Below are 57,671 nucleotides of genomic sequence, written 5' to 3'. Positions count from 1 at the left end.
AACGCCAGGAAGGCCGCTATCCGCGTAATACGCCTGATTCAATCGAAAACGCTGGACTTTACCGGTGGAGGTTTTAGGCAGCGTATCGATAAAGCGTATCGAACGAGGATATTTGTACGGCGCAATTGTTTGCTTTACAAAATCCTGCAGCGTTTGCCGGCAAGCATCATCTTCCTCAAATCCATCGTTTAAAACCACAAATGCCTCAACAATTTGGCCTCGCTCCTGGTGTGGCGCGCCGATCACGGCGCACTCCTTGACGGCGGGGTGGGCAAGCAGAGCCGACTCCACCTCAGGCCCGGCGATGTTGTAACCTGCGGAGATAATCATATCGTCATTGCGGGCGGCGAAATGAAAGTAGCCTTCCTCATCCTGATAAAAGGCATCACCGGTGATGTTCCAGCCATCGGCCACGTAATTGCGTTGCCGCTTATCGGCTAAATAGCGACAACCCGTAGGCCCACGCACCGCGAGCCTGCCGACCGTACCACACGGCACATCGCCCATGGCGTTATCCACAATGCGCGCCTGATAGCCGGTCACCGGTTTGCCCGTACAGTTAGGGCGGTGGTCATCCAGGCGGTTGGAGATAAAAATATGCAGCATTTCAGTGGCCCCGATACCATCCAGTATCGGGACACCCGTTTGCTTGATCCAATCGTGATAGATAGGCGCTGGCAGCGTTTCGCCTGCAGAAACCGCAATGCGCAAGCTGCTCAGATCGGTACGGCTACTAGGAGCGGAGAGCATGGCGCGATAGGCAGTAGGTGCAGTAAACACAACCGTTGCCTGATATTCACGGATAATCTCCATCATGTTGGGCGGGGAGGCGTGCTCAAGCAGTACCGCCGTTGCGCCAAAACGTAAAGGGAAGATAGCAAGCCCGCCCAGGCCAAAGGTAAAGGCCAGTGGGGGAGAACCGACGAAGATATCGTCCGGTGTTACCTGCAGCACTTCCTGAGCATAGCCATCGGCGATGATCAGTAAGTCACGATGAAAATGCATGGTGGCTTTAGGCGAACCGGTGGTACCGGAAGTGAAACCCAGCAGTGCCACGTCATCGGCAGCGGTATCAACAGCATCAAAGGTAGCAGGCTTGCCTAGTGCCAGGCGGTCCAGTTCCGCATCATGGTTCGCTGTGCCATCAAAGCCGACCACCCGCTTGAGAAATTGGCTTTGGGATTGGCTATCCATGAGTTCTTCAAGCAGGCGGGTATCGCATAAGGCCAAACTGATTTCCGCCTTATCAATTACCTGACTCAACTCCTTGGCACGTAGCATCGGCATGGTGTTCACCACTACAGCACCCACCTTGGTGGCTGCTATCCAGCAGGCCACCATTGCCGGGTTATTGGCTGAGCGAATCAACACCCGCTGGCCGGGAATCACGCCTAAATCGTCTACCAATACATTGGCAAGGCGATTGGTCCACTCGGTGAGTTCATGGTAAGTGCGGCGCCTTCCGTTGCCTGCCAGGGCAATACGTTCGCCGAAGCCGTTAGCGACCAAACGGTCACAGAGTTCCACACCCGCGTTTAGCCGTTCGGGGTAATCGAAGCCTGAAAGCAGAAATTCTGGCTGTCCATCAGTGGGTGGCAGGTTATCCCGCGCAAACGTGTCCACATGGGCCGACTGAAAGTACATACCAACCTCCGTATTTAGTGTCGTTGTTTATTCCTGACGACGTCTCAATGAAGGCGCTGTCAGGGATACGGTGTCTGGCGTTATGCATTATTTTTGTTCTTGGCAATGCTTTGTTCTTGGCAATGTAGCGTTTAGCAATGTCGTATTGAGCAAAATTGTGCTGAGTAATGTACGGCGTTTACGTGTGTCAGCTCACCTCGGAAAGCAGGCTACGGGCGATCACGACCTTTTGCACGTCTGAAGCACCTTCATAAATACGAAGCGCGCGGATTTCACGGTAAAGGCTTTCAATAATATGGCCTTTGCGCACCCCGTCGCCGCCGTGTAGCTGCACGGCTTGGTCAATGACCTCCTGCGCCTTGTCAGTGGCAAATAGCTTGGCCATGGCCGCTTCCCGGGTAACGCGCGCAGCACCCTGATCCTTGGTCCAGGCCGCGCGGTAAACCAGAAGGGCGGCCGCATCCACGTTTAGTGCCATGTCGGCCAAGTGGCCCTGAACCATTTGTAGATCGGAGAGTGATGCGCCAAAGAGCTCGCGAGAGCGGCTGCGGGATAATGATTCATCCAGCGCCCGGCGGGCAAAGCCCAGAGCCGCCGCCCCAACGGTTGAACGAAAGACATCCAGAACCGCCATGGCAATACGAAACCCCTGGCCCGGCTGGCCGATTAGCGCGCTTTTCGGCAAAAACATATCGTTAAAGCCCAAGCGAGCCAGCGGGTGAGGGGCAACCGTTTCCAGGCGTTCCCGAATTTCCAGCCCAGGTGTCGTGGCAGGCACTAAAAAAGCCGATAACCCTTTGGCGCCCGGACCTTCGCCGGTACGTGCGAAGACTGTATATATGTCGGCAATACCGCCGTTAGAGATCCACGTTTTTTCGCCATTCAAACGGTAGCCGTCGTCCTCGCGCTGGGCCGTGGTATCGAGCTGCGCTACATCAGAGCCTGAACGAGGCTCGCTCAGCGCAAACGCCGAGAGCGCTTTACCGTGGCGGGTTTTATCCAGCCACTGCTTTTGTTCATCGCTACCAAACAGGCTAATCGCACCGGTGCCCAGCCCCTGCATGGCAAATGCAAAATCAGCCAGGCCATCATGACGAGCGAGAGTCTCGCGGATCAGGCACAAACTGCGTACATCGATATGCTTGCCAGCCGTGCCTTCCAAAAAACCTGCTTTACCCAGGTCACGGACGAGCTGAATACAGGTGGCATCTACATCGCCGTGCTCGCGAGGCAACTCTGCCTGGCACCACTTTTCCAAGCGTGCTGAAAGATCGCGATGCTGGTCCTCAAAGAAGGGCCAATCAAGAAATTGCTGGTCGCTCATTAATCCCCCTTGAACTCGGGTTTTTGTTTGGCTACAAAGGCGTGGTAGGCGCGCGCAAAGTCGTTGGTTTGCATGCAGATCGCTTGTGCCTGAGCTTCTGATTCAATGGCCTGTTCAAGGCTCATCGACCACTCCTGGTTCAGCTGTGTCTTGGTAATGCTATGCGCAAAAGTGGGGCCCTGGGCCAGCCGAGTGGCGTAGGCAATAGCCTCTTCTTCCAGGGCTTCAGGTTCGACTACACGGTTATAAAAGCCCCATTGCAGGCCTTCTTCAGCGCTCATGCTGCGGCCGCTATAAAGTAAATCCGCCGCACGCCCCTGGCCGATAATACGCGGTAGAATCGCGCAGGCGCCCATATCGCAACCAGCTAAACCCACGCGGGTGAACAGAAACGCTGTGCTGGCACGGGGGGTGGCAAAACGAATATCCGAGGACATGGCGATAATCGCTCCCGCCCCTACGCAAATGCCATCAATGGCGGCAATGATCGGTTTGCCGCAGTTCAGCATGGCTTTTACTAAATCCCCCGTCATTCGGGTGAATTCAAGTAAGCCCTTCATGTCACGGCCCACCAGCGGGCCGATAATTTCATGCACATCACCGCCGGAGCAGAAGTTGTCGCCGTTGGACGTAAATACCACCGCGCTCACATCGGTGGCGTACACCAAATCGCGAAAGGTATTGCGCAGCTCGGCATAGCTTTCAAAGGTCAGCGGGTTTTTGCGTTCCGGGCGATTCAGCCGAATAACGGCGACCTTACCTCTCATTTCCCAGATAAAATGTTCAGGGGCTAATTCCGCCATGCTCGTCATCTTATTGTTCTCGTCAGTCAGTGGTTAATCGGGTAGCAAATAGCGTGGTTAAGTCGCGTCGTGAAGTGGCGTGGGTAGCCGGTGGAGCAACTCACCGATATGGTGGGCGTCTTCTTCAGCCACCCCTTCAAATAGCGCATTGATCCAGCGTTCATGTTCAGTTGCCATTTTACTAAAGCTTGCGCGTCCCGCGTCCGTCAGACATACCCGGGTAGCACGTCGGTCACCCTCAATAGCAATACGCTCAACGCAGCCATCCTCTACCAGGCGATCAATAATGCCGGTGACGTTGCCATTCGATACCCGTAAGCGTCGAGACAATTCATTCATCTTCAAGCCATTCCCATCGGCATACAGCGCCGCCATGACATCAAAACGAGGTAGCGTCGTGTCATGCTCGGTACGCAGGCGCTCACGCAGCGTGGATTCCACTTGGCGAGTTACCCGCAACATGCGCAACCATAGCCGCAAGCGTTCCTTGCTCAAGCGCTCTGCCGTCATACCTCGCCTCCTGAAATCGAGATCGCCTGGCCATTGATGGCGCCGCTATGCGGGCCGCATAACCACATGGCGGTCGCGGTCACCTCTGAAGGCGTTATCAGGCGGCCGGTGGGGTTCGTGGATTTAAAATGTGTGCTTGCCTGCTCGGCAGATTGTCCTGTCTTGTTCACAATGGTCTCAATGCTGGCCGCTAATAGTGGCGTGTCGGTAAAACCGGGACATAGCGCATTAACGGTAATGTTACGGGTGGCTGTCTCTGACGCCAGTGAACGCACGAGCCCGACTACTCCATGTTTGGCCGCGCAGTAAGCGCCCACGTAGGCATAGCCTTTAAGGCCTGCGGTAGAGGCAACGGCAATTAATCGGCCGCCGTCGTTTAACTGCTTTAAGCCCTCGCGAAGGGTCAAAAATACCCCGCTCAGGTTAACGTTCAGCATACGCTGCCACTGTTCAAACGAGGTTTTAGCGAACGGCGCGCTTTCGGCAGCGCCCGCATTGGCAATCACAATATCAACGCTACCCAGCTGCTCGAACAGCGCCACCATGGCGGCTTCGTCGGTGACGTCGACTACCGCGCAGTGAATGCTGTCATGCTGCTCGGCGATGGCTTGAAGGGCGGCTTCACGGCGCCCGGTAATCGTGACCTCAGCCCCCGCTTCAGCAAAGGCCAAGGCCATATCGGCACCGATACCGCTGCCGCCGCCGGTAATGACCGCTCGTTTGCCTGCCATATGTTTGTCTACCAGGCTCATACCCAGCCCTCGTCACGTTCTGCCAAGCGCTGTAGCTGATCGGCACCTGCGCGATAGGGCGCTGGCCATTCAACGTCGTGATCGCCCAGCTTAGCCGCAACATGCAGTAACCAGTAAGGGTCGGCGAGGTGAGGACGAGCGATGCATACCAAGTCGGCACGCCCAGCGATCAGAATCGAGTTCACATGATCGGCTTGATAGATATTGCCCACCGCCATGGTGGCGATAGGCGTCTCATTACGGATGCGGTCAGAAAAAGGTGTTTGGAACATGCGCCCATACACCGGTTTGGCCTGTGTCGAGGTTTGCCCGGCGGAGACATCAATGATATCCACGTCTGCTGCGCGAAGACGCTTGGCAATCTCCACCGCATCATCGGGCGTGATGCCTTCATCGCCGCGCCAATCATTGGCGGATATACGTACCGCCAGCGGTTTGTGAGCAGGCCAAACGCTGCGCACGGCGCGGGTAACCTCAAGCGGGTAGCGCAGGCGATTATCTAAAGAGCCGCCATACTCGTCGTCCCGGTGGTTGGTCAGCGGGGTAATGAAGGATGAGAGCAAATAGCCGTGGGCGGCGTGAATCTCGATCATGTCGAAACCAGCGCGGTCAGCCATTTGTGCGGCGCTGACAAACTCGTCACGCACGCGGTCCATATCGTCGCGGGTCATGGCTTTAGGCACCTGATTTCGCTCAGACCAAGGTACGGCAGAGGCTGCCATTATGGGCCAGTTGCCATCGACAAGGGGGGCGTCCATCTCTTGCCAGCCAAGTTGGGTAGAACCTTTAGGGCCTGAATGCCCAAGCTGAGCGCATAGCTTGGCAGAGGTTTCTGCATGAACAAAATCGCACAGGCGTTTCCAGGCGGTTTCATGCTCGGGGGCATACAAGCCCGGGCACCCCGGTGTGATACGCCCGGTTGGGCTGACACAGGTCATCTCGGTGTACACCAAACCGGCGCCACCTTTGGCACGCTCGGCATAATGGGTAAAATGCCAATCGGTGGGGCAGCCATCCACTGCCTTGTATTGCGCCATTGGCGACACCACCACCCGGTTAGCCAAGCGCATATCGCGCAGCTGGTAGGGCGCGAACATCGGCGCCCGGGAACTCTCAGGATTCCCTGCCTGAGCCTGAAACCAGCGTTCTGCGCTTTGCAACCACTGTGGGTCACGCATTCGCAGATTTTCATGGCTGATACGTTGCGAGCGAGTCAATAACGAGTAGTTGAACTGAACCGGGTCGAGATCCAGATAGCGCTCTACCTGCTCGAACCACTCGGTCGAGTTGCGCGCGGCTGATTGCAAACGCAGCACCTCAAAACGGCGTTCCTCTTCATAGCGAGCAAAGGCAGCGCTCATGCTGCTTTCGCTATGTAAATACTCAGCGAGAGCAATGGCACTTTCCAAGGCAAGCTTTGAACCTGAACCAATCGAAAAGTGGGCGGTGGCGGCCGCATCGCCCATCAACACCACATTTTCGAAACTCCACTTTTCGCAGAGTACGCGTGGGAAGTTGATCCACGCCGAGCCGCGCACGTGGTTGGCATTGGTCATTAATGAATGGCCGCCAAGATGTTGGGCAAAGATCCGTTCGCAGATCGCAATCGATTCCTGTTGGCTAAGCTCACCAAAGCCAAACGCCTGCCAGGTAGCCTCACTACACTCAACGATGAACGTCGCGGTATCGTTATCGAACTGATAGGCGTGCGCCCAGACCCAGCCATGCTCGGTCTTTTCGAAAATAAAAGTGAAGGCGTCGTTGAAGGTCTGATGTGTACCCAGCCAGACAAATTTGCAGGCACGCACGTCAATATCGGGTTTGAAATACTCAGCATAAGCTTGGCGGGTACGGGAGTTGAGACCGTCGGCGGCGAGTACCATGTCAAATTCACGCCGGTACTCATCGATACTTGTTTCGGTTATGTCGGTTTCAAAGCGCATTTCTACGCCTAGCTCACGAGCTCGCTCTTGCAGCAAGAGAAGCAATTGACGGCGGCCAATGCCACAAAACCCATGGCCGGTTGAAACGGTTTTAACCCCTTTATGTATAACCGCAACATCATCCCAATACGCGAAATGTTCACGAATACGCGAGGCACTTACCGGGTCATTCGCTGCCAGATTGTCCAGGGTCTCGTCGGATAAAACGACGCCCCAACCAAAGGTATCGTCTGCACGGTTACGCTCGATAACCACAATTTCATGGATGGTATCGCGTAGTTTCATACTGATAGCAAAGTAAAGACCGGCGGGTCCTCCACCCAGGCAGGCGATTTTCATTATTGTTTTCCCCTTAGATGCTCGTTCTTTTTGAAGATAGGGAAATGGCTTTAAAAATTCAAGATTAAAATTTTTAAGCTTAAAGTATTTTTTCAAGCGCTTTTTTATCAGCCACTTATAACACTCGTAATCACGATCATACGGTGTGAACATGGGGGAATGGTACTGCACCAGGGTAGAGATGATATTTATGATCATCCCGCTGAGAAAGGCGCTACTATCGATGGTTGTTTAGTACTAAGGAAACCGGCCCTAATGGGATTGACAGAGCAAGATGAAAAGGTGAGTCTAGCTTTGTTGTAGGTGGCTATTAGCAAGGAGAAGCTACATGCTCGAAGATTGCAAAAATGCCCAGGAGCGCTGGGGAGGCGTTCATAACCTGATTGATCGATGGCTTGAGCAGCGTCGCTCGCTGTTGATCACTTTTATTGAGTTGAAGGAAGCGTGCGACAGCGAGCTTGAGGCTGTCAGTAAAGCGCGCATTGATACCTTCAGCGAAACGCTAATGGATTATATCAGCGCCGGTCACTTTGAAATTTACCCTCAGTTAGCCGAAGAGGCGCGGGCGTTCAATGATGAAAGTGCCCTGCAGATTGCCTCTCAGCTTCTGGAGCGGCTGGAAATGTCTACCGAAATGGTGCTCGAGTTCGATACTGACTACGCATCGTCAGTTCGTTGTCAGCAGCATTTGGTAAGGCTGCCTGCCTGGATCGACCGCTTGGCAAAAGGTCTAACCGAACGTTTTGCGTTAGAAGATCAGCTGATCGCGCGCTTGCATGCGGCACATACGCCTCTGCATACCAAAACCTCCGCCTAATATTGCCCTCCAGAAGCATCGCCAGACGATGCTTTGTCTGCTTAGCCCTGTCCATTTCTATGCCTGATTATTGCGCCAGCGGCGAGTGATGGCGTCGAGCCGCCCCGGCCGTGCCACCTAACCCCGGCAGCGCTGGGCGCGCTGCTCTCGCGCCGGGCCGCCGCTGCGGGTGCGCTGGCGCTTACCACGCGCTACGGGGTTTGCGTTAAATCGGGGTTCGGGTATTCGTAGCGCGTGGTAACGCATTTGTGAGGGACGAACAAATACGGCACCCGCGTATGGCGGCGTTGAGCCGCCCCGGCCGTGCCATATAGGTCATTCATTGCTATTCCTGTTCACAACACGATGAAACTTTCCGCCTAGCACCAGCATGCATGGGGTGAGCAGTAGGGTAAGGGCGGTGGCGAACGTTAAGCCTCCGGCAATCGCGCTCGACATCTGCGTCCACCACTGCGCTGAAGGCGCGTTGAAACCCAGCGACGGCGCGAACAAATTAACGTTCATGCCCAGTACCATCGGCATCAGGCCCAGAACCGTTGTGATAGCCGTCAACAGTACGGGGCGCAGGCGCAAACAGCCGGCTTCCAGCGCGGCTTCGCCGGGTGCCAACCCTTCGCGGCGCAGCTCGTTATAGGTATCGATCAATACGATGTTGTTGTTCACCACGATACCGGCCAGCGCGATGACCCCCATGCCCACCATCACGATGCCAAATGCCTGGCCCGTTATCAGCAGGCCTATCAGAATGCCCGCCGTCGAGAAAACGATGGCTGACAACACCAGAATGGCTTGATAGAAGCTGTTGAATTGGGTGACCAGGATCAGCGACATCAACCCAATGGCCACAAAGAAAGCGCTGATCAAGAACTGCATCGCCTCCAACTGATCTTCCTGCTCGCCGGCAACGTTAACCATCAAGCCATCTGGCAAGCGGTCTTGAGCTGCCTGGAACAGCGCGCTTAAGCGTTCGTCCGCCAAGTACCCGGGCGCGAGATCAGCTTCAACGGTAATTGCCCGGCGCCCATCAATGCGGTTTAGCGTGCCCACTTTGGGCGCTGGGGCAATCTCTACGAAGTGTGAAATCGGCACCTGCCCACGTGGGGTATTAATCGTCATGCGGCCCAGCTGGTCAAGCGAGCGCCAGCCTTCGGGTAAACGAACGCGGATATCCACCTCATCGCTGACTTCAGGCGGGCGGTAGCTGGCCACCTGCAGGCCGGTTGTGAGCAGTTGCACGGCGCTACCGATGGTGGTGATATTGGTGCCCATGCGCGCGGCTGCTTCACGGTCCACATTGATGCGCCATTCAACCCCAGGCAGGCTACGGTTATCTTGAATGGCAACGAAGCCGCCCAGCTCGTGCATGATGGCCTGCAGTTGATCGACTCCTGAGTCGGCAACGCTTGGGTTCAGGGCGCTCACTTCCAGCACGATCGGCTTGCCGCCCCCTGGCCCCATTTCCTGCTCCTGAAACTCCAGGCGAATACCCGGAATGTCGCTTGCGCGTTCGGCCATGTCCGCCAATATTTCGCGTGAAGGCCGACGCTCATACCACTCGATAAACTGGAACTGGAGCATGCCAATTACATCGTTACCCAGCTGTTCATTGGGCGTTGCAAACGAACGCGCGTAGAGCGCCTGTACTTCACTCATGCCAGACAGCCGCGCTTCAACGCGCTGAACAATGGCATCTGTTTCCTGGGCGGAGAAGTCGCCCCGGGCGCGTACCAATACCTGGGCGCTGTCCGGCTCAACATTGGGGAAGAAATCCACGCCGTGATTAAAGCGCCCGTAAGCCGTGTAAATTAACGCCAGAAGCAGCAGGGCGACTATCAATACCCAACCTGGGTGCGCCAGCAGTCGGGAAAGCAGGCGCCGATAGCCACGGCCCATTCGGGTGCTTTGATCGGGGCGAGTGTCTTCTTGGGTCGGCACCGCCGCCGTGCGGGTAAACAGTCGCCCAAGCGTGGGCAAGAAAATTAGTGCCATGGCCAGCGATGCCAATAAACAAAGAATCACCGTCGCCGGCAGGTATTTCATGAACTGGCCGACCATGCCGGGCCAGAACAGCAGAGGCATAAACACTGCAAGCGTGGTGGCGGTTGAGGCTATCACCGGCCAGCTCATGCGTGAGGCGGCATTCAGCCACGCTTGGTGGGGCGATTGGCCTTCACGCAGATGTCGATCCGCCAACTCGCTAACTACAATCGCTCCATCCACCAGCATGCCCGCTACCAGAATGAGGGCGAACAGCACCACGATATTGAGTGTGAATCCAAACGCCCAAACCAGCAGAATGCCGGTTAAAAAAGCGCCCGGGATAGTCAGACCCACCAGGAGTGCCATACGCAGACCCATCACGGCGACCACGACGATCAATACCAGAACGACTGCCGTCAGCACGTTGTTGAGAAGTTCTGATAGCATATCCTCGACGGTGGTCGACTGATCAAGAATCGTTGTGACACTTAATTGCTCGGGCAGAAGGTCGCTTGCCTGGTCCAGTGTCTCGCGCACGGCGGCAATGGTGGCAATGATGTTGGCGCCTGCGCGTTTGGAAATTTCCAATACCACGGCTGGCTGGTCATCGATGCGCGCAAAGCCTTCAGGGTCTTTAAAGGTGGGATGAATCCAGGCGACATCGCCAAATGTCACAACGCGATCTTCATCTACTTTGACTGGCATGTTCATGACATCTTCGAGCGATTCGATAACGCCGGGTACCTTCATCGCCATGCGACCCGCACCGGTATCCAGGCTGCCTGCCGCCACCAGCCGGTTGTTGTTGGAAACCATGTTGAATAGCTCGTTAAAATCGATGCCGTAGCTATTCAGCACCAGCGGGTCGACCACGATCTCCAGAAGATCCTCCTGTTCGCCGGCAATATCGACTTCCAGAACGTCGGCGATACCTTCAATCTCTTCCTTCAACCGACGCGCCACGGTAATTCGTTCGCGAGTGTCCAACTGCCCGGAAAGACCAATACTGAGTACCGGAAACTCCGAAACGTTGACCTCCATGACGCGCGGCTCATCTGCCTCCGAAGGCAGCTCGTTACGAGCGATATCAACCCGGTCACGAACGTCGGAAAGTGCCATGTCAGGATCGAACCCAGGGTCGAACTCCAGGGAAATAGAAGCGTGGCCTTCGCTTGATTGGGCTGTGAACTTGCGTAGCCCTTCAATGCCCCGCAGCTCTTGCTCCATGGGGCGAATCAACAAACGCTCGCCATCCTCCGGGCTAACGCCCTCCAATGTCAGCGACACATAGATCAGCGGGATCGTGACATCGGGGTTGGCTTCCTTGGGAATGACCTGCCAGGCGACAACGCCAGCGAGTAACAGGCTGACCAATAGAAACAGCGTGGTGCGCGTATGGTGAAGCGCGGCATCAATCAACTGGCGCATCAGTGGGCCTCGGATGCAGCGTCAACAGTGACAGGGTCGACGACCTCACCCGGGTTAACAAGGCCAGCGCCCAGCGTGATCAGGCGGACCTGGTCGGGCAGGCCGCTGACGTAGGCGCTTTCAATCGTCGCGCTGACCAGCTCTACAGGTGTCTGAACCACTTCATTGTCGGCGTTGATATGCTTGATGGTTAACTGATTTTCATGGTCAAGCGACAACAGCGCAGGAGAGAGCCGATGTACCGAACGAGGTGGTAGTGTAATGGTAAGCTCCGCGCTGCCGCCCGCCATGGGCAGTTGCAGGGGATTATCCAGCGTGGCTTCGACATAGAACGTACGCGTCGATTCATCAGCGCGACGGCTGATAAAGCTCAGCTCACCTTCAAGATGCGCACCATTGAGCAAGCGCGCAGTGACGGGCAGGCCAACGGAAAGATCGCCCACTTGTTGCTGGGATACCCAGGCTGCACCGGTCAAACGGCTGTCATCCACCAGGCGGCCCCACTCTTCGCCGGGCTGTACAAGATCGCCAAGCTCCACCTGCACACGATCCAGTGTGCCGCTAAAAGGCGCTTGCGGGCGTGAATCAGCCAGCTGCTTTTCAAGCTGGGCCACTTGCGCTGCACTCGCACTCAACGAGGCTTGCAAGCGCAGTAGCTCCGGCTGGGAAATCAGCTGGCGCTGGCGCAGGTTCTGGGCGCCGGAGTATTCGGCCTGGGCAAGCGATAGCTCATCGCGCGCCTGTTGCAAACGCTCTGGTAACGCATCGTTATCCAGTACCAGCAGTGTATCGCCTGCCTCAACGGGGCTACCCTGGTCGACGGGTTTTTCCACCACAAACCCGCCTACGTTGGCGCGTAGCGTCACTTCACGATCGGCAGTCAACTGGCCTTGGATCAACTGTTGAGGAATGAACAGCGTACTGGTGAGCGGGGTAATTTCGACGCGTGGGCTGCTTACCTGCCCAGAGCTCTCCGCTTCGGGCGGGGCTGGCTGAAAGCGCTGAAAGTCGCCCAGCACTAACCAGACAACCAAGCCAAGCACCAGCAAGCTTGCTAAGGCGTAAGAAGAGCGGAACTTGCGCATATTAAAGAGGCCTGTATCCCTGGCAACGGTGTTGAACAACACATGAACGAGAAAAAAAGAGCAGCGATACAATAGCGCAACTAATGGCCAGCAGCGAGTGCTTGGCGGGCAGGCGAGAGGGAAGTCGCCGTATGTATGATTGAGTTTTTACATGACTGAGCATACCATCTTGGCATCTTGAGTTCTGTCGACCCACCCTAAGGCGAACCAACCAAGGAGCAATGATGAAAGATCCCGTACGTATTGCGATTACCGGCGGTGCCGGCCAGATCAGCTACTCTCTTATTTTCCGCATCGCCGCTGGCGACATGCTGGGCGCGGATCAGCCCGTTATTCTTCAATTGCTCGAAATTCCTCAGGCAATGGATGCGCTGAATGGCGTGGTGATGGAAGTCAACGACTGTGCTTTCCCGCTGGTACAGGACATTGTTGCCACAGACGATCCGAACGTCGCGTTCAAAGATGCTGATTTCGCTCTGCTGGTAGGTGCTCGCCCGCGCGGTCCGGGTATGGAGCGTAAAGATCTGCTGGAAGCCAACGCCGCGATCTTCTCTGTACAAGGCAAAGCGCTTAACGATCACGCCAGCCGTGACGTGAAGGTATTGGTAGTTGGCAACCCGGCCAACACCAATGCGTTGATTGCCTCCTGCAACGCGCCAGATCTCGACAAAGGCCAGTTCACCGCCATGACGCGCCTGGACCACAACCGTGCGTTGACTCAGCTGGCACAAAAAACCGGCAAGCATGTTAACGACGTTGAGAACATGATCATCTGGGGCAACCACAGCGCCACTCAGTACCCGGATATTGCGCAATGCAAGGTTGACGGCAAAGCCGCATCTGACCTGGTTGAGCGTGACTGGTACGAAAACGACTTTATCCCCACTGTTCAACAGCGCGGTGCGGCCATCATCAAAGCACGCGGTGCCTCTTCTGCAGCATCAGCGGCGTCTTCTGCCATTGATCACATGCGTGATTGGGCGCTGGGCACTGATGGCATCGTCAGCATGGCGATTCCGTCTGACGGCAGCTACGGCATCGAAGAAGGCATCATCTACTCCTACCCGGTTCGTTGTCAGGGTGGCAAATACGAAATCGTACAAGGCTTCGAGCTTGACGAATTCAGCCAAGAGAAGATGAAAGCTACCGAGAAAGAATTACGTGAAGAGCGTGCAGCAGTTGAGCATCTGCTCGGCTAAACGCGCCCGCTGGCTCTGCCAGTAACGCAAAACCCCGCAAGCTATGCTTGCGGGGTTTTTTATTGCCAGCACCGAATGTAGCGCCATACCCGTAGCGCGTGGTAAGCCGCCAAGCGCTGTCGCGGTTGGGTGATGGGGCGTAAGAAGCGAGATACGGTAGTGCTGCCAGGCTCTCAACCGTTCGCCAGCACCTCAAGGCGGTCACGGCCATTGCGTTTTGCTTCGTAGAGCGCTTGGTCGCTCTGCTCCAGCAGGGCGTTGAGATCCTTGGGCGGCTGGCTGAACAGGGTGGCGCCCAGGCTTAGAGTGACCGGGTAGGGCGTATTGAAGGTTTTAGTGGCTACTTCGTTAAAGCGCACGCGTAGCTCCTCGCCTACGCATCGAATCTGCTGCGCTGATGTATCGCTAAGAAGAAAAGCGAATTCGTCACCACCCAGGCGGGCTTTAAGCGCCCCTTCGGGTAGTATCTGCTGGGCAAGGTCGCTCAAGGTTATCAGCAGAAAATCACCCGCCGCATGGCCGTGAAGATCATTGGCAAGCTTGAAATGATCGATATCGATCAACAAAAGCGCCCCTGGATGCGCCGGCGTCACGTTCGCCAGGCTGCGGCGAGCGCAGGCTTCGAAGCCGCGCCGGTTATAGAGCGATGTCAGCGGGTCGCTCTCGGCTAGGCGCTTGATCACGCTTTCGCGCCGGTAGCGTACCGTGCCGGTCATGGAAAGGGCGATCAGCAGTATGGCCATCACGCCTTCAACAAGCGAAACGCGGATAATGACCCCGCGAAAAATGGAAAGATCGATCAGCGTGCCGGGTATAAGGGGCATCGCCGCCTTGGCAATATAGAACACGCCGTGAGCCAACAGCACGTAGTGTAATTGGCGGGTGCCGACCGTCGCCATGTCGGGCTCGAGCCTTAACAGAGCGCTGGCCCTGAGCGATACAAACCCTACCAGCAGTGAATTGGCAATCAGATAAAGTTTCGAACTTTCCGGGCCTTCAGGAAGCAGGAGCAGCAAGCTCCACAAGGCGGGCAGCAGCGTCCATAAGCGCGAAGGGCGCCCGCCCACAAAGCGGATGACGCCCAACAGGAACATCCAGTGGGCGAAGATCAACAAACCGTTGGCGAACCAGACGCCCACCACAAAATAGCCATAGGCACGCAGCAAGGAGAGGCTACAGCCAACGGTGATCGTGGCAAAGCCCGCTGCCCAGTAGAGAAGGGCGCTGTCGCGGGCGCTGCGCCACTCTATCAGCAGAGAAATGGCCGCTGCCGCTGCGATGGCAATGGTCAGGGTCAGTATCGTGGGTGGATCGAAGGCCATGGTCGGGTCAATCCGTACAGCCAAGGGTAGAAGCGGTCAGGCGCATAGGTGGCCGTTAATCTCGCAGGCTCATAATCCGCCATTGGCGCTCTTCGGCGATTTTGCGCAGCGTGGCGTCGGGGTCAACGGCTACCGGGTGATCAACTTCTTCAAGTAGGGGCAGGTCGTTATGGGAATCGCTGTAGAACCAAGCGCCGTCCAGCGTGAAGTCCTTATCCTCAAGCCAGGCATGCAGACGAGTCACTTTGCCTTCACGGTAGCTGGGAATGCCGGATACGCGTCCGGTATAGCGGCCGCTTTCTACTTCGGGGTCAACAGCGATCAAGTAGTCAACGCCCAGGCGTTCTGCTATCGGCGCGGTGATAAAACGGTTCGTTGCAGTAATAATCAATAGCGTATCGCCCCGGGTGCGGTGACGGGCCAAAAGCTCTTCGGCCTTGGGCAGAATATGCGGCTCAATTTTGCTGGCCATAAACTGCTGGTGCCAGGCGGAAAGTTGTTCCGGCGTGTTTTCTGCCAGCGGTTTCAGCGCTATTTCCAGAAAGGCTGCCATATCCAGCGTGCCTGCATTGTAGTCGGCCATAAAGCGCTCGTTGGCTTCGCGATAGGCAACCGGGTCCACCGCTCCCTGTTCGAGCAGGAACTCACCCCATGCATGATCGCTGTCGGTGGATATCAGCGTATTATCCAGGTCGAAAATGGCCAGACTCACGGCGCTCCCCTTATGGTCAGTCATTATATGTGATGTATTGGTATGAACAGCTAGATATGAACGGCAAAACAAAGGGGCGGATTATCGCAGAGTCATCAGTTCTTGCCTAACCTCTTTCCCACCCGATAAGGCAGCCATTAGCCAGTTAGCGTTATATTGTATTGATACGCTTGTCGCCCTTGTGGAAAAATGGGGATAACTGAAAATTTATTAAGGTGACGTCCGTGATCGACGCTGACGGCTTTCGTCCCAATGTTGGTATTATCATTACCAACAGCCAGGGGCAGCTGCTATGGGCGCGTCGTGTAGGGCAAAATGCGTGGCAATTCCCCCAGGGGGGCATTAAAGCAAGCGAGACACCACAACAAGCCCTCTTTCGTGAGCTTTTTGAGGAGATCGGCCTGACTGCCGACGACGTTGATATTATCGCCTGCACCCGGGGGTGGCTGCGCTACCGTCTGCCACGACGCATGATTCGTACACATTCACGGCCAGTGTGTATTGGCCAGAAACAAAAATGGTACTTGCTGAAAATTCGCTGTCAGGAAAATCGTATCAGCATGACGGCAACACCCAAACCTGAGTTCGATGGTTGGCGGTGGGTAAGCTATTGGTACCCGCTAGGGCAAGTGGTACCGTTCAAACGAGAGGTGTATCGGCGCGCGTTAAGAGAGCTTTCTCCCCGCGTTCAGCGCCTGGCACAAAATGATGAAGGATAACGCGTGCTCCACGGCTCTGGATGAGCAGTGAAAGTCTGTCGAAAAGATCCTCAGCGAGGCAAATAACAGTGAAAAGTAAAACGTCCATGCTTGAGGTACTGCGTCGTGTTATTCAGGAGGTCAACGGCGCGCGCAACCTAGACGCTGCGCTTTCGACAATGGTGCGCCGCATCCGTAAGGCGATGCAAACCGACGTCTGCTCGTTCTACCTTTACGATAAAACGCTTGAGTCACTGGTACTGATGGAAACCATCGGGTTGCGCACTCAGGCAGTCGGCCATGTGGTGCTGCCATTGGGCGAAGGGTTGGTGGGGCTGGTGGCCAAGCGCAGCGAACCCTTGAATCTGGAAGATGCCCGATCGCATCCACACTTTCGCTATTTTGAAGCCACCGGGGAGGAGCGCTACTCAAGCTTCCTCGGTGTGCCGATTATTCACCAACGCCAAATGCTGGGCGTACTGGTGGTTCAGCAGGCGGAAAAGCGTAGCTACGACGACGAAGATGAAGCTTTTCTGGTGACCATGGCCGCTCAGTTGGCGGGCGTGTTGGCCCACGCGTTGGCAACCGGTAACCTGACTCGTCCGGCGTTGCCTGGCGGGCAGGCCATGTTCAAGGGAGTGGCGGCGTCGCCAGGCGTTGCCATGGGGGAAGCCGTGGTGATTACGCCACCCGCCGATCTCAACAGCGTGCCAGACTTGGTCCCCAGCAATGAAGCCTATGAAATTGCGCGCCTAAAAGAGGCGATTGCCAAAACCCGTGATGAGATTCGTGCGGCGGCCGAACGTTTGGCAAGCCGTATATCTTCTCAGGAACTGGCGCTTTTTGATGTCTACCAGCAAATGCTGGGCGAAGCCGCGCTCTCGGAAGAGGTTGAAAAACGCATTCGTGAAGGGCAGTGGGCACCCGGGGCGCTTGCCGATGTAGTAAGACGCCACGTTCAATACCTGGAGCGGGTGGATGACGACTACCTGAGCGAGCGCGCAGCCGATATCCGTGACCTTGGGCGCCGCGTGTTGAGCCATTTGCAAGAAGATGCACCTTCAACGCCGGAAACCTACCCGGACAATGCCATTTTGGTAGGCGATGAAATTAGTGTTGCCATGCTTGGCGAGGTGCCTCGGGATAAGCTCAAAGGGCTTGTGTCGGTGCACGGTTCAAGCACTTCTCACGTAGCCATCGTTGCCCGCGCCATGGGAATACCTACCGTGTTGGGAATGATGGATTTACCCTTGCCACGTTTGAATGGTGCGCCCGTGGTGCTGGATGGCCATCGGGGGCGCCTATTTGTTCGACCGACCGCTGACCTTACCTTACGTTATGAAAATCTGATCGCTGAAGAAAAGGTGCTTAGCGAGCTGTTAGAACACGAACAGGACCTGCCCAGCACTACCCAGGACGGCCATGAAATGCCACTAATGGTGAATACGGGGTTGGCCGTTGATGCAACGACACTGCTTAAAAGCCGTATTGCCGGAGTAGGCCTTTATCGTACCGAAGTGCCGTTTATGATCACCGAGCGCTTTCCGGGTGAAAAAGAGCAAATGCGCATGTACCGCGAGCAGCTTGAAGGCTTCGCACCGCTGCCGGTGGTTATGCGCACCCTGGATATTGGCGGTGATAAAGACCTGCCGTACTTCCCGATTGAAGAAGCCAACCCTTTTCTGGGCTGGCGCGGCATGCGGGTAACGCTTGACCACCCGGAAGTGCTGATGGTTCAGCTGCGCGCCATGCTGAAAGCCTCCCATGGGCTGAATAACCTTTATGTTCTTTTCCCGATGATTACCAATGTCGAGGAAGTCGATGAAGCGTTAAAGCTGCTGGATCGCGCGATTATTGAGCTGGGCGAGGAGGGAATCACCATAAAACGCCCCAAAGTGGGTGTAATGATCGAAGTCCCTGCGACCATTTATCAGATGGATGCGTTGGCAAAGCGAGTCGACTTTTTCTCTGTGGGCAGTAACGACTTAACCCAGTACCTGCTCGCGGTTGACCGTAATAATCCTCGGGTATCCAGCCTTTATGATGCGCTGCACCCGGCGTTGTTAGGAGCGCTTCAGGAGCTTTCACTGGATGCTCGGCGGCTTAACAAACCCATTTCCCTTTGCGGTGAACTGGCAGGGGACCCGGCCGGTGCGTTACTGTTGATGGCTATGGGCTTTACCGCACTTTCCATGAATGCGCCCAGCTTGCCTAAGGTCCGTGCCGCCATTCGACGGGTAACACTACATGATGCCAAGGCGCTGCTGGCAGAAATCATGTGCATGGATACGCCAACTCAGGTGCACGAGCACCTGAATAAGCGCATGGACGAGTGGCAACTTTCGCATCTGCTCCCCCCACGAGATTAACCTTGCGGTAGAAGCCTTACTATATGCTCAAAGTCGTTTCACCTTCGAAACGGCCTAGCGGGCCAAAGCGCTGTTCGGTTATTTTTACATGGCCTTGGCTATCGAGCGTAAGCCATGTTGTCGCGCGCGTACCGTAGGTTTCGCCCATAATAAACGCGGCTGAGAGCTGGCGCTCAAGCGCTAACCCAACGCCTGTATCGGGTAGTTGTGTGTCAGGCGCTTGATGAGAATCATGCAGCGCCTGACCTGCGGCGTGGCGCCAGTTACCCATCACGTTTTGTTGAAGCGCTTCGCGTACCGCACACAGTTTAGGCCAGGGCGTGTTCAGGTCAGCGTTGGAAAGCCCGTGCACGCCGGGTGCCACGTTGGTCAGTGTTACCTCATGCTGGCCGCGGTGCAGGTGCCAAAGGCGCTCTGGCGTTGCCACCAGCAAATTGAAGCCCGCGTAGCAGTAAGCCTTATGCTCGGCAAGCTGTGCTAACCATTCATCAATATCGTTACATTGCAGCGCCTGTGCAACCAGCTCCCCACGGCTAGGTGCATTGGCAGGCGTAAAGATAGCCGGGTCGCGTACATTGGTAAGCGCTGCGACTCTCCCCCCGCGCGCTGCCGCAAGCCACGAGCCGCCCGCTTCAAGGTCACGTCCACCCAACAAGGCAGGGGTATCTGCCCAGTAGTGCAAGGGGGCGGTCGGCCGGTCATGGCGCTCATCGCGGTTACCCGCTAAACGTAGTGGCACGGCCGTATCAGGCTGCCAAGCAAACGCCATTAAGCACATCGTTACTCCTCACGATTATTTCTCAAACGACCAATCGTTTTTATAAACGCCAAGCACAGCATGACAGCTTCAGGGCATAGTCGTACACTTGTGCCGGTAACGTTACCTATATCACCTAACCGGTGAAATCGATTCAAGCCAATTGGGAAGACGCGAACTCATGCAACACGATCGCGAAGAGCATTTCTGGCATGCCATCATTTGGCCGATTCTTTGGCCCATGCTACTTATCCAAGCAACATTAATCGTGTTATGTCTTTTGGTTGGTCTTGCCGTCTGGTGGATATCGCCAAGCCAGGTGTCATGGAGTACCACCTTGTGGCTAGCGTTGGCGCTTTTGTTAGGCAGCTCCATGAATATGTGTGCCTTCCTGATGCTGGTTAAAATGCGTGCTCGGCAAAAAGATTCGCACTTTATGCAGGAACTTGCCGAGCTGGAACGAAACAGCGAGTCCCTGCGCTTTGCTGCAATACAGCTATTGCCGGATAAAACGTTTTCAACACCTGCAATAAGCCAAACGCCCGCCCGACCACTCAAGCGCCTAGCGCGGGTTAATGAAATGCTTTCAGGCCTTGAACATTATGTCAGGAGCGCTCAACAGCTGAACCCTGTGTCAGATCATTCGAAAGAGGGTCAGGAGCAGGCGCTGTTGGATGATCTTCATCACCAACAACAACAGCTTAAACATCTGATGGCCGGGCGCGACCGTGCCCGGGAAGAGTCGCGTTTGAAGACAGGCTATTTATCGCTACTACAGCGGGAAACGGATGATCTGAACAACCACTTGGGCCGCATGCTGGAAAGCGATGGGTGCCGACACTGCCGCCAGCAGATCGTGGATACTCGCGAGCGCCTGGCCGATGCGCGTGCACTGCTGGCCAACCTGGTCTACCAAAGTGTGAATGATGAAGCGGCGCCTACTAGCATGGCGCCAAACCATACCCTACGTGTACTGGTCGTTGACGATGGCCCGGTTAATCTTATGCTGGCGCGCCAGATGCTGGAAGCCCAAGGATTACAAGTAGAAGGGGTTAGTAGTGGCGAGCAGGCACTTGAACGTCAGCAGTCCACTCAGTTTGATTTAGTCTTCATGGATATCTTTATGCCCACCCTGGACGGCCTGGAAACTACCCGGCGCTGGCGCGCCTTTGAACAGGCCAGCGGCAAGCACCGCAGTATCCTCATCGCTTTGACGGCCAATGCCGATAACGCTGGTATTGCCGAATGCAAAGAAGCGGGAATGGATGATCTGCTCACCAAACCGTACCAGCCTGAAAAACTGCTGGGCATGATCAGCAAGTGGCTACCTAATACCGTTGGAAAGGCATCAACATCATGAGTGTACTGGTAACACTGCTTGGCTATCTAGGATTGGGCGCCGCCGCAGGCACCATGGCGGGGCTTTTCGGAGTCGGCGGCGGGTTGATTATCGTGCCTGTACTGGTATTTGCCTTTGGGCTGCAGAATATTCCTTCTGATATCACCATGCACCTTGCCGTTGGCACATCGCTTGCCACTATCGTGGTAACCGGAGCATCGTCCGCGTTAGGGCATTTCCGTAAAGGCAGTATCCATCGCTCCTGGTTTCTTGCCCTGTTACCCGGGCTGATGCTGGGCGCCATCGGTGGCGTGTTCATTGCAGGTAACCTTTCGGGCACCGTGTTGGGCACACTGTTTGGTATTTTTGTTTTGCTGCTGGCAGCTAAAATGGTGTTTGGCCTTTCTCCCAGGCCGGGAGCCTTGGTGCCAGGCAAATTCTCCATGCTGGTAGCCGGTGGTGTGGTGGGCGCCATTTCAGCGCTGTTTGGGATTGGCGGCGGCGCCATGACTGTGCCCTGGCTTTCCCGTTGCGGTGCCACCATGACACAAGCCGTGGGAACTTCCGCCGCCTGTGGGTTACCCATTGCTGCTGTTGGCGCCATTACCTTCATCATCATGGGGTGGGGCAATCCGCTTCTGCCAGCCTGGGCCACGGGGTTTGTCATGTGGCCCGCCTTTTTCGCCATCGTGCTTACCAGCGTTCCCTTTGCTCGCGTGGGCGTTCGGCTGGCCCACGTTTTATCTGCTCGTGTGCTCAGGCTATGCTTTGCGCTTCTGTTGACGGTGGTAGGTTTGCGCTTCGTCTTGGCCTAACCCGCAGTATCGTGTTTTCTTCTTCAGCAATTAGAGTATCTCCATGATTAATTATCCAGTAATCGATCCTGTGGTGTTTTCACTTGGGCCACTGCAAGTGCATTGGTATGGCCTCATGTATGTCATAGGGTTTGTGGCTGCCTGGTGGTTGGGTTGCAGGCGCGCCCATCAGGTAGGGCTTACCAAGGATGATATTAGTGATCTCTTGTTTTACTGCGCGATAGGGGTCGTGGCGGGCGGCCGCTTAGGGTATGCACTTTTCTACGGGCTGGCGCAATGGTCCGCCGATCCGCTCTGGGTATTCAAAGTGTGGGACGGTGGTATGAGCTTCCACGGCGGCCTGCTAGGTGTCTTGCTGGCCGCTTGGTGGTTTGCACGCCGCAAGCAGCTGGCCTTCTTCACTCTTACTGATTTTATCGCCCCGCTGGTGCCTATTGGTCTGGGCGCCGGGCGAATTGGCAATTTCATCAATCACGAACTGCCCGGGCGTGTTACCTCGTTACCCTGGGGCATGCCTTTTCCCGGCATGGGACCGGAGCCTCGTCATCCTTCCGCGCTTTATGAAGCGTTGCTTGAAGGCTTAGTGTTGTTTGTCATCCTGTGGTGGGTATCCGCCAAGCCGCGCGCCCGCGGCTTCGTCTCCGGCCTTTTCCTGCTCTTTTACGGCATCTTCCGCTTTCTGGTTGAATTTGTACGTATGCCGGATGCGCATATCGGCTTTATCGCATTCGGCTGGGTCACTATGGGCATGCTGCTCACGCTACCCATGATCGCGTTAGGCTTATTGCTCATGGCCTGGTCGCGCTCCCAGCCAATCGACGCCAAGGTTTAAACCGACTCCGTTGCACGGCCAAGGCGGCTAAACGCCGCCACCCGCGGGTGCCTTATTTGTTCGTCCCTCACAAATGCGTTACCACGCGCTACGAGTTGAGGGTGCATCAACCCGCTCGCAGGATTTATTACCACATGTCATAGAGTATGAACTCCATCAGCCATTGCCCCCTTACGCTAGACCCTCGCAGCATGGCAGCCTAGAATACTGCTCTATATCGCCTGAAATTTTGGAAACCTTGTGACCGTTACAACGCCTACGTCAAACATGACGACGAACGTCGATGCACAGCCCGCGCTTGAGCAGCCGTATTTGGACCTAATGCGCACCGTCCTGGAGCATGGCGTTGACCGCAACGACCGCACCGGTGTAGGCACGCGCTCCGTGTTTGGCCACCAGATGCGTTTTGACTTATCGCGCGGTTTTCCACTTTTGACCACCAAAAAACTGCATTTGCGCTCCATCATTCATGAGCTTTTATGGTTTCTGAAAGGCGATACCAATATCGCCTATCTTCAGGAAAATGGGGTGCGCATCTGGGATGAGTGGGCCGATGAGAATGGCAACCTGGGCCCGGTGTATGGCTACCAGTGGCGCAGCTGGCCAGACCCCAAAGGGGGAAGTGTTGATCAGATTGCCAAGGTGCTGGAGCAGATACGTACGAACCCCCAATCTCGTCGCCTGATAGTATCCGCCTGGAACCCGGCCCAGGTCGATGAAATGCAGTTACCGCCTTGCCACTGCTTGTTCCAGTTCTATGTGGCGAATGGCCGACTTTCCTGCCAGCTTTATCAGCGCAGCGCCGATATTTTCCTCGGGGTGCCGTTCAATATCGCAAGTTACGCCTTGCTATTACACATGGTGGCCCAGGTAACGGGGCTTGAGCCGGGCGAATTTATTCACACGCTGGGCGATGCGCACCTTTATAACAACCACTTTGAGCAAGCGCAGGAACAGCTCATGCGCGAACCAAAGGCCGCGCCCAAGCTGGTACTTAATCCCCAGGTGAGTAACCTTTTTGATTTTAGCTTCGATGATATTCAGATCGAAGAATATGAAGCTCACCCCCACATTAAAGCCAAGGTAGCGGTATGAGTTATAGCAACGAGATTGAACCTCTGGTACCTGTTGCCATGATCGTGGCCATGTCGAAAAACCGTATTATCGGCGTTGACGGCAACCTGCCCTGGCATTTGCCTGAAGACCTGAAGTTCTTCAAGCGCATGACCCAGGCCAAACCGCTGGTCATGGGGCGTAAAACATATACCTCTATTGGAAAACCTTTGCCTAATCGGCTTAATATTGTAATAACGCACAATAAAGACTTTGCACCTGAAGGTGTTCGGGTGTGTCATGACTTGCCTGCAGCTCTAGCATTGGCAGATCAGCAGGCAACCATTGATGCAGCAGAAGAAATCATGGTGATGGGCGGTGGAGAAATCTATCGCCAAGCGCTGCCGTATGCGCAACGGCTTTATATTACTGAAGTCGATATTGAAGTGGAGGGTGATGCTGCCTTCCCTGAATTGGCGGCAGATGAATGGCGGGAAGTACAGCGTGTGGCTGGAGCACCCACCGAAGGCAAGCCATCGTATGACTTTGTGGTTTATGAGCGCGCTGCTGACTGAAGAGGTCTAAGGAGAGGGTATGACCGCTAGTGTAATGCATCTATTGGATAGCCTGGAGTCACGCCTAGAGCAGGCTCAAGCGGAATTACATGCCCTGCGGAAGGAAAACGCGCAGTTAAAACAACAGTTAGTAGAACAGGCCGTATCGCTGCACGAAACGCTCAACCAGCCCTGCACAAGTGCTCAAAAAGTGCAGGAGCCAGCAGTATCTGAGACGGAAGTGTCTGAGACAGAAGTGCCTGAGGCAGAAGTGCTCAAGACAGAAACCCTTGAGCAAGAAGCCGAGATGCCTCAGGCAGCGGCGGCTGAGCCGCCAGTAGAAGTGCAGCATGCAGCTGAATCGGAACGTACGCCTATGCCTGAGCATGCCGCATCAGCCGAGAAGCAGCTGCCTCCATCACCACATAGCCTTTTAAAAGAGTGGTATCAGCGCTACCCCCAGGCATTTTTTAAAGGCCATACCAAACCCCTAAAAGTAGGCATTCACCAGGATCTGGCAGCACGCGAACCATGGTCGGGGAAGCTGATTCGTCGCGCTTTAGCCAACTACGTTAACCTGCCAAGGTATTTAAAATCAGTACATGAAGGGGTGGACCGCATTGATTTGGACGGCCAGCCTGCAGGCAAGGTTGATAAAGAAGCTGCTATGCATGCCAATAAAAAGCGTAATGGAAAACAAGGTGAGGTGCCGCTAAAAGGGGCAAAGAAGGTGGTGAAGAAAGAGCTCCCAAAAGAAAAGGCTCATTTAGCGGAACCGCCTAGAGAACCCGAACCCGCTGAGCCAAAACGCGAAGCAATTAAAAAAACTGAACAAGAAAAGCCGCTTAGCCTGGAAGATAAATTAAAAGGGCTGCAGCAAAAATTTAAAAGTCGCTGAGACCTAACTGACTATAATGGGTTCCATAAAAAAACCGAAATTGTAAAAAAACACTGTTTTTTTTATTGCGTTCCCTAGAATCCCAGTATAGAGTTTGACGTGCGAGCATTGGACTATAACAAGGCTTGGCCGAGGACATGCCACATACTGTTGGGAAAAACCAATAGATGGAAAAAAGAGCATGGCCCGCAAGCCAACTGCTGAAGGCTTTTTAAAAAGCCCGGCAGCAACGATCGAAACAGTAAGCTAGTAAAGGAACCTACATCATGAAAAAGACACTTTTAGCGACTGCTATCATTGGTGCCCTGGGCGCCTCTGCTGCCGCTCAAGCAGCCACCGTATATGACCAGGACGGCACCAAGCTGGACGTCTATGGCCGTATCGCCATGGGTATCGCCGGTGGTGGCCCTGAGTACAACGACGCTGGTCAAGAAATCGATGACGGCGTTGAATTCGTAGACGTTTTCTCTCGTCTTGGCCTGCGTATGAGCCAGGAAGTAACTAGCGACCTGACTGCATTCGGTCGTCTTGAGTGGCGCTTCCGTGCTGACGAGCGTCGTTCTGGCGAAGCATTCCGTGAAACGCGTCAAAGCTACATCGGTCTGCAAAGCAACCAGTTCGGTACTTTCCAGGCTGGTAACTTCGACAGCTTCTACAACCAGTTCGTTTCCCTGCCGTTCGATGTTTACATCGACCAAGGTCTGGAATTCGCTGGTCACCCGAAACAGTCGCGTGGCGACTCTATCGGTTACTACACGCCTGACCTCGAAGGCTTCACTGCTTTCCTGCAGCTGAAACATTACAGCGAGCGTGGCGAAGTTGAAGGTGTAGGCACTACTGAAGAAGGTGCTGTAGTTGCACCGCAAGGTGGTGTTCGTTACGCACAGGGCCCGGTAACTGTAGGTCTGGGTTTTGTTGAAGACGTACAGCGTGGCGGTGGTAACGGCGAAATGCTGTACGGCCTGATTGGTCAGTACCAGTTCACCGACCAGTTCTCAGCGCGTCTGGGTTACGAAATGCGTGACAACAACAGCGGCTACGATCTGCGTGGCGCTAACGACGAAAACGGTTACGACAAAGTGGGCCTAGGTGCTACCTATACCACTGGTCCTTGGGCGTTCACTGGTGATTTCTACAACATCGAGCGTGATGGCGAAGAAACCAGCAAGTCTTGGGCACTGGGTAGCTACTACAAAGTTTCCAGCGCATTCGACGTATTCGTAGAAGTAGCTGATGCTGACGCAGTTAGCCGCATCGACAGCGACACGCGTCTTGGCGATCTGACTGACGACGTATACTGGCTGACAGGCGCTCGTTACCACTTCTAAGCCTGGCTTAAACTGCCACGCTTTAAAGGGTAACCTGCCTAGCAGACCTAATAGAACCGGCCTCTTTCGAGGCCGGTTTTTTTATGGTTCTTTATTATCCTTCTCAATGAAATAGCGCTTAATAAAATGTACGTCACGATAGATATGTCATCTTGATGACATTTTACTTTTCATTTATGTTGTTATTTTATAACATCATTGGTGCTTATGTTGCTTAACCGATTCTCATTACCAAATGGGTTTAAGCTTACTAAACAGCGTGGCGCTTTTTAGTGGCTGCGCTATTAAAGTACCTAAGGGACCAAGATGAAAAAAATGCTACTCGCTACTGCCGTCACAAGTGTTTTATGGGCAAGTGCCACCCAGGCAACCACCGTGTATGACCAGGAAGGTACAAAACTGGATATCTATGGACGTATCTCTATGGGTATTGCAGGCGGTGGCGCCGACTTCGATAGCAATGGCGAAAAAGTAGATGACGGCGTTGAATTTGTGGATGTCTATTCACGCCTGGGCTTTCGTATGAGCCAAGAGGTGAACTCTGACCTAACCGCATTTGGTCGGTTGGAATGGCGTTTTACGGGTGATGAGCAAAATACAAGCCAGGGCTTTAATGAAATCCGTCAAAGCTATATAGGCTTGGCTAGCAAGCAGTACGGAACATTCCAGGCAGGCAATTTTGATAGCTTCTATGCCCAGTTCGTTTCCTTACCATTTGACGTCTACCTGGACCGTGGACTGATGTTCAAATCATCGGGTATACAGTCGCGTGGCGACTCTATCGGTTACTACACGCCAGAACTCAATGGTTTCACTAGCTTTGTGCAGCTCAAGCACTATAGCGAACGTGGGCTGACGGTTGAAGAGCAGCACAGAGAGGGCAGCGTAGTTGCCGCTCAAGGTGGCGTACGCTACCAGCAAGGCCCGATAAGGGTAGGGTTGGGTGCAGTGGAAGATGTGGTGCGTGGTGGTGGCAATGGCGAAATGTTGTATGGCTTGATCGGTAATTACCTAGTCACTGATAATTTCTCAGCTCGCCTAGGGTATGAAACCCAAGGTGAGAGCGATGTTTATGGTGGAGGTTTTGACACCGTAGGGCTAGGGGGTACTTACACCACAGGGCCATGGGCCTTTACTGCTGACTATTACAATGTTGAGCGCGACAGCCAGGACAATAGCAATGCCTGGGCTGCTGGCACTTATTACAAGGTCTCTTCGGCGTTTGATGTGTTTGTAGAGGTGACTGATGGCGATGCGCCTAGCGTTAACCGTGGTACTCGCTTGGGTGAACTAACTGACAATGTGTATTGGCTGACTGGGGCAAGATACCACTTCTAAGCCTGGCTTAACTGTTACGTTTTAAAGGTGACTTACCTAGCAGACCTAATAGAACCGGCCTCTTTTGAGACCGGCTTTTTCTAGTGCACTAAGCATAGCGCGTAGCGTCTTGATGGGCGCTGTTCCTTAAATGATGCCTCAAGACAGCTTAATGGATAAATCTTCTGCTTGCCCGGCGAGGGATAGGGCTAGCCGACGGTAAGGATGCTTCCTATGAGAGAGATTAAAGCAAGCCTAAACAAAGCGCTGGCCGGACAAGCGGGAGCGGGTATAAAGTACCGCGGCAGGTAGGTAGCCAAACATCATTAAAGTCCAATATTTGCACGGAGAGCCATGGTATAGATCCGACAGGCATAAGTGGAAAAGTTGCGCATCTTAGCTTAGAAGGCCTAGTGCTCTGGCGAGGTGCTACTGCCGTAGATAGTCGGCGCAATGGATCATTAGATGTCAGCCGAAAATAGTAAATATCAGTTTATCACCGCATTAAGGGGGGGCAAGCATGAAGATCAGCAGAGCATCTTAAGAATCAATTAGATAAAAGTCATGTGATGCTATACAGTCGCTCATCCAAGAGGCGGGGGCTGAGTTGCTGCCAAAACGATCCAGAAATCGCTATCGTGGATGAAAGCGAGGTTGGTTGTACTTATGGGAGCTACCGTGGTCTTACGCAATATGCCTTTGGCTCATTGTTATTAACAAGGAATACTGGGTATTGATGACATGATATTGCATCAGTTAGCTGATTGTCTTAAACAATACAGCCCAATGCTACGCGAGCGGTTACTAACCGGCGAGTATTGCCGAGAAGCCATATGAGCCGCTGCGATCCCCAAAACCAAGAACGGGGCGTGATTAATCAGTATTCCTACGGAACGCCCGGTTTTCCCAGCAAGTACTGTTGCAAATCTTTGGCTCAACATTCTCCAAATCGAGTTACGCTACTGTCAAAATTCAGCTCTAAGCAGTCGGGCTCGGCTATGGAGCACCTCGTAGGCACACGTTGATGAGTAATGCTATCATTGAGAAGGTTCGTCAGTAAGGGCTAAAGAGTTTTTGAGTAGCAGCCAGCAGCGCCTGCGGGGAGGCTATTAAAAGATTAGTGCCACAGCGGGAACCGCAAATCAACGTAGCAGGTTGAGGGATGTGTTCCTAGATCGACCGAGCTTGCTCAGGTAAGAGTCCACGTTCAGATGGGGGAGTCTGGTGGAACTGAACTCTAATGCTTGAAAAATTAGTGGCATAGACTTCTTATTACCCCTCAAGTATGATATCTCGCTGATAAAACCTCGTTCCAGTAAAAGGATCTGAGATCCAAATTCGCCATCGCGTTACGGCGCATTCAGTCTTTTGAGGGCACGGGAATGCGTCCGTTAATCTCAGGGCGGTAGCGTGTCTAAAATCGAATCAGCTCATCTCTTCTTCCAGTAGTGGAATAGGGAAAATGCATGAAAAACTGTTCTTTAATTGGAGTGAAATGCTTTACCCCTAGCGCCTGATATGGTCATCTAATAGCTCTTCTTGTTAGGCTTTCATTCATTACCACCTCTTATGAACTGTTTATACGTTATTCCCGACTACCGTCAATCTTGGAAAAAACAATATCAGCTGTCTTATATCATTTGCTTGGTGGCCTACGCTATGATTTGTTGTTCTTAATGGTGGATGAAATTGAAATAAATGAATTGTCTTAAGTCAAGTGAAGGCGGCGGAAAACTAACGAAATAAAGGCGATAGTTGAGCCGCTGAAACTACTAAATTTACGAGGCTGTCTAATCACCATTAATACTATGGAGTGTCAGAAAAATAGCAGTGAGTATGCTCCATAAAGATGCCTATTAGTGGCTTACGTCAAAGACAATCAGACAAACCTTACTGACGCTTTTGAGCGGGAGTTCCCGATACTATGCTTGTTAATTTCAATGGTAATGCTTACGCGACTGACAAAAAATCGTGGCCGCCAAGAAGCGCTATAAAACATTAATTGATTTTACACAAGAATGCAGGATTTAGTGATGAATGGTTCAGATTAGAACGGTAAGTGTAGGAATGTCAATTTCCTATGGAAATGACCAAGTGACCAAAAAATCTATGATCCGCTATATTTGTGTGCACTCTCTGAAAAGAAAGAAGTCAGCATTTGGTATATTTAAAAGGAATATATAATGAAAGTACTTACCGTCTTTGGTACTCGCCCTGAAGCAATAAAAATGGCTCCGCTAGCTATCAAGCTGAATGAAGACTCCCGCTTCGATGCGCGAGTATGTGTGACAGCTCAACACCGTGAAATGTTAGATCAAGTTTTAGGGCTATTTGAGCTAGTGCCCGATTACGATTTAAATATTATGAAGCCAGGTCAAGGGCTCACTGATGTGACGGTTAGTATACTTAAAGGTCTTCAAGAGGTTTACGAAAACTTTAAACCCGATATTGTGCTTGTGCATGGGGATACAGCAACAACATTTACTGCTAGTTTAGCAGCTTATTATCAGCAAATTCCTGTTGGCCATATTGAGGCTGGGCTAAGAACCGGTAATTTGTACTCGCCTTGGCCTGAAGAGGGAAATCGAAAACTGACTGGAGTTTTGGCTAGTTTACACTTTGCCCCGACGGACACAAGCCGTCAGAATTTATTAAATGAGTTAGTACCTACTGAGAAAATCATTGTAACCGGCAATACCGTCATTGATGCCTTACTAGAGGTAGTTGATAAACTTAACTCTGATAGTGAATTAGCGCAATCACAAAGTGAAAAATTTAACTTCCTAGATGAAAAGAAAAGAATGGTGCTCGTTACCGGTCATCGCCGAGAAAGTTTTGGTGGAGGGTTCGAGCGAATATGCAAAGCACTTGGAACAATTGCAAATAAATATCCAGATGTGCAAATTGTTTATCCAGTTCACTTAAATCCTAATGTGCAGGAGCCAGTAAACCGATTGCTTGATTCACACAATAATATTTTTTTAATTGAGCCACAGGATTATTTGCCATTTGTATATTTAATGAATAAAGCATCAATAATTCTGACAGATTCAGGAGGAATTCAAGAAGAAGCTCCATCATTAGGAAAACCTGTTTTGGTTATGAGGGATACTACAGAACGTCCAGAGGCAGTTGAAGCGGGTACAGTAAAATTAGTAGGTACGGAAGTAAATGCACTAGTAGAAGCTCTTTCTGATCTACTAGAAAACGATGCTGCGTATAATGCAATGAGCTTTGCTCATAATCCCTATGGTGATGGGCTAGCCTGTACACGCATTCTAAATGCTTTGGAAAAATTCAAAATTAATTGAGTATGAAATTTGTGACTGATCCTAACGCTCTACCAAATACATCAGTTTTACAGTTTTTTAAGTCGGTTATAAAAAACAGACACTTAGTTAATCAGATGACTAAAAGAGATGTTGTAGGCCGATATCGAGGATCATTTATTGGTATTGGATGGTCATTTCTGCACCCTTTGCTGATGTTGGCCGTTTTTACATTTGTTTTTTCAGCTGTCTTTCAGATGAGATGGGGGGTGCCTATAAACGGACAAGAAGAAGGTAAGGGGGTTTTCGCTATAGTTCTCTTTATAGGGTTAATTATCCATAGTTTTTTGGCCGAAATACTAACACGCTCACCAAGCCTAATTGTAAGCAATACAAATTATGTGAAAAAGGTCATTTTTCCACTTGAAATAATGCCGTGGGTTTCTGTTTTAAGTGCTCTAATCCATGCGTCGATAAGTATAATTGTTTGGCTCTTTGCCTATTTGCTACTAATCGGAATCCCAGGCTGGCAAGTAGTGTTTTTACCGCTTGTTATGATTCCCTTGATTACTTTGGCGTTAGGGGTTGCTTATCTGTTGGCTTCGCTAGGTGTGTTTATGAGAGATATAGGGCAGACTATGGGGGTTATATCCAGTGTACTGCTTTTTCTTTCGCCTGTTTTTTTTCCTCTTGAGCGGCTACCCGAGCAGTTTCAAACGTATTTTTTATTGAACCCATTGACGTTCATGATCCAACAAGCGAGAGAGGTTCTAATCTGGAAGTCGTTGCCAGATTTTTATGGCCTTATTATATATATGCTAGTGGCAAGCCTAGTATTTTTGCTAGGTTTTACATGGTTTCAAAAGACTAGAAAGGGGTTTGCTGATGTGCTCTGATGTTGCCATCTGCGTTCAAGGCATTAGTAAACGCTATGAGGTTTTTGCTCAGCCTCAAGATCGCCTTAAGCAAATGATTATTCCGCGCTTAAAAACTACATTAGGGCTTAAAGCTACTCAGTATTTTAAAGAGTTCTGGGCCGTGAGGAATGTTTCTTTTTCGGTTAGAAAAGGAGAAACAGTTGGTATTATTGGTCGCAATGGTAGTGGTAAGTCGACTCTTTTACAAATGATATGTGGTACAGCCACTCCCACAAACGGTGAAATTAATATTAACGGAAGAGTAGCCGCTCTTTTAGAATTAGGTGCTGGGTTCAATATTGAATTTACAGGCCGTGAAAATATACTTATGAATGCGGCGATTCTGGGTTTTCCAGAAGAAACGATGAAAGAAAGAATGTGTGATGTTCTGGAATTCTCGGAATTGACTGATTTTATAGACCAGCCTGTGAAAACTTATTCGAGTGGCATGTTTGCTCGCTTAGCTTTCTCAATTGCTATCCATGTTGATCCCGATATTTTAATTATTGATGAAGCTCTTGCTGTTGGAGATTCACGTTTCGTTGCAAAATGTATGCGGCGAATTAAAGATATTCAAAAGCGTGGAGCGACGATTTTATTCGTAAGTCATGACGTATCTTCAGTAAGAACTCTCTGTGATCGTGCGATCTGGCTAAATCATGGGAGTCTAGTAGAAGATGGCGATGTGTTTCCGGTGACAGGGAAATACATGGAGTTTATGTTCAAGGATGATGAGAAACCTAATGAAGAGGATCTGTCAACTAGTCATAATGAGTCATTAGAGAATAAAGAAGTAGAGATAGATGCACGCCCGGTTACTCATTGGGGATCTCATAAAGGAATGATTCGCTCAGCTTCCGTTTGTGACTCGCAGGGAATGCGCAAAGACTCTTTTGAATGGGGGGATTCAATGGTTATAAGCATCATAGCTCATTTGCCCCCTAATATTCCACGAGAACATTTAAGTGTTGCTTTTTCAATTAAAGATCTTAAAGGTACGGATCTTATCGTATCAACAACCCATGATCTGGATAGACTAATGTTGCCTGAAGTCGATTCTTTTGAGGTTTCCTTTAAGATGACAAATTCTTTGGTGCCGGGTAAGTACCTTTTGGTAGCTGCGGTTGAAAATCGTGAGTACCATGATACTCATTATTTTGAATACCTTGAAGGAGCTCACTATTTTTCAGTGTTATCTGAGGATAGATTGTTTGGAATGTTTCAGCCTAAAATTGATAAAAGTGTAAGGTTGGTATGATGTCAAAGCATACAGATGTTGTTGCTATTAATTCCGATAGATATTGGGATAAACGCTTTGCGGAAAATTGGGATAAAATGGGAGGACCTCAACAGTCACGCTTCTTTGCCAGGCTTGCACTTGAAAATCTTCCTAAATGGATTTTACGTGAAATTCACCGCGACAAATTAACGGTTGCTGATTGGGGATGCGCAGAAGGTGATGGCACCGATGTGCTTTCTGAATCGATAGCTAAATCACAATTATTTGGTCGAGATATTTCACAGGTTGCCATAGATACAGCCTCAGTACGCTACGAAGGTATCTCTTTTGAAGCAGCGGACTGGCTTGCTAGTGAAAAAGAAAAAGCTGGCTCTTTCGATGTAGTTTTCTCATCAAATACGCTAGAGCATTTTCACGCTCCTGAAGAAGTATTGAAAAAACTAGCTTTACAAGCAAGAAAAGCAATTGTTTTGCTACTACCGTATAAAGAGTTATTACGTGCTGATGAGCATTTTTCATCATTCACACCAGGTAATATACTTGGCTCTATCAATAGTAATTTTTCATTAGTATACTCAAAAGTATTAGATTGTACCGAAGTGCCTGAAAGCCAGTGGTTAGGCCAACAGATACTTTTAATATATGTTGATAATGAGTGGTTTTCTTCGCTTTCTTTAGTGTTGGAAGATATGCACATTGACACTGAAGATACAGAGAAGAATTTAAAGGCTATGGAGAAGGGGCTTTTTGATAAAACAAAAGAAATTAAGCAGCTCAGGGAAGAAATAGAAGTTATTACCATCAATCACGAGCAACAATTAGAGGAACTTAGTAAGGAGATAGAGGCTTTTGTTGTAAATCAGAAGAGTCAATTAGACCAAATTGATAGAGCAAAAGAAAGAATAATAGCATTAGAATGCATTAACAGTGAATTATTGCAATCGAACTCATGGAGAATGACAGCTCCTCTACGGTATATAAGAAATGCATGTTATAATAAAAAGAAAACTTCTTATTCGATATTGAAGTCAATTTATTGGCACCTTCCTCTCTTTGCGCGCCAAGCATTACAAAAGCCAAGGCATGCTATTGTAAGGCGTTTTCGAACCGGTACAAACTTATCATCAGACTCCATATCAAATATAGTAGACTTGTCATGGGGACAGTTTAATGAGACTGTTCTAATAAATAGAGACTCTTATAAAGGAGTTTTTATTCAGGAGTTTTCTATTGATTGGAATGTTCCTCTTTATCAAAGACCCCAACATATCAGTGCTGCCATGGCGCGACTTGGCTATTTAGTTATATATCGTACAGGTAATTGGTCTGGCGACAATGTAAATGGTTTTCGAGAAGTTGCTGAAAATGTATGGGTTACTAACTGTGTTGAAGTAGATGAAATAAGAAATGCGGTGCGTTCAATATATTCTACTGCATACGCCCTTACTGTTGATTATGTCTCAAAGTTTAAAGACAGCAGTGTTTTAGTATATGAGTATATTGATCACATAGACCCTGAAATTAGCGGAGATAAAAAAAATGTACAGCTTCTATTAAATGTAAAGAAGTTTGCTTTTGACGGTGGTGTTGACTATATCGTTGCTTCAGCAAATCAATTGTATGATGAGGCGGTAGAAGCGTTAGGAAAAAAGCGCGTTTTACTTGCGCAAAATGGTGTTGATACTAGACATTACCGAAACTCGGAACATAATCAAGTAGCTTTACCTGTCGAACTTGAGGAGTTTTGTAACCGTTACGAGCATGTGATCGGATACTTTGGCGCTCTAGCCCCTTGGTTATGGTACGACGTTATTGATGAGCTAACACAAAAGCGTAAAGATATTGGCTTCGTCTTCATTGGGCCTGATTATTATGGTGGTTCAGCCAAGCTTGCTAAGGGAAATAATATTCTTTATTTGGGTTCTGTTGATTATAAAATTCTTCCCGCATATGGCAAAAAATTTGATGTATGCTTTATCCCCTTTAAGCCAGGCGATATTGCGCAAACAACGTCACCACTTAAGCTTTTTGAGTATTTTGCTTTGGAGAAGCCCGTTGTTGTCACTTCGTACATGCGTGAGTGTGTGCAGTATCCAGAAGTTTTTCGAGGTTCAAATGTCGAAGAGTTAAGCAATGCACTAGATGCTGCAATTGCGGTTAAAGATGATCAAGCCTTCAAACAGAGCTTAGCTAAGCTTGCGGATGAGAATGACTGGGATCAAAGAGCAAAAGTCATTGCACGCTGTTTTGATGATCTTTAATCCAAGTATATATGTTAATCCCCGGCCTAGTTGGGCGGGGACTTGGTTTAATACATTTATCTATGACCTTTATTTGATATATTACATAGATTAATATTTAGCATTTTAGTTATGTTCTTTTCGTGATTACGAGTGAGGTGTCAATAGTGGAGAAGGCGTCGCAGGGATTGATTTATCTGTCTCCGCTACCTTGGACGAGTTTTGAGCAAAGGCCACATAAATTTGCTCGTTGGTTTCACCTGCGCACCGGAGGAAAAGTATTATGGATAGACCCATACCCCACCCGTCTTCCTAAACTCTCTGACTTTAAGAGGTTGAGATTCTCATCTAACGGTAATTTAAAGAATGATATGCCCGCTTGGCTTGAGGTGATTCGTCCAGCCTCATTACCAATTGAGCCGCTGGGAGGCTCTGAGAAAATCAATAAAATGATATGGCGGAAGACTTTAATAAAAGCTTTTAGCTTTGCTCATGACTTTAATGCTATTGTGGCAATAGGAAAACCTTCTGCTTTAGCCAATCAAGTATTAGATGGCCTTCCTGAAGCCTTGTCGATTTACGATGCAATGGATGATTTTCCAGCATTCTATGCTGGTATTTCTAAAAAAGCGATGTTGTCAATGTTGAATTGGGAGACCCAAATAGTAGATAGAGTTTCCACTTTAGTTGTGTCTAGTACAATACTGTTGAATCGATGGTCAGCTATTCGTGCGGATACAAAGCTGATTTATAATGGGTTAGACGTTAGTGCTTTACCTAACGCTGAGTTAGGTTTTGTTAAGTCTGGCTCACCTATTCGCTTTGGTTATGTTGGCACTATCAGTGCATGGTTTGATTGGAGTTGGTTAATAAAGTTGGCGGAAATTAGACCGAATGATGAAATTGTTGTAATTGGACCGCAGCTTGTTACTTGTCCGTATGAACTCCCTGATAATATTTATTTTAAACCCGCTTGTGAGCATCAAGAGGCTTTGATGCACATGAAATCTTTTGACGTTGGCCTTATTCCTTTTCTGAGAAATCAACTAACAAGTTCTGTCGATCCTATTAAATATTACGAGTATAGAGCTTTGGGGGTTTCTGTTCTATCTACTGCATTTGGTGAAATGTTGTTTCGTTTTAATGAGCCGGGCACATTTGTTTCCAAAAGTAATGATGATTTAGATGAGCTTGCATCTCAGGCAGTCTGTTGGTCGTTCACAAAGTCCGAGGCTGACGAATTTGCTATTAAGAACTCATGGAATTCTCGCTTTGATCAGATTAAACTTTATTAAGGTTTAAAAAATGTGTTAGTTTATTGTGTTTTAGATATTGAGAGTTTAATTGTTATCACGCCCTGAGTGTAATTTCGAAAATATGTTTGATAAATTTAATTTTTTTATGTGAAACATTCATTGTTGCTTTCTTGTTCCATTAATTTAACTCGTTGCGCCGTTTATTATGAGCTCTAAAGATTTGCGTGTAGCCTGTGTGGTGCCAACTTATAACGATGTTCTGTGTTTAACTCGTTTGTTGGATTCTCTTGCTGTACAAGATGCTGAATTCGATTTATTAATTGTGGATTCTAGCTCTTCAGATGGAACTACTGAATTGGCAAAAGCGAGGTCTCCGCACGTAGTTGTGATTTCCAGTGAGGAATTTAACCACGGTGCTACACGCCAAAAAATGGTTGATGCTTATCCAAATTATGATATTTATATTTTTCTTACTCAAGACGTATACTTGGAAGATAAAAAGATACTGAATAAGATTAAAGATGCTTTTACTGATCCCGAAGTAGCAGCAGTTTGTGGTCGTCAGTTGCCGCATTACGACGCCAATCTTTTAGCGCAACATGCTCGCCTTTTTAACTACCCCGATAAAACTCAGATGATTAGCAAGAACGATATTTCGTATTTGGGTATAAAGGCAGCTTTTATATCTAATTCTTTTTCAGCGTATCGTAGATGTGCTCTTAAGCACGTTAGTGGTTTTCCAGAGCATGTTATACTATCCGAAGATATGTATGTTGCTGCAAAGTTAATACTTGCTGATTATAAGTTAGTATATCTTGCTGATGCGACCTGTCGGCATTCACATAACTATACGTTAATAGAAGAGTTTGGCCGATATTTTGATATTGGAGTATTTCATGCCCGTGAATCCTGGATTCAAAAAGAGTTTGGTGGTGTTAGGGGGGAGGGAGTGAAATATATGATGTCAGAGCTCAAGTTTCTAGGGGTCAATAATTTTCATCTCTGGCCTTTCGCTATCCTTCGTAATGCTCTTAAGTTTTTGGCTTTTAAACTGGGAGAATACGAAGCATATCTTCCAATTAGTATTAAAAGAAAAATTGGAATGCATAAAAGGTATTGGAATGGTCCATTTGCGAAGGAAGGGCCATCTCAATGTTCATAGCTGTTAGTAAGAAGTTCTAGACTATTCGTAAGCACCTGCATCGACTAAAAGTTATTTGTTGTACTTTTTTATTTAGCTTAATTACTAGCTATTGCCTGTTTTTAACAGCTCGTAATAGCAGATAATGGATATCGTATGTCTCGCAAGACACAAGGGCTAACCGAGCGTTACCCCGCACAGCTTATTATTCCTTTAGTCGATATATTAGCTGTTTTGCTAGGTGGCATTCTTGCTTATGAATGGCGGTTCGATTCTTATCAGTTAGATGAACGCTACGTATTGACTATTACTGCTATATCTTTATTTACTGTGCTAATTAATAGCTTGCTGGGCGCTTATAGTCGCTGGCGTGTTACGAGAGTTTCTACGCTGGTCGCACGATTAATGATGGTTTGGATGATAGTGGGGTTGTTGGTCACCTCTCTCATTTTCTTTACTCACTCAGCCGATCGTTTTTCACGGTTATGGGTTGGAACGTCACTCATACTCTCATTTGTAATGGCTGGAGGTACTCGCGTTCTTGCGCAGCTAATTTTACGTAAAGCTAGGCTCAAAGGAATGGCGCGACGTTCTGTTTTCCTAGTAGGGCCAGAAAGCCAGCTGCTTAAGGTAGCGAAAGGGATGCGTGCCTTTCCTGAGGAAGGATATTCTATCGCTGGTGTTGAGCGATTGGGCAGTGATATTCATGAGGAAACACTTTCGTTGCTAGCTAGTCGCGTATCAGCTTCCGAAGCCCGCGAAGTCTGGATTTGCGTACCACTAGAAATGGGATATGTTGTACGCGCAATTTTTTATACCTTGCGTAACCATACCGCCGAGGTGAGATTTATTCCTGATTTTCAAGACATGCATCTTCTCAATCATCGTATCAGCGAAGTTGCTGGCCACTTTTCCATTGACCTTAGTGTTACCTCTATAAGTGGAATGGCAAGATTCGTCAAGCGTGCGGAGGATCTTATCCTTGGAAGCTTGATTGGCCTGTTGGTCTTGCCAGCATGTATTTTGATTGCTTTGGCAATTAAATGCACCTCATCCGGCCCGGTGCTATTTAAACAGTATCGTACTGGAGATAAAGGCAAGCCGGTTAAGGTTTATAAATTTCGCTCTATGGAAGTTCACGAAGAAAATAGTGGTGTGGTTACCCAAGCAACTCAAAATGATCCACGGGTAACTAAACTGGGTGCATTCTTGCGCCGAACCTCACTAGACGAGCTGCCTCAATTTTATAATGTTATTCAAGGTCGCATGTCGATTGTAGGACCTAGGCCCCATGCTTTGGCCCATAATGAGTATTACAAGGATCTTGTAGAGTCCTATATGCGTCGTCACAAAGTGAAGCCGGGTATCACCGGCTGGGCCCAAGTCAATGGCTTGCGGGGTGAGACTGATACGCTTGATAAGATGGAACGACGAGTTGAACATGATCTATGGTATATCGATAATTGGTCAGTATGGTTGGATTTGCGTATCATTGCACTAACGATATTTAAAGGGTTTATTAACCCGCATGCTTATTGAATTGATTTACGATTCATCGTGAATACTCTCAGTAGTAGGTATTTTAGTGCTAGATGATCAGCTTTTAGCTGGACATTCTATCGAAACTGCCACGTCTACCAAGTGTTGCACGCATGCCGGGCGTGCTGCGCTTTCGCCAGAGCAGCCGCGTGTCAAGGGCATCCACGAGTTTATGATGATCAATGCGCTGTCAATATGCTTTCCCAGCGTAGATGCTTTAAAGCCTAGAAAGTACAGCCGAGGAGCAAAACCGGCAAAGCGGTCTGGGCACTGAATTATCAGACCGGAAAACTATATTGTCTGAAAAAAAACAAGCTAGGATACTCAAATTCATGGCGCGTCATGCGCTGCGTGAGCACTTTCAAAGTATAAGACGCTTGAAAAGCGTACATGCTTATCAAGTACAGGCTTTATTTAACTGTGGTAGCATTCCCGCTCTTTCTGCTGCCATTTATAGCAGCGTTTAACGTAGGATGCTTTTCTTGAAGGCTGCAATGAATACGCACGAATCCCGTGAGTCTCTATCTTTCCCTACAGTTCTAACGGATGTTGCTGTTTTCCTGCTTGCTGGTATAGCCCTTATTGTGCCTAGCGGTTACTCATTAGGTGCCGTTATTTTAATGCTTGCAGGTATTAGCTTGTTGATACGGTGGCGTCTTCCACGTTTGACCCGTGAAGACTGGCAGGTTGTAGCTGTGTTGTGTGCATACACATTGGTAGGAATTGCTGAAGCTTGGTTGGATGGCCAAGGCAGCCGTGGAATGGATAAGCCACTGCGCTTTGTTTTGGCCGTGCCTGCACTCTGGTGGGTGATACGCTATCCCCCTCGTTTAAGCGCTATGTGGGCTGGTATAGCGGTAGGGGGAATGGGTGCTGGTGGTTGGGCCGGTTGGCAAAAGCTGATCGAGGGTGTTGAGCGAGCGCAAGGCCATACCTTCGTTATTCAATTTGGCAACTTGAGCATGTTATTGGGTGTGCTTTGTTTGGCAGGATTAGGGTGGGCGCATGTGCAGCGCCAATATCGTTTTTTATGGATAACTTTACTGTTAATTGGCTTTCTTGGCGGAATGCTAGGGTCCCTTTTTTCAGGTAGTCGAGGTGGATGGGTGGGCTTTCCTTTTGTGCTGCTCGTACTTTATCGTGCTTATGGTAAACATCTTGCTATTTGGATGAAACTAACGATAGTAACGACTCTTTTTGTTGGGGGGATTGCGATCTATTTGATTCCGCAAACGGGTGTTCAGGAGCGTGTACAATATGCGGTTACTGATATTGAAAAATATATAAGTGGCGAAAATCGCTCTAGCTCGTTAGGCGCCCGATTTGAAATGTGGCGTGGGGCTAGCCACTTGATAATGGAAAAGCCGTTAACAGGTTGGGGCGCGCAAGGGTATACCCAAGCAATGCAGGAATTGGGTGAAAAAGGTGTCATCGATAGCCAAGCTGCCGAATATGGACATGCTCATAACGAATTTATTGATGCTTTCGCCAAGCGGGGCCTCTTAGGCTTAATAGTGCTGCTAGGGCTGTATCTTGTGCCCATGCGCTTATTTGCCAGAAAATTAAAAGCGCAAGATTTAGCAACGCGTGCTTTAGCTACTGCTGGCGTACTACTGTCGGTCACTTATATAGACTTTGGTTTATCTCAAGCGTTTTTAAACCACAATAGCGGCGTAATGATGTATGCGTTTATGCTTGTTGTACTATGGGGTACGTATGTTAACCAAAAACGATTGGCTCAGTAGAAGTCGGGATTTTGATTAGTAGTAATATTGGATGGATAATATGAAAAAGCCGGCTTTCAAGCCGGTTTTTTCATTTCTATCATTAAGTTATGCCCAGAGAATGAACCAGTTAGACATATATCACCAAGGTAGAGCATTGCTTGTTAATCCCTTACAATGACGCGTGCATTTTTGGTAGTAAAGGTTTAGAAAATTCATCCGCACAGCGTAGGGCAAGGGAATATGCCCGTACAATCCTTGGGCGGTAGCGTGCCTTTTTTCTGGAAATTACTATGTCGAATACTTCTATTTCTATAGCACGTCCAGCGCGCATGCTACTGGCCGTGTTAGGCATTGCCTTGATAAGTGGCTGTACCACTTACCCAAAAAGTAACGCGCAGCCCGCGCAATATGTATTAAACAACGACCCCGCCACGCTACTTCAGGATGAGAGCCTTAATGAGTTCCTCTCCAAATCACCGGCGGGCGCTGTACTAAATGTAGGCCGCAGCCCTTGGGGCCATAACGTTGAAATTGTTGCCGATGCGCCTTACCTGGCGGCCAGCGGGCGCGAATGTCGCAAGCTCCGGGTAGTGGAAATGGGCAGCACCGCACGCACCGCCTTGGTATGCCAAACACCTAACGGCTGGGTGAATCAGCGCGTGGTTACCCAGATTGATTCATCTGCAACGCAAGGGCGCTATTAATGAACGTTTTACGCTTACTTAAACGCCCGCTTGCAGTAGTTGCCCTGGCAGTGGTCGGCAGCAGCGCTACCAGTGCGGTATGGGCGCAAAGCATTAGCCTGCCCAACAGCATTGTGCCCGCCCAGCAGCAAGGCCAACTGGAAGGCCAATCCCTGGGTGAAGTGAATGACACACCCCGGGCAGACTGGCGCAGCGGCACGTACGGCCCCGTTGCCGCCCCCCCGCGCGACCCCGATATGCTGCCCCCGTTTGGCGCCAACCTGTTTACCGGCGGCTTTCGCGGCGCTATGGGTGATGGCCTGAATTCCGACTACCAGGTAAAACCCGGTGATCAGGTGACCGTCCGCGCCTGGGGGGCCTTCGAGTTTGATCGCGTACTGCCGGTAGATGCCCAAGGCAATATATTCATCCCCGGCTCAGGCCCGCTCAATATTGAAGGCCAGAACAGCCAGCAGGTAGATAACAGCGTGCGCCGCGCGATTACCGCGGTTTACCCGGATAACGTAGAGGTCTATACCAACCTGCAGGGCGTGCAGCCCGTGGCCGTCTTCGTGACCGGCTATGTAGAAAACCCCGGCCGTTACGCAGGCACGCCCAATGATTCCCTGCTGTACTTCCTTGATCAGGCAGGTGGCATCGACCAGGACTTAGGTAGCTACCGTCAAATTCGCATACTGCGTAATAGCCAGACCGTAGCCACGGTGGATCTATACGACTTCCTGATCAATGGCAGCATTGCCCGCCCGCAGTTTCAGGATGGCGATACCATCGTAGTGGAAGAGCGCGGCCCGGCAATTGCCGTAGGCGGCGATGTACACCGTGAACATCGCTACGAGCTAGTAGGTAACCAGCTAAGCGGCGCTGAGCTGGTGAACCTGGCTCGCCTAAAAAGCGGTGTTTCCCACGTGCTGCTGCGCGGCAGCCGGGAAGAGGGCCCCATTGCCCAATATTACCCACTTGACATGTTCTACGGCCAAACCATCCGTAGCGGTGATGAAGTACTGTTCAGTGCCGACAAGCGTAGCGAAACCATCGTAGTGGAAGTGGAGGGCAGCTACTACGGCCCTTCGCGCTACGCGCTACCTCGCGATGCCCGCTTGAGTGAACTGCTGGATGCCATTGCCGTGCCCGAACGCATGACAGCCGTTGAAAGCATTTCACTGCAGCGTGAAAGCGTGAAAGAGCAGCAGCGCCAATCCATGGAAGACAGCCTGCGCCGCCTGGAAACCACCTACCTGAGTGCGCCTTCAAGCACCAATGAAGAAGCCCAGGTGCGTGCCCAGGAAGCCGAGCTGATTCAGGATTTCGTAGCGCGTGCCCGTGAGCTTGAGCCCAGTGGCCGTATGGTAGTGGCCTACGACGGGCGTATTTCTGATATTCGCCTACAGGATGGCGATGTGATCACCATTCCCGAAATCAGCGACTCCATGCTAATCAGTGGTGAAGTACTGGTGCCCCAAGCCGCGGTGTACCGCCCCGGCATGAACGTGATCGATTACATCGAAAGTGCCGGTGGCTTTACCAACCGCGCCGACGACGACCATATCCTGATCGTTCGCCAGAACGGCGCGGTAGAAAACGCCCGCAAGGTGAACCTGCGCCCCGGCGACGAAATTCTCGTCATGCCCGCCGCACCTACGCACAACCTGCAGCTAGCCGCCACGCTCACGCAAATTCTCTATCAGGTAGCTGTCGCCACTCGCGTCGCCGTGGACCTGTAATAGCGAGTAATTGGTAAGCCGTCGCGTGGGTAAGCCGAAGGGCGCACCCGCAACGGCGGCCCGGCGCGAAAGGGCGGCGTCAGCCGCCCCAAGCCTGCAACAGCAACAACCGTAGGATAACCCCAATGGCCGATAACCCAACGGCACCCCGCGGCGCTCGTACGCCCTGGCAGGTAACCCGCAGCGTGTGGTACGCCATGTTCATGCGCGAGGCTATCTCGCGCACCATGGCAGATCGCATGGGTTGGTTTTGGATGATCGCCGAACCAGCTGCATTAGTGGCAATTATGGCAGCCATTCGTAGTTTCATCAGTGGCGACCAACTAATATCCAACGCACCTTTTATTCCCTGGATGATCACTGGAATGCTCGGCTTTTTTTTAGCACGAGATGGCATGCTAAGGGGAATGGGGGCGATTGAGGGGAATAGCTCGCTTTTCGCCTATCGCCAAGTGCAACCAGTTGATCCTGTGCTGGTGCGCGTTTTTCTAGAAGGTATGCTTCGCACCTTTGTGTTCCTACTTTTTATTCTGGGCGGCCTTATGCTGGGGTTAGAGCTTTACCCGGATAACGCGATTCGAGCGATGGCAGGCTGGCTCTCATTATGGATGTTGGGGCTAGGGTTGGGTCTATTTACTTCCGTGGCCAGTGCGCTTGTGCCTGAAGTAGGAAAAATAGTACGTATGCTTTCATTGCCCCTTTTGATACTTTCGGGCGTCATTTTTCCTCTCAATCACCTGCCACATGGGTTGCTCAAGTATTTAATGCTTAATCCGATACCTCATGCACTAGAGTCGCTAAGGCTTGGTTTTTTCGAGAATTATAAAATCATTAACGGTACTAGCATGACTTATTTTTGGATGATAACACTCTCCCTTACTGCCCTTGGGCTGTTAATGCACCTGCGTTTTTCTGATCGTTTGAAGGCAAAATAATCCATGCAAGTTTCATTACACCGTTTTGTGAAAAAATCGCCGCACTGGGCCGTGGCGATAGTAGCTATTATCCTAGTTTCATTTTATTGGTTTGTATGGGCCCAAGACCGTTACGTGTCACGTGCCACTGTGGTATTGGAAAGCCCGCAAGTTGCAACGCCGGAGTTTAGTTTGTCTTCATTGATGGGGAGCGGTGGCGGTGGCAATACACATGATCTGCTACTGTTACGTGAGCACTTACTCTCAGTGGATATGCTTCGCCACTTGGATGAAGAGCTAAACATTCGTGAGCACTACACCGAGCACGGCGATATTTTCGCTAAGCTGCGTGACCGTGAGGCTCCCATTGAAAACCTGCACAAATACTACCTTCGCCGGGTAGGAGTGGAATTAGACGAATACGCGGGGGTACTGAATATCCACGTAGAAGCGTATACACCCGAATTTGCAAATGAAATGACCACGTTGCTGCTACAAGCCGGTGAAAACCATATGAATGAAATGGGCCACCGGTTGGCAGACGAGCAGGTGCGTTTTTTAGAACAACAAATGGTACGCCTGGATGAGCGTTTCACTGAAACACGCCAAGCGTTGCTGGAATATCAAAACGAGTACGGACTGGTGTCGCCAACAGATACCGTCGCGAGCATCAACCAAGTGGTTGCAACGCTTGAGGCGGATTTAGCCCGCCTGCAAGCGCAGCGCAATGCATTGGCCAGCTATCAAAGTACGCAGTCCGCTGAGCTACGCCAAGTGGAACGCAATATTACTGCGCTACGCGATCAAATAGTTGAACAGCGTGATCGTATCGCCCAGGCATCGGGGGATTCCTTAAACAGCGTTTCAGCGCAATATGAAACGCTAGAGCTGCAAGCGCATTTTGCCCAAGAAACCTACTCCAGTGCCCTGGCAGCACTTGAAAACACCCGCCTGGAAGCCGCCCGCCAGCTCAAACAGGTAAGCGTGCTACAAAGCCCGCTAATGCCGGAATACCCAACAGAGCCTAACCGGCTCTATAACAGCAGTGTCTTCGCCATCATCACTATATTCTTGGCCTTTATTTTCAGCATGCTGATGATGATCGTAAAGGATCACCGTGATTGATTAGGCATGAATGGTGAGTACCCGTAGCGCGCGGTAACGCTTTGCGAGGTACGAGCAAATAAGGTACCCGCGGATGGCGGCTGCCAAGCCGCCCTGGCCATGCCACGGAACTTATACTTCGGCGCCATATCGGTAAACCCCGGCAGCGCTAATCGCGATGCTCCCGCGGGTGCGCCTAACGGCTTACCACGCGCTACGGTACGTGCCATTTCCGGGTGGTGGGAGAAACCATCATTTGCGGCATCTCAAACGTTTGGGAAACCCGTAGCGCGTGGTAACGTTTTGCGAGGTACGAGCAAATAAGGCACCCGCGGAAGGCGGCTGACAAGCCGCCCGAATAAGCCACCAAGGCCAATTCGCCACCCGGCTCAAAACAAGCCAAACGAAACAAACCAAAACCGGAGAGCTGGATGCTCGATATCATTCACCATGGCGGCGCCACTGAGGTTACAGGAAGTTGCCACCAACTGATATTAAACAACGAGCACTCGTTACTCATCGATTGTGGTCTCTTCCAGGGCGAAGACGCCGCGGAAGACACCTTCGAGCAACTGCAAATCGAGTTCGATATCAGTACCGTTCAGGCGCTAATCATCACCCACGTCCATATCGATCACGTAGGGCGGTTGCCGTACCTGCTGGCGGCAGGGTTTAAAGGCCCTATCATCTGCTCCGAGCCTTCTGCCAAACTACTTCCGCTAGTGATTGAAGGCGCGCTTAAAATTGGCTTTACCCGTAATGCTGATCTCATCAACCGCTTTCAGGCTCAACTTGAATCACAGATCATAAGCGTGCCCTACGGTAAGTGGCATAGAGTTGCTACTAACACTATCGGCACCGCACGCATAAAGCTTAAGCGGGCAGGGCACATTCTAGGCTCCTGCTATGTAGAGATAGCTTACCAAGCCACTGATACCGGCGAAAAAGAGCGCATCGTGTTTTCAGGTGATTTAGGCGCGCCCCATGCACCGTTGCTACCCGCGCCAAAATCACCCAATGGCTGCAATCAGCTGGTACTTGAAAGTACCTATGGCAACCGCACCCATCCAGACCGCCGCCAGCGCCGTGCTGTATTAAAGAAAGCCATAGAGCAAGCACTCGCTAACGGGGGCACTGTGATGGTGCCGGCCTTTAGCATAGGCCGTACCCAAGAGTTACTCTACGAGCTGGAAGGCATCATTAACGACACTAAAAGCAGCCAGTGGAAAAAGCTGGAAATCATTGTCGATTCACCGCTAGCTGCCCGTTTCACAAAGGTATACCGCGAGCTAAAACCCTACTGGGACGAGGAAGCCCAAAAGCGGCTTAAAGGCGGCCGCCACCCACTTAATTTTGCCAGCCTATACACGGTGAATAGCCACGCAGAGCACGAACAAACGGTTGAGTATTTAGCCAAAACAGGCCGCCCAGCCGTGGTAATTGCTGCCAGCGGCATGTGCGCAGGCGGGCGCATCATGAACTACCTGAAAGCCATGTTAAGGGATGCCCGCCACCAAGTACTGTTTGTAGGCTACCAAGGCGCAGGCACCCCAGGGCGGGCAATACAACAGTACGGCCCCCAAGGTGGTTGGGTAGAGATAGACGGTCAGCGCATTGATATAAAAGCAGGCGTTACGTCCATCAGCGGCTACTCCGCCCATGCTGATCAACAAGACCTGCTTAACTTCGTAAAACGTATGCGCCGCTGGCCCAATACCATTCACCTGGTACACGGCGACCAAGACGCTCGCGCCGCGCTGAAAAGCAAGCTAAAAGCAATGTACGAACGAAAGGGCAGGGAAGTAAGAGTTGCCAGCTCTTCGTAGCGCGTGGTAACGAATCTCGCGAGGAACGAGCGAATGAGGCACCCGCAGCGGCGGCCCGGCGCGGAAGGCGTCGGCACGACGCCCTGATCTTGCCATTGTGCCCACCTTCAGTACCGTCTCATGATGCTCTCGCGAATGGCGGCATTAGCTGCCCAATGCCAACACAGCACTCTGTTTTGAAATATCACCGGTTACTAACACTAAATGATCGAAATTAAAAACCTCTACAAACGCTACCACAACCACCACGGCAGCGATTGGGTGCTCAAGGACATCAACCTTACGATCCCCACAGGTGTTAGCGTAGGGCTGATTGGTGCCAACGGCGCGGGTAAATCTACATTGCTGCGCCTAATTGCCGGTATGGACAAGCCCGAAAAGGGTGAAGTGATACGCCACAGTCGTGTTTCCTGGCCCGTGGGGTTGGCAGGCGGCATGCAGAACAACATGACCGGGCGGCAAAACACTAAGTTTGTTGCTCGTGTGCAAGGCAGCACCCCGCAAGAGGTCAAGCGAGTCATTAAATTTGTCGAAGTCTTTGCAGAGATTGGCGAAGCTTTTGATGAACCGGTGCGCACATACTCATCCGGCATGCGTTCCCGACTGTCATTCGGTTTATCGCTTTCTTTCGACTTCGATATCTATATCTCTGATGAAGCCACCGCCGTTGGTGATAGAGCCTTCAAAGAAAAGGCCACTGCTCTGTTCAAGTCTAAAGTCGGCCAAGCCTCGCTGATTATGGTTTCTCACTCAGAAGGTATTTTGAAGGATCTTTGCCAATCAGGGCTCTACCTAAAAGAGGGACGAGCCTATTGGTATGACGATATTAATAAAGCCATTGAGGCCTACCATGCGGATATTGACAATGGTAAAGCGGTTACTAAACCAAAAACCGCGAGTAAACCTAAACGTTTTGATAACCTGCCCGGTAGTATCCCTGAAGCGGAAAAACATCTGCAACAAGCAAAAGGTAAGTTAGAAGAAGCACAAAGAGCGCTAGAAGTTGCGAAGCAACAAAACCTATTACCTATTTACCGTAAACATATTCGTGACGACATTCCCAAGCGGCAACAGCAAATTGCCAATGCTCAGCTTCATTTAGAGGCACTTAAGCAAGAGCAGAGCAGTGCCAGCGCCCCTGCTGAATAAGCTTGAATAGCAAACCCAAGGACTATAGTACATGGCGAATAAAACTTTCTTAATTACCGGCGGTGCTGGTTTTATTGGTTCAGCGGTCGTGCGCGAGCTTATTCAGAACTCAACCCACCAGGTTGTGAACGTAGACAAGCTCACTTACGCCGGTAATTTAGAATCGCTCGCTAGCGTTAAGACTAGTGAGCGTTATACCTTCGCACAGGCTGACATATGTGATGTACAAGCCATGCAGCAACTATTTGAACAGCATCAGCCTGATGTTGTGATGCACCTAGCGGCAGAAAGCCATGTGGATCGTTCTATTGATGGCCCCGCTGAGTTTATTCAAACCAACGTGGTTGGCACTGCCGTACTGCTAGAGGCGGCACGTAACTATTGGAAAAAGCTGCAAGAACAGAATGCTGCCAAAGCCGAGGAATTCCGTTTTCATCATATCTCAACCGATGAAGTATATGGCGATTTGGAGGGCACAGATGACTTGTTCACCGAAGAGACATCCTATGCGCCAAGCTCGCCTTATTCGGCGAGTAAAGCCAGTTCTGACCATTTAGTGCGAGCTTGGCAGCGCACCTACGGCCTTCCAACGCTGGTAACTAATTGCTCCAATAATTACGGGCCGTACCACTTTCCGGAAAAGCTCATCCCGCTGATGATTCTCAACGCCTTGGCTGGCAAGTCACTTCCGGTCTACGGCGATGGTCAGCAAATCCGAGACTGGCTCTATGTAGAAGACCACGCCCGCGCGTTAATAAAAGTAGCTACCGAAGGCCAAGTAGGCGAGACCTACAATATTGGTGGTCACAATGAGAAAGCCAACCTCACTGTCGTAGAAACGCTATGCGATTTGCTGCAAGAACTGGTGCCGCAAGAAACTTCGTACCGTGAGTTGATTACCTTCGTAACAGATCGACCCGGCCACGATGTTCGCTACGCCATTGATGCCAGCAAAATCGAACGCGAACTAGGTTGGGTACCAGAGGAAACCTTTGAGTCGGGCCTGCGCAAAACCGTTGAGTGGTACCTCACCAACGAAAACTGGTGGAAACGCGTACAAGACGGCAGCTACCAAGGCGAGCGGTTAGGCGTTAACGCATAACGCGCATAGGCAAATACCTTGTAGCGCGTGGTAAGCGATAGCGCACCCGCGGGAGCAGCGCGATTAGCGCTGCCGGGGTTGGGTTATATTATGCCAAAGTATAAGTTCGGCGATGCATACAAGGCGGCTTGGTAGCCGCTACCCGCGGGTGCCTTATTTGCTCGTACCCTCGCAAAACGTTACCACGCGCTACGGTACGAGCCTCTCCCGAGCATGTGCCATGCACGTACTTGCATAACCTGATAACCGTAGCGCGTGGTAAGCCACTAGGCGCACCCGCGGAAGCACCGCGATCAGCGGTGCCGAAGGTCAGCACGGCAATATAATTAAAGCAATATGCACGAAAAGGATTTTCCATGAATATTTTCATCACCGGTGGCAACGGCCAGGTTGGTTTTGAACTTCAGCGTCAGTTTGCCGTCTTCGGCAGCATTCTGGCCCCCAGCCGTCAGGAACTCGATCTAACCAACGCTCAGGCCGTCGATGCTTACCTTACCGAACACAAGCCCGCGTTAATCCTTAACGCCGCCGCCTACACTGCCGTAGATAAAGCCGAAAGCGAACCAGAACAGGCCAGGCGTTTAAACACAGAGCTTCCCGCACAACTGGCGCGCTACGCCGCCCAGCACGATATTACCCTGGTGCAATATTCAAGCGATTACGTATACCCAGGCAACGGGGAAACCTCATGGCAGGAAAACAGCCCCACCGGCCCGCTAAGTATATACGGCCAAACCAAGCTGGAAGGGGACAACGCGGTGATTGAAAGTGGCGCTAGCCATCTGATCTTCCGCACCAGTTGGGTATATGCCGCACGCGGTAACAACTTCATGAAAACCATGCTACGCCTAGGGCGTGAGCGTGATGCGCTTAGCATTGTGAATGATCAGATAGGTGCGCCCACCCCCGCGCGTCTTATTGCCCAAGTGACTTCTATGACATTCACTCCTCACGATTCACAACTGCTTATCCGCATTCCCAATGGCATCTATCACTTAGCCCCGCGTGGAGAAACCAGTTGGCATGGGTTTGCGTGTGAGATTTTTGAGCAGGCCACTGAACTAGGTGAAGGGCTGGCCATTAAGCCTGAAAGGACAGCAGGTATGCCCACATCGGATTATCCAACCCCCGCGCAACGTCCGCTAAATTCGCGTATGGCGCTTGATAAGCTTGAAAATGCGTTAGGTATCGTTATGCCTACCTGGCAAAGCCAGCTAGCGCTAACGCTTAAAGAATATTGTGAGAAGTAACGAGTAAGTGCTGATAAGTACGACACGTCCCGCATTGCACATGAAAATACTGAAGGCCAATGAATTATGAACACTTCACCCCTTACCACTGACTCCTCGCAAAGAAAAGGCATTATTCTGGCAGGCGGTTCCGGCACCCGTTTGCACCCTATAACGCGGGGGGTCTCCAAACAGCTACTACCTGTGTATGACAAACCGATGATCTATTATCCGGTTTCTGTGCTCATGCTCGCCGGTATTCGCGATATCTTGATTATCTCTACGCCAGAAGACCTTCCTCAATATAAAAACTTGTTAGGTAACGGCGAAGATTTTGGTGTTCGTTTTGAGTACGCCGAACAGCCAAGCCCAGATGGCTTGGCCCAAGCGTTTCTCATCGGCGAAGAGTTTATCGGTGAAAGCCCCGTTTGCTTAGTGTTGGGCGATAACATCTTTCACGGTCAGCATTTTTCTGACCAACTAAAACGTGCCAGTAACCATGCAAAAGGCGCCACCGTATTTGGTTATTTGGTCAAAGACCCTGAGCGGTTTGGAGTAGTGGAATTCAGTGAAGAGGGCAAAGCGCTTTCGATTGAAGAAAAACCGGAAAAGCCAAAATCCGCCTATGCGGTGACAGGATTGTATTTTTATGACAATGACATTGTCGAAATTGCCAAGCGGGTCAAGCCATCCGAACGTGGCGAGCTGGAAATTACCAGTGTTAATAATGTCTACCTGGAGCGTGGTGATTTGCGAGTAGAGCGTTTAGGCCGCGGTTTTGCCTGGCTAGATACTGGCACCCATGACAGCTTGCTGGAAGCTAGCCAGTACGTACAAACCATAGAGCACCGCCAGGGGCTGAAAATCGCTTGTCTGGAAGAGATCGCTTGGCAAAACGGCTGGATCAACGATGAACGTCTAAATGAGCTTGCCAAGCCGCTTTCCAAAACCCAATACGGCCAATACCTACAGCGCCTTTTAAGCGGTAAGAAGTAGGAAGTGAAAGAGGAGGCGATAACTAGCATTACTCGGTACCCATACTTCATCACTCACTATTCACGGTCTAATCATGCAATACGAAAAACTCGCTATTCCAGATGTAGTACTGCTAACTCCGCAAGTATTTGGCGATGAGCGTGGTTTCTTTCTTGAAACCTTCCGCCAGAGCGAATTTGAAAACCATTGCGGCAGTTACCAGTTTGTACAAGATAACCATAGCAAATCGGCTCAAGGAATTTTACGCGGACTGCATTATCAATATGAGCAGCCACAAGGCAAGCTGGTACGCGTAACCCGTGGTGAAGTATTCGATGTTGCGGTAGATATGCGGAAAAGCTCACCTACATTTGGTCAATGGGTGGGTGTGCTTTTGAGTGAAGAAAACAAACAATTGCTGTGGGTGCCGCCAGGTTTCGCGCATGGTTTTTACGTGACGAGTGAAGAAGCAGAATTTCAATATAAGTGTACTGATTACTACAATCCTGGTGATGAAGTATCCATTTTATGGAAGGACCCTACATTAGCCATACAATGGCCACTGAAGAAAGACATGGAGCCTCAGGTTTCAGATAAAGATGCCAAAGGTTGCTCTTGGAAGAACGCACCTAAATTTTCATAAAAAACAAAAATTAAAGGAATGACAATGAAAACGTGTGTGCTCATTTTAGGGATGCATCGCAGTGGGACTTCTGCCGTAACAGGTGCATTAGAAAAATTAGGAGTTTCTCTTCCGCAAGATTTATGGCCAGCACAAGATGATAACCCAAAAGGTTTTTTCGAGGGCCGTAGAGTTATAGAGATTAATGAACTTATTTTAAAAGAATCAGGTTCCAGTTATGACGACACACGGTTTCAAAAGCATTTAACAAACGATCTGATAGAGAAATATCTAGATAGAACCAAGAGATTAATCGAGGAAGAGTTTTCTTATAGCAAAATCTTTGCGCTTAAAGATCCTAGAATGTGTGTTACCTTCCCGCTTTGGGAGCGCGCACTCAAAGAGCTTGAGATAGAAATTAAGGTTATCTTACCTTATCGCAACCCTTTTGAAGTAGCACGTTCACTTAAGTCTCGCAATGATTTTTCCACAGATAAATCTCTTCTGATTTGGGTTAAACACGTTTTGTATGCAGAAAAGTATTCTAGGTCTTACTCACGTTATTTTTTAAGCTTTAATAGCCTGTTGACTAATGCCGAAGAAGAAATTACCAAAATTGCAAACTTTATTGGTGTTAAAGCTGAATCTTCTTCCATTGGTGAAGTTCGTAGTAATTTTTTAGAAAAAGAGCTTAAGCACCATAATCTTAATCTTAATAATGTTGCAGAGGAAATTCCTTTTTTTATTAAGAAGCTAATTGCTTTTGTAGAAAGAGAAAACTTTTCAGAAGCGACAGTTGACGAGTTTGATGTCATATTTAACGAGGCCAGTTCGCTCTACAAGTTATTTCATACTCATGATGTGCAATTTCAAAGTGACATTTCTCGTGCTCTTCATGCACAAAGAGATCAAGCTAGTGATCGCGCACAGAGCCTAGAGCAGCAGCTAAGCGAGCAGCAGCATGCCAATGAACAGGTCTTGCAGGGCAAAGAAGACCTGCTACGCCAGTTAGAAGCCGAGAAGACTCAGTTAGAGCAGACTAGAGCCGATCAAGCGGAGCAGAGCCAAGCAAAGATAAAGACTTTGGAGGGCGAGAAAGCAGAACTAGCTGGTGCGCGGGAGCAGTTAGAACGCGAGATGGGAAGCCTGCTTGGCGACTTGGAAGCCGTTAAAAAAGCCAAACAAACACAGAAATCATCTTATAAAGATCGCATTCACACTATTGAACAACAGCTATGCGAGCAACAGCACGCCAATGAGCAGATGTTGCAGGGCAAAGAAGACCTGCTACGCCAGTTAGAAGCCGAGAAGACTCAGTTAGAGCAGGCTAGAGCCGACCAAGTGGAGCAGAGCCAAGCAGAGATAAAGATTTTGGAGGGCGAGAAAGCAGAATTAGCTGGTGCGCGGGAACAGCTAGAACGCGAGATGAGAAGCCTGCTTGGCGACTTGGAAACCGTAAAAAAAACTAAACAAACGCAGAAAGCATCTGACGAAGATCGCATCCACACTCTTGAGCAGCAGCTAAGCGAGCAGCAGCACGCCAATGAGCAGATCTTGCAGGTCAAAGAAGATCTGCTACGCCAGCTAGAAGTCGAGAAATCTCAGATGGAATACGCCAGAGTCGATCGTGAAGAACAATATGAAATAAAGATTAAAGAACTAGAAGATGAAAAAGTCAAGCTTATACAAGATAGAAATAAATTGGCTCAAGAAGTAAAGTTGTTGACGGAATCAATTGATCAAGTCGTTAAAGACCTTTCTCGTATCAAAGAAAGCAAAAGTTGGATCTACACCAAGCCGATTCGGAATTTACATAAAGTTTTTTTTAAAAAAGAATTGGAAAAACAATGAAGTCGAAATATATTAAAAAGATATTGGAGAAAACTAATTTCTTTGATAAGTTTTATTACTTGCGTAGCTACCAAGATTCTAGATTAGCAGATGAATCTCCTCTTGAACATTTTATTAAAGTGGGGTTAGCAGAAAAAAGAAAACCCAACAAAGATTTTGATCCTGTTTGGTATTTAAACAACTATCCTGATGTTAAAGATTCAGGGATACATCCTTTGATTCATTTTTTATTGCACGGTCGTGATGAAGGGCGCCTGCAGAATGAAGAAGAAAAAAAACAGTATGATGCTGTGATAGCAGCAGGTGATTTTGATACTGTTTTTTATAAAGAAAGCTACGAAGACCTTCAGTCACTTAGTGTTGGTTTTGATTTAATTACCCACTATATTCGTTACGGAAAATATGAAGGTAGAAGCTACGTTAATCTGCATAAGCCAGATAGGCAAATTGAACGCTCAGCAACTAATTTAAAGATAGAGTTTGAAAAGAAAGACAAAGCTCAAAGTGGCATTTATAGCGCTCAATTTGATAGTAACTATTATCTAGATAAAAACCTTGATGTAGCAGAGGCTGGTATCGATCCCGAGTGGCATTATTATGCCTGCGGCGAAAAAGAAGGGCGTCAGCCGAATGAGTCATTTGATCCTACCTTCTATTACAAACTGAATGCAGACGTTCGCAAAGCGGATATTTCGGCATTCCGTCATTACATTGATTCGGGGCGAGAAGAGGGCCGCGCTAGTCATTCCCCCCTGGAAGACGATGATAGGATTACCATCAATGCGGCCAAGCCCCTTCTATTTGTCGGGCACGATGGCGTTCTGGCCGGCTCAGAGATTGTGCTGCTGGAAGTTGTACGCTGGTTCTATAATCATACTGCGCGGCAAATCAAACTCCTGTTGCTTGCCCCTGGCCCCGTGGCAGATCGCTATGCGGAATTCGCCGATGTGTACGTTTTGCCAGGGGACGGTGCAGATCATGCGCAAGCCCTAAAAGCCTTTCTGCATGAAGACTTTGAATTCGCCTATCTAAATACCGTGGTATCTGGCAGGCTATTCCCGCTGTTAGAAGAGCATGGTATTACCCTGGACTGCGATGTCATCACCCATATCCACGAAATGGAAAAAGTGTTGGCAACTTTTCCGACGGAAATGCAAACACTGCTCAGCCATACCAAACACTGGATATCCGCTTCTCCCGCATCGTCGGCAACGCTTGCATCTAAATATGAGATTCCCAGAGAAACACTGACAACGGTACCGGCGTTCATTAACCCCGTGGCACGGAATGACGCCACCACCAATGAGCTTCAGGCCGAAGCCCGACAAGAGCTGGGTCTAAGCCCGAACGCATTTGTTGTGATTGGCTGTGGCACCCTGTATGAACGCAAAGGCCCTGACTTGTTCCTTGAGACCGCTCGTCTTCTGAAGCGGAAAACGGCCAGACCCATCGAATTTCTGTGGATGGGCCAGGGGCCTTGGAGGGAAGAGCTGGAAGGATCACTAAGCGAGGAAGAAAAGAACTGGATACACTTTGCCGGTAACCGCAACAACGCCAACAGACTGTTGGCTGCTGCTGATGTATTCTTCATGTCATCCAGAGAAGACCCCTTCCCGTTAGTTGTACTTGAATCCGCCCAGCATGCCGTGCCGACCGTTTGCTTTGAACCAGCGACTGGCATCACTGCATTCATTGAAGACGATGCTGGCATCGCGGTACCAGCTATTGATACCTTAATGGCTTCCGAGTCATTACAAAGGCTTCTGGAACATCCACATCAAAAGAAGGCACTGGGCGACACCGCAAGGCGGAAACTGTTTGAAAATTACACCACTGAACAGCAAAACCTTAAAATCTTCAGTACCATACAGCGCGTTACCGGCTACAAGCCTTCTGTCTCCGTTATTGTGCCTTTCTATAACCACGAAAAGTTCATCGAGGAACGTCTGGACAGCATCCTTGCCCAGCCGATTAAAGATATCGAGATCATTGCCCTGGATGACTGCTCCACCGACAACACCGTCGAAAAGGTCCGCCCCTACCTGGAAGACACCCGGATAACATTGGCGGAGAACGACAAAAACTCAGGGTCGCCCTTCAAACAGTGGGAAAAAGGCATCCGTATGGCTAGTGGCGACGTAGTATGGATTGCGGAAGGGGACGATAGTTGTGATACCAATTTTCTGGAAACGTTGCTGCCATATTTTGATGATCCGATGGTGAACATCGCCAGCGCGAAAACAGAAATCATTGATGAACATGGAACCCTGAAAGAAAATGCGCTGATGCCGTATTTAGATATGGCTTATCCTGGAAAATTCAGTCAGAGCTACTTGAAGGATGGATTCCAGGAAATCAACGAGCAGCTCGGTGCCATGTGTACTTTAGTTAATGCCAGTGGTTTGCTGATCCGTAAATCGTCCTTCGGAGCCACTCTGAGGTAATCCCCCCGAAAAACCAGGGTGCTCAAAAGTAGAATTTTCCGTAAGCTAAACGCAGGGAGATTCTGCATGAAAAAATCACGTTTTTCTGACAGCCAAATACTGTCAATCCTCAAGCAAGCCGAAGGCGGTGCCCCGGTTCCGGAGCTATGTCGTGAGCACGGTATGAGCAGCGCGACCTTCTATAAGTGGCGAGCTAAATTCGGTGGTATGGATGCGTCCATGATGGCACGGCTAAAAGAGCTAGAGGATGAAAACCGACGGCTCAAGAAGATGTATGCCGAGGAACGATTGAAAGCGGATATCCTCAAGGAAGCCATCGAAAAAAAGTGGTGAAGCCGTCTCGTCGCCGTGAGATGGCGCAGAAAGCCGTCATGGAAAAGCACGTCAGCATCCGCCTAGCCTGCTGGATGTTTAGCATCAGTGAAAATTGCTATCGATACCAAGCGAAGCTCCGCGGCGAGAACGATCAAATCGCCGACTGGTTGATCACGCTGACGCATAACCAGAGAAACTGGGGCTTTGGCTTGTGCTTCCTGCACCTACGTAATGTGAAAGGCTTTCGTTGGAACCATAAGCGGGTCTACCGGATTTACCGAGAGTTGGAGCTGAATCTTCGGATCAAACCGAAGAAACGGTTAATCCGCGAGAAGCCTGAACCTTTAGCGGTGCCTGAAACGATTAATGACAGCTGGTCTATGGATTTTATGCATGACCAACTGAGCGACGGTCGTCGCTACCGTCTACTGAATGTGATCGACGACTTTAACCGAGAAGGTCTTGGTATCGAAGTAGACATCTCGTTGCCTACTGAACGAGTTATCCGGGCGCTAGACCAGATCATTGAATGGCGTGGTAAGCCGCACTCTATTCGTTGTGACAACGG

At 50.3% G+C, this 57,671-nt stretch carries 44 protein-coding genes and 1 pseudogene (1 of these 45 running past the window's edge); 33 read left to right on the top strand and 12 right to left on the bottom strand.

The features are described 5' to 3' along the window. The 6 genes from ELY38_RS08060 to ELY38_RS08035 all read right to left on the bottom strand — a co-directional run. Positions 1 to 1,644, bottom strand: partial view of a benzoate-CoA ligase family protein gene (locus ELY38_RS08060; protein ID WP_127061225.1) — the 5' portion only. Its footprint begins 21 nt before the window's first position; 1,644 of the gene's 1,665 nt are visible here — the first part of the coding sequence; its start codon is at positions 1,642 to 1,644; its stop codon lies beyond the left edge, outside the window. A gap of 187 nt (positions 1,645 to 1,831) precedes the next feature. Next, positions 1,832 to 2,968, bottom strand: a complete 1,137-nt coding sequence (locus ELY38_RS08055; RefSeq protein WP_127061223.1) for an acyl-CoA dehydrogenase family protein — start codon at positions 2,966 to 2,968, stop codon at positions 1,832 to 1,834. Further along, on the bottom strand, positions 2,968 to 3,771 hold the full coding sequence (locus tag ELY38_RS08050; protein WP_422822319.1) for an enoyl-CoA hydratase family protein: 804 nt from the start codon (positions 3,769 to 3,771) through the stop codon (positions 2,968 to 2,970). Before ELY38_RS08050 ends, ELY38_RS08055 begins: the two co-directional genes overlap by 1 nt. Before the next feature lie 57 nt (positions 3,772 to 3,828). Next, positions 3,829 to 4,281, bottom strand: coding sequence for a MarR family winged helix-turn-helix transcriptional regulator (locus tag ELY38_RS08045; RefSeq protein WP_127061219.1), 453 nt, complete (start codon positions 4,279 to 4,281; stop codon positions 3,829 to 3,831). After that, the gene (locus ELY38_RS08040; protein WP_127061217.1) at positions 4,278 to 5,033 is read right to left on the bottom strand and encodes an SDR family NAD(P)-dependent oxidoreductase; all 756 of its coding nucleotides are present in this window, start codon (positions 5,031 to 5,033) and stop codon (positions 4,278 to 4,280) included. The genes ELY38_RS08045 and ELY38_RS08040 overlap by 4 nt, the downstream gene beginning before the upstream one ends. After that, the gene (locus tag ELY38_RS08035) at positions 5,030 to 7,315 is read right to left on the bottom strand and encodes a bifunctional salicylyl-CoA 5-hydroxylase/oxidoreductase (RefSeq protein WP_127061215.1); all 2,286 of its coding nucleotides are present in this window, start codon (positions 7,313 to 7,315) and stop codon (positions 5,030 to 5,032) included. Before ELY38_RS08035 ends, ELY38_RS08040 begins: the two co-directional genes overlap by 4 nt. A gap of 328 nt (positions 7,316 to 7,643) precedes the next feature. On the opposite strand from ELY38_RS08035, the gene rsd reads away from it, so the two are divergent. Continuing rightward, on the top strand, positions 7,644 to 8,132 hold the full coding sequence (gene rsd, locus ELY38_RS08030) for a sigma D regulator (protein ID WP_127061213.1): 489 nt from the start codon (positions 7,644 to 7,646) through the stop codon (positions 8,130 to 8,132). Positions 8,133 to 8,323: 191 nt separating this feature from the next. On the opposite strand, the gene ELY38_RS19525 is transcribed toward rsd, so the two are convergent. From ELY38_RS19525 to ELY38_RS08020, 3 genes are read right to left on the bottom strand one after another with little or no spacing between them, the layout of a single operon-like run. Then, entirely contained in the window at positions 8,324 to 8,455 is a 132-nt protein-coding gene (locus tag ELY38_RS19525; RefSeq protein WP_281274322.1) for a hypothetical protein, read from the bottom strand. Then, positions 8,448 to 11,540 carry an efflux RND transporter permease subunit gene (locus ELY38_RS08025; protein ID WP_127061211.1) on the bottom strand — a complete coding sequence of 1,031 codons (3,093 nt, stop codon included), beginning with the start codon at positions 11,538 to 11,540 and terminating at the stop codon, positions 8,448 to 8,450. Before ELY38_RS08025 ends, ELY38_RS19525 begins: the two co-directional genes overlap by 8 nt. Beyond that, on the bottom strand, positions 11,540 to 12,625 hold the full coding sequence (locus ELY38_RS08020) for an efflux RND transporter periplasmic adaptor subunit (RefSeq protein WP_127061209.1): 1,086 nt from the start codon (positions 12,623 to 12,625) through the stop codon (positions 11,540 to 11,542). The genes ELY38_RS08025 and ELY38_RS08020 overlap by 1 nt, the downstream gene beginning before the upstream one ends. Positions 12,626 to 12,849: 224 nt before the next feature. Here ELY38_RS08020 and ELY38_RS08015 point away from each other — a divergent pair, with 224 nt between their 5' ends. Next, complete coding sequence (locus ELY38_RS08015) at positions 12,850 to 13,824, top strand: malate dehydrogenase (RefSeq protein WP_126949301.1); 975 nt, start codon at positions 12,850 to 12,852, stop codon at positions 13,822 to 13,824. A gap of 173 nt (positions 13,825 to 13,997) precedes the next feature. On the opposite strand, the gene ELY38_RS08010 is transcribed toward ELY38_RS08015, so the two are convergent. Together ELY38_RS08010 and ELY38_RS08005 are read right to left on the bottom strand one after the other, a co-directional pair. Next, entirely contained in the window at positions 13,998 to 15,146 is a 1,149-nt protein-coding gene (locus tag ELY38_RS08010; protein WP_127061207.1) for a GGDEF domain-containing protein, read from the bottom strand. Between the two features lie 55 nt (positions 15,147 to 15,201). Beyond that, positions 15,202 to 15,858 carry a histidinol-phosphatase gene (locus tag ELY38_RS08005; protein WP_127061205.1) on the bottom strand — a complete coding sequence of 219 codons (657 nt, stop codon included), beginning with the start codon at positions 15,856 to 15,858 and terminating at the stop codon, positions 15,202 to 15,204. Between the two features lie 224 nt (positions 15,859 to 16,082). Between ELY38_RS08005 and ELY38_RS08000 the strand changes: the two genes are divergently transcribed. Together ELY38_RS08000 and ptsP are read left to right on the top strand one after the other, a co-directional pair. Then, a complete protein-coding gene (locus ELY38_RS08000; RefSeq protein ID WP_127061203.1) occupies positions 16,083 to 16,577 on the top strand; it encodes an RNA pyrophosphohydrolase in 495 nt (164 codons plus the stop codon). Positions 16,578 to 16,663: 86 nt separating this feature from the next. Next, entirely contained in the window at positions 16,664 to 18,925 is a 2,262-nt protein-coding gene (ptsP, locus tag ELY38_RS07995) for a phosphoenolpyruvate--protein phosphotransferase (RefSeq protein WP_127061323.1), read from the top strand. Between the two features lie 19 nt (positions 18,926 to 18,944). On the opposite strand, the gene ELY38_RS07990 is transcribed toward ptsP, so the two are convergent. Continuing rightward, on the bottom strand, positions 18,945 to 19,703 hold the full coding sequence (locus ELY38_RS07990) for an NRDE family protein (RefSeq protein ID WP_127061201.1): 759 nt from the start codon (positions 19,701 to 19,703) through the stop codon (positions 18,945 to 18,947). A gap of 160 nt (positions 19,704 to 19,863) precedes the next feature. Between ELY38_RS07990 and ELY38_RS07985 the strand changes: the two genes are divergently transcribed. The 29 genes and pseudogenes from ELY38_RS07985 to ELY38_RS07845 form a co-directional block, all read left to right on the top strand. Continuing rightward, positions 19,864 to 21,042, top strand: a complete 1,179-nt coding sequence (locus tag ELY38_RS07985; protein ID WP_127061199.1) for a response regulator — start codon at positions 19,864 to 19,866, stop codon at positions 21,040 to 21,042. After that, on the top strand, positions 21,039 to 21,836 hold the full coding sequence (locus ELY38_RS07980; RefSeq protein ID WP_127061197.1) for a sulfite exporter TauE/SafE family protein: 798 nt from the start codon (positions 21,039 to 21,041) through the stop codon (positions 21,834 to 21,836). The genes ELY38_RS07985 and ELY38_RS07980 overlap by 4 nt, the downstream gene beginning before the upstream one ends. 43 nt (positions 21,837 to 21,879) lie before the next feature. Continuing rightward, entirely contained in the window at positions 21,880 to 22,668 is a 789-nt protein-coding gene (lgt, locus tag ELY38_RS07975; protein WP_127061195.1) for a prolipoprotein diacylglyceryl transferase, read from the top strand. A gap of 267 nt (positions 22,669 to 22,935) precedes the next feature. After that, the gene (locus ELY38_RS07970; RefSeq protein ID WP_127061193.1) at positions 22,936 to 23,763 is read left to right on the top strand and encodes a thymidylate synthase; all 828 of its coding nucleotides are present in this window, start codon (positions 22,936 to 22,938) and stop codon (positions 23,761 to 23,763) included. Beyond that, entirely contained in the window at positions 23,760 to 24,296 is a 537-nt protein-coding gene (locus ELY38_RS07965; protein ID WP_127061191.1) for a dihydrofolate reductase, read from the top strand. Before ELY38_RS07970 ends, ELY38_RS07965 begins: the two co-directional genes overlap by 4 nt. 250 nt (positions 24,297 to 24,546) lie before the next feature. Further along, positions 24,547 to 25,173 carry a ProQ/FINO family protein gene (locus ELY38_RS07960; protein WP_246009096.1) on the top strand — a complete coding sequence of 209 codons (627 nt, stop codon included), beginning with the start codon at positions 24,547 to 24,549 and terminating at the stop codon, positions 25,171 to 25,173. Between the two features lie 266 nt (positions 25,174 to 25,439). Beyond that, on the top strand, positions 25,440 to 26,501 hold the full coding sequence (locus ELY38_RS07955; protein ID WP_127061187.1) for a porin: 1,062 nt from the start codon (positions 25,440 to 25,442) through the stop codon (positions 26,499 to 26,501). Between the two features lie 306 nt (positions 26,502 to 26,807). Beyond that, entirely contained in the window at positions 26,808 to 27,839 is a 1,032-nt protein-coding gene (locus tag ELY38_RS07950; RefSeq protein WP_127061185.1) for a porin, read from the top strand. A 2,162-nt stretch (positions 27,840 to 30,001) separates the two neighbouring features. Beyond that, positions 30,002 to 31,129 carry a non-hydrolyzing UDP-N-acetylglucosamine 2-epimerase gene (gene wecB, locus ELY38_RS07945; RefSeq protein ID WP_127061183.1) on the top strand — a complete coding sequence of 376 codons (1,128 nt, stop codon included), beginning with the start codon at positions 30,002 to 30,004 and terminating at the stop codon, positions 31,127 to 31,129. 11 nt (positions 31,130 to 31,140) lie between these two features. Beyond that, positions 31,141 to 31,983, top strand: coding sequence for an ABC transporter permease (locus tag ELY38_RS07940; protein ID WP_246009095.1), 843 nt, complete (start codon positions 31,141 to 31,143; stop codon positions 31,981 to 31,983). After that, positions 31,973 to 33,262, top strand: coding sequence for an ABC transporter ATP-binding protein (locus ELY38_RS07935; RefSeq protein ID WP_127061179.1), 1,290 nt, complete (start codon positions 31,973 to 31,975; stop codon positions 33,260 to 33,262). The genes ELY38_RS07940 and ELY38_RS07935 overlap by 11 nt, the downstream gene beginning before the upstream one ends. After that, positions 33,262 to 35,505, top strand: coding sequence for a methyltransferase domain-containing protein (locus tag ELY38_RS07930; protein ID WP_185858938.1), 2,244 nt, complete (start codon positions 33,262 to 33,264; stop codon positions 35,503 to 35,505). The genes ELY38_RS07935 and ELY38_RS07930 overlap by 1 nt, the downstream gene beginning before the upstream one ends. 146 nt (positions 35,506 to 35,651) lie before the next feature. Then, the gene (locus tag ELY38_RS07925; protein ID WP_222845121.1) at positions 35,652 to 36,779 is read left to right on the top strand and encodes a glycosyltransferase family protein; all 1,128 of its coding nucleotides are present in this window, start codon (positions 35,652 to 35,654) and stop codon (positions 36,777 to 36,779) included. A 166-nt stretch (positions 36,780 to 36,945) separates the two neighbouring features. Continuing rightward, positions 36,946 to 37,902, top strand: coding sequence for a glycosyltransferase family 2 protein (locus ELY38_RS07920; protein ID WP_127061175.1), 957 nt, complete (start codon positions 36,946 to 36,948; stop codon positions 37,900 to 37,902). 135 nt (positions 37,903 to 38,037) lie between these two features. After that, the gene (locus tag ELY38_RS07915) at positions 38,038 to 39,420 is read left to right on the top strand and encodes an undecaprenyl-phosphate glucose phosphotransferase (protein WP_127061173.1); all 1,383 of its coding nucleotides are present in this window, start codon (positions 38,038 to 38,040) and stop codon (positions 39,418 to 39,420) included. 482 nt (positions 39,421 to 39,902) lie between these two features. Beyond that, positions 39,903 to 41,165, top strand: coding sequence for an O-antigen ligase family protein (locus tag ELY38_RS07910; RefSeq protein WP_246009094.1), 1,263 nt, complete (start codon positions 39,903 to 39,905; stop codon positions 41,163 to 41,165). A gap of 272 nt (positions 41,166 to 41,437) precedes the next feature. Continuing rightward, positions 41,438 to 41,851, top strand: coding sequence for a DVU3141 family protein (locus ELY38_RS07905; protein WP_127061171.1), 414 nt, complete (start codon positions 41,438 to 41,440; stop codon positions 41,849 to 41,851). Next, positions 41,851 to 43,572 (top strand): polysaccharide biosynthesis/export family protein, encoded by a 1,722-nt coding sequence (locus ELY38_RS07900; protein ID WP_127061169.1) that lies wholly within the window; start codon positions 41,851 to 41,853, stop codon positions 43,570 to 43,572. The genes ELY38_RS07905 and ELY38_RS07900 overlap by 1 nt, the downstream gene beginning before the upstream one ends. 125 nt (positions 43,573 to 43,697) lie before the next feature. Next, a complete protein-coding gene (locus ELY38_RS07895) occupies positions 43,698 to 44,507 on the top strand; it encodes an ABC transporter permease (protein ID WP_127061167.1) in 810 nt (269 codons plus the stop codon). A gap of 3 nt (positions 44,508 to 44,510) precedes the next feature. After that, the gene (locus ELY38_RS07890) at positions 44,511 to 45,611 is read left to right on the top strand and encodes a KpsE/RkpR family capsule polysaccharide export protein (protein ID WP_127061165.1); all 1,101 of its coding nucleotides are present in this window, start codon (positions 44,511 to 44,513) and stop codon (positions 45,609 to 45,611) included. Positions 45,612 to 46,021: 410 nt separating this feature from the next. Further along, positions 46,022 to 47,416 (top strand): MBL fold metallo-hydrolase RNA specificity domain-containing protein, encoded by a 1,395-nt coding sequence (locus ELY38_RS07885; RefSeq protein ID WP_127061164.1) that lies wholly within the window; start codon positions 46,022 to 46,024, stop codon positions 47,414 to 47,416. 204 nt (positions 47,417 to 47,620) lie between these two features. Further along, positions 47,621 to 48,565, top strand: a complete 945-nt coding sequence (locus ELY38_RS07880) for an ABC transporter ATP-binding protein (protein WP_127061162.1) — start codon at positions 47,621 to 47,623, stop codon at positions 48,563 to 48,565. Positions 48,566 to 48,596: 31 nt separating this feature from the next. Beyond that, a complete protein-coding gene (gene rfbB / locus ELY38_RS07875; protein ID WP_127061160.1) occupies positions 48,597 to 49,667 on the top strand; it encodes a dTDP-glucose 4,6-dehydratase in 1,071 nt (356 codons plus the stop codon). A 356-nt stretch (positions 49,668 to 50,023) separates the two neighbouring features. Next, entirely contained in the window at positions 50,024 to 50,917 is an 894-nt protein-coding gene (gene rfbD, locus ELY38_RS07870) for a dTDP-4-dehydrorhamnose reductase (protein ID WP_127061158.1), read from the top strand. 66 nt (positions 50,918 to 50,983) lie between these two features. Beyond that, positions 50,984 to 51,892 carry a glucose-1-phosphate thymidylyltransferase RfbA gene (rfbA, locus tag ELY38_RS07865; RefSeq protein WP_127061156.1) on the top strand — a complete coding sequence of 303 codons (909 nt, stop codon included), beginning with the start codon at positions 50,984 to 50,986 and terminating at the stop codon, positions 51,890 to 51,892. Between the two features lie 73 nt (positions 51,893 to 51,965). Beyond that, complete coding sequence (rfbC, locus tag ELY38_RS07860) at positions 51,966 to 52,514, top strand: dTDP-4-dehydrorhamnose 3,5-epimerase (protein WP_127061154.1); 549 nt, start codon at positions 51,966 to 51,968, stop codon at positions 52,512 to 52,514. A gap of 24 nt (positions 52,515 to 52,538) precedes the next feature. Further along, on the top strand, positions 52,539 to 54,344 hold the full coding sequence (locus ELY38_RS07855) for a sulfotransferase domain-containing protein (RefSeq protein WP_185858937.1): 1,806 nt from the start codon (positions 52,539 to 52,541) through the stop codon (positions 54,342 to 54,344). Further along, positions 54,341 to 56,788, top strand: coding sequence for a glycosyltransferase (locus ELY38_RS07850; RefSeq protein ID WP_127061150.1), 2,448 nt, complete (start codon positions 54,341 to 54,343; stop codon positions 56,786 to 56,788). The genes ELY38_RS07855 and ELY38_RS07850 overlap by 4 nt, the downstream gene beginning before the upstream one ends. A 66-nt stretch (positions 56,789 to 56,854) precedes the next feature. After that, positions 56,855 to 57,671: pseudogene (locus ELY38_RS07845) on the top strand (IS3 family transposase); the annotation flags it as partial.

The organism is Vreelandella nanhaiensis (assembly GCF_003990185.1).
Taxonomy (GTDB): Bacteria; Pseudomonadota; Gammaproteobacteria; order Pseudomonadales; family Halomonadaceae; genus Vreelandella; species Vreelandella nanhaiensis.
Note: the sequence above shows the minus strand (reverse complement) of the source record. Positions and strands in the feature narration are given on the sequence as shown.

Bases quoted from the DNA above. Each gene is read 5' to 3' on its own strand.
- ELY38_RS08055 (WP_127061223.1), bottom strand. From the start codon at position 2,968: ATGAGCGACCAGCAATTTCTTGATTGGCCCTTCTTTGAGGACCAGCAT.
- ELY38_RS08050 (WP_422822319.1), bottom strand. From the start codon at position 3,771: ATGGCGGAATTAGCCCCTGAACATTTTATCTGGGAAATGAGAGGTAAG.
- ELY38_RS08045 (WP_127061219.1), bottom strand. From the start codon at position 4,281: ATGACGGCAGAGCGCTTGAGCAAGGAACGCTTGCGGCTATGGTTGCGC.
- ELY38_RS08040 (WP_127061217.1), bottom strand. From the start codon at position 5,033: ATGAGCCTGGTAGACAAACATATGGCAGGCAAACGAGCGGTCATTACC.
- ELY38_RS08035 (WP_127061215.1), bottom strand. From the start codon at position 7,315: ATGAAAATCGCCTGCCTGGGTGGAGGACCCGCCGGTCTTTACTTTGCT.
- rsd (WP_127061213.1), top strand. From the start codon at position 7,644: ATGCTCGAAGATTGCAAAAATGCCCAGGAGCGCTGGGGAGGCGTTCAT.
- ELY38_RS19525 (WP_281274322.1), bottom strand. From the start codon at position 8,455: ATGAATGACCTATATGGCACGGCCGGGGCGGCTCAACGCCGCCATACG.
- ELY38_RS08025 (WP_127061211.1), bottom strand. From the start codon at position 11,540: ATGCGCCAGTTGATTGATGCCGCGCTTCACCATACGCGCACCACGCTG.
- ELY38_RS08020 (WP_127061209.1), bottom strand. From the start codon at position 12,625: ATGCGCAAGTTCCGCTCTTCTTACGCCTTAGCAAGCTTGCTGGTGCTT.
- ELY38_RS08015 (WP_126949301.1), top strand. From the start codon at position 12,850: ATGAAAGATCCCGTACGTATTGCGATTACCGGCGGTGCCGGCCAGATC.
- ELY38_RS08010 (WP_127061207.1), bottom strand. From the start codon at position 15,146: ATGGCCTTCGATCCACCCACGATACTGACCCTGACCATTGCCATCGCA.
- ptsP (WP_127061323.1), top strand. From the start codon at position 16,664: ATGCTTGAGGTACTGCGTCGTGTTATTCAGGAGGTCAACGGCGCGCGC.
- ELY38_RS07990 (WP_127061201.1), bottom strand. From the start codon at position 19,703: ATGTGCTTAATGGCGTTTGCTTGGCAGCCTGATACGGCCGTGCCACTA.
- ELY38_RS07985 (WP_127061199.1), top strand. From the start codon at position 19,864: ATGCAACACGATCGCGAAGAGCATTTCTGGCATGCCATCATTTGGCCG.
- ELY38_RS07980 (WP_127061197.1), top strand. From the start codon at position 21,039: ATGAGTGTACTGGTAACACTGCTTGGCTATCTAGGATTGGGCGCCGCC.
- lgt (WP_127061195.1), top strand. From the start codon at position 21,880: ATGATTAATTATCCAGTAATCGATCCTGTGGTGTTTTCACTTGGGCCA.
- ELY38_RS07970 (WP_127061193.1), top strand. From the start codon at position 22,936: ATGACGACGAACGTCGATGCACAGCCCGCGCTTGAGCAGCCGTATTTG.
- ELY38_RS07965 (WP_127061191.1), top strand. From the start codon at position 23,760: ATGAGTTATAGCAACGAGATTGAACCTCTGGTACCTGTTGCCATGATC.
- ELY38_RS07955 (WP_127061187.1), top strand. From the start codon at position 25,440: ATGAAAAAGACACTTTTAGCGACTGCTATCATTGGTGCCCTGGGCGCC.
- ELY38_RS07950 (WP_127061185.1), top strand. From the start codon at position 26,808: ATGAAAAAAATGCTACTCGCTACTGCCGTCACAAGTGTTTTATGGGCA.
- wecB (WP_127061183.1), top strand. From the start codon at position 30,002: ATGAAAGTACTTACCGTCTTTGGTACTCGCCCTGAAGCAATAAAAATG.
- ELY38_RS07935 (WP_127061179.1), top strand. From the start codon at position 31,973: ATGTGCTCTGATGTTGCCATCTGCGTTCAAGGCATTAGTAAACGCTAT.
- ELY38_RS07930 (WP_185858938.1), top strand. From the start codon at position 33,262: ATGTCAAAGCATACAGATGTTGTTGCTATTAATTCCGATAGATATTGG.
- ELY38_RS07920 (WP_127061175.1), top strand. From the start codon at position 36,946: ATGAGCTCTAAAGATTTGCGTGTAGCCTGTGTGGTGCCAACTTATAAC.
- ELY38_RS07915 (WP_127061173.1), top strand. From the start codon at position 38,038: ATGTCTCGCAAGACACAAGGGCTAACCGAGCGTTACCCCGCACAGCTT.
- ELY38_RS07905 (WP_127061171.1), top strand. From the start codon at position 41,438: ATGTCGAATACTTCTATTTCTATAGCACGTCCAGCGCGCATGCTACTG.
- ELY38_RS07900 (WP_127061169.1), top strand. From the start codon at position 41,851: ATGAACGTTTTACGCTTACTTAAACGCCCGCTTGCAGTAGTTGCCCTG.
- ELY38_RS07895 (WP_127061167.1), top strand. From the start codon at position 43,698: ATGGCCGATAACCCAACGGCACCCCGCGGCGCTCGTACGCCCTGGCAG.
- ELY38_RS07890 (WP_127061165.1), top strand. From the start codon at position 44,511: ATGCAAGTTTCATTACACCGTTTTGTGAAAAAATCGCCGCACTGGGCC.
- ELY38_RS07885 (WP_127061164.1), top strand. From the start codon at position 46,022: ATGCTCGATATCATTCACCATGGCGGCGCCACTGAGGTTACAGGAAGT.
- ELY38_RS07880 (WP_127061162.1), top strand. From the start codon at position 47,621: ATGATCGAAATTAAAAACCTCTACAAACGCTACCACAACCACCACGGC.
- rfbB (WP_127061160.1), top strand. From the start codon at position 48,597: ATGGCGAATAAAACTTTCTTAATTACCGGCGGTGCTGGTTTTATTGGT.
- rfbD (WP_127061158.1), top strand. From the start codon at position 50,024: ATGAATATTTTCATCACCGGTGGCAACGGCCAGGTTGGTTTTGAACTT.
- rfbA (WP_127061156.1), top strand. From the start codon at position 50,984: ATGAACACTTCACCCCTTACCACTGACTCCTCGCAAAGAAAAGGCATT.
- rfbC (WP_127061154.1), top strand. From the start codon at position 51,966: ATGCAATACGAAAAACTCGCTATTCCAGATGTAGTACTGCTAACTCCG.
- ELY38_RS07855 (WP_185858937.1), top strand. From the start codon at position 52,539: ATGAAAACGTGTGTGCTCATTTTAGGGATGCATCGCAGTGGGACTTCT.
- ELY38_RS07850 (WP_127061150.1), top strand. From the start codon at position 54,341: ATGAAGTCGAAATATATTAAAAAGATATTGGAGAAAACTAATTTCTTT.